Annotated in this window: 60 protein-coding genes, 4 tRNA genes and 1 rRNA gene (1 of these 65 only partly in view); 5 read left to right on the top strand and 60 right to left on the bottom strand. The window is 62.1% G+C overall.

Features of this window, described 5'->3' with window-relative positions:
* The 3 genes in view from VSR72_RS29275 to pilM are tightly spaced (each overlapping or abutting the next) and all read right to left on the bottom strand, a layout consistent with a single transcriptional unit that may run on beyond the window.
* A protein-coding gene (locus tag VSR72_RS29275) for a hypothetical protein (RefSeq protein WP_342955778.1) crosses the window boundary here: on the bottom strand, positions 1-618 show its 5' portion. 258 nt of this gene lie to the left of the window's left edge; 618 of the gene's 876 nt are visible here — the first part of the coding sequence; its start codon is at positions 616-618; its stop codon lies off the left edge, out of view.
* Positions 615-1,286 (bottom strand): fimbrial assembly protein, encoded by a 672-nt coding sequence (locus tag VSR72_RS29270; RefSeq protein ID WP_342955777.1) that lies wholly within the window; start codon positions 1,284-1,286, stop codon positions 615-617. The genes VSR72_RS29275 and VSR72_RS29270 overlap by 4 nt, the downstream gene beginning before the upstream one ends.
* Positions 1,283-2,263 (bottom strand): pilus assembly protein PilM, encoded by a 981-nt coding sequence (gene pilM, locus VSR72_RS29265; protein WP_342955776.1) that lies wholly within the window; start codon positions 2,261-2,263, stop codon positions 1,283-1,285. Before pilM ends, VSR72_RS29270 begins: the two co-directional genes overlap by 4 nt.
* Before the next feature lie 278 nt (positions 2,264-2,541).
* Here pilM and VSR72_RS29260 point away from each other — a divergent pair, with 278 nt between their 5' ends.
* Positions 2,542-4,977, top strand: a complete 2,436-nt coding sequence (locus VSR72_RS29260; protein ID WP_342955775.1) for a penicillin-binding protein 1A — start codon at positions 2,542-2,544, stop codon at positions 4,975-4,977.
* Positions 4,978-5,061: 84 nt separating this feature from the next.
* On the opposite strand, the gene cyaY is transcribed toward VSR72_RS29260, so the two are convergent.
* Positions 5,062-5,379 (bottom strand): iron donor protein CyaY, encoded by a 318-nt coding sequence (cyaY, locus tag VSR72_RS29255; protein WP_342955774.1) that lies wholly within the window; start codon positions 5,377-5,379, stop codon positions 5,062-5,064.
* Between the two features lie 35 nt (positions 5,380-5,414).
* Here cyaY and VSR72_RS29250 point away from each other — a divergent pair, with 35 nt between their 5' ends.
* Together VSR72_RS29250 and lysA are read left to right on the top strand one after the other, a co-directional pair.
* Complete coding sequence (locus VSR72_RS29250) at positions 5,415-5,759, top strand: lipoprotein (RefSeq protein WP_342955773.1); 345 nt, start codon at positions 5,415-5,417, stop codon at positions 5,757-5,759.
* Positions 5,760-5,768: 9 nt separating this feature from the next.
* Positions 5,769-7,040: a diaminopimelate decarboxylase gene (gene lysA, locus VSR72_RS29245; RefSeq protein WP_342955772.1), complete on the top strand. Its 1,272-nt coding sequence runs from the start codon at positions 5,769-5,771 to the stop codon at positions 7,038-7,040.
* Positions 7,041-7,117: 77 nt separating this feature from the next.
* On the opposite strand, the gene msrQ is transcribed toward lysA, so the two are convergent.
* The 5 genes from msrQ to VSR72_RS29220 all read right to left on the bottom strand — a co-directional run bounded on the left by msrQ (position 7,118) and on the right by VSR72_RS29220 (position 13,419).
* Positions 7,118-7,843: a protein-methionine-sulfoxide reductase heme-binding subunit MsrQ gene (gene msrQ, locus VSR72_RS29240; protein ID WP_342955862.1), complete on the bottom strand. Its 726-nt coding sequence runs from the start codon at positions 7,841-7,843 to the stop codon at positions 7,118-7,120.
* A 12-nt stretch (positions 7,844-7,855) separates the two neighbouring features.
* Complete coding sequence (gene msrP, locus VSR72_RS29235; protein WP_342955771.1) at positions 7,856-8,857, bottom strand: protein-methionine-sulfoxide reductase catalytic subunit MsrP; 1,002 nt, start codon at positions 8,855-8,857, stop codon at positions 7,856-7,858.
* 218 nt (positions 8,858-9,075) lie between these two features.
* On the bottom strand, positions 9,076-10,308 hold the full coding sequence (ccsB, locus tag VSR72_RS29230) for a c-type cytochrome biogenesis protein CcsB (RefSeq protein ID WP_342955770.1): 1,233 nt from the start codon (positions 10,306-10,308) through the stop codon (positions 9,076-9,078).
* 46 nt (positions 10,309-10,354) lie between these two features.
* Positions 10,355-12,586: a cytochrome c biogenesis protein ResB gene (locus VSR72_RS29225; RefSeq protein WP_342955769.1), complete on the bottom strand. Its 2,232-nt coding sequence runs from the start codon at positions 12,584-12,586 to the stop codon at positions 10,355-10,357.
* A gap of 158 nt (positions 12,587-12,744) precedes the next feature.
* A complete protein-coding gene (locus VSR72_RS29220; RefSeq protein WP_342955768.1) occupies positions 12,745-13,419 on the bottom strand; it encodes a c-type cytochrome in 675 nt (224 codons plus the stop codon).
* A 237-nt stretch (positions 13,420-13,656) separates the two neighbouring features.
* Here VSR72_RS29220 and yihA point away from each other — a divergent pair, with 237 nt between their 5' ends.
* Together yihA and hemB are read left to right on the top strand one after the other, a co-directional pair.
* A complete protein-coding gene (yihA, locus tag VSR72_RS29215; RefSeq protein WP_342955767.1) occupies positions 13,657-14,316 on the top strand; it encodes a ribosome biogenesis GTP-binding protein YihA/YsxC in 660 nt (219 codons plus the stop codon).
* 397 nt (positions 14,317-14,713) lie between these two features.
* A complete protein-coding gene (hemB, locus tag VSR72_RS29210; protein ID WP_342955766.1) occupies positions 14,714-15,712 on the top strand; it encodes a porphobilinogen synthase in 999 nt (332 codons plus the stop codon).
* Positions 15,713-15,766: 54 nt separating this feature from the next.
* Here hemB and dsbD read toward each other — a convergent pair whose 3' ends face one another.
* The 51 genes from dsbD to rrf form a co-directional block, all read right to left on the bottom strand.
* A complete protein-coding gene (gene dsbD, locus VSR72_RS29205) occupies positions 15,767-17,746 on the bottom strand; it encodes a protein-disulfide reductase DsbD (protein ID WP_342955765.1) in 1,980 nt (659 codons plus the stop codon).
* Positions 17,739-18,050, bottom strand: coding sequence for a divalent-cation tolerance protein CutA (gene cutA / locus VSR72_RS29200; protein WP_342955861.1), 312 nt, complete (start codon positions 18,048-18,050; stop codon positions 17,739-17,741). The genes dsbD and cutA overlap by 8 nt, the downstream gene beginning before the upstream one ends.
* 249 nt (positions 18,051-18,299) lie before the next feature.
* The gene (gene rplQ / locus VSR72_RS29195) at positions 18,300-18,692 is read right to left on the bottom strand and encodes a 50S ribosomal protein L17 (RefSeq protein WP_028206528.1); all 393 of its coding nucleotides are present in this window, start codon (positions 18,690-18,692) and stop codon (positions 18,300-18,302) included.
* 140 nt (positions 18,693-18,832) lie between these two features.
* The gene (rpoA, locus tag VSR72_RS29190; RefSeq protein ID WP_254337073.1) at positions 18,833-19,810 is read right to left on the bottom strand and encodes a DNA-directed RNA polymerase subunit alpha; all 978 of its coding nucleotides are present in this window, start codon (positions 19,808-19,810) and stop codon (positions 18,833-18,835) included.
* 124 nt (positions 19,811-19,934) lie between these two features.
* The gene (gene rpsD, locus VSR72_RS29185; protein WP_342955764.1) at positions 19,935-20,558 is read right to left on the bottom strand and encodes a 30S ribosomal protein S4; all 624 of its coding nucleotides are present in this window, start codon (positions 20,556-20,558) and stop codon (positions 19,935-19,937) included.
* Positions 20,559-20,711: 153 nt separating this feature from the next.
* Positions 20,712-21,116, bottom strand: a complete 405-nt coding sequence (rpsK, locus tag VSR72_RS29180; RefSeq protein WP_006052224.1) for a 30S ribosomal protein S11 — start codon at positions 21,114-21,116, stop codon at positions 20,712-20,714.
* 28 nt (positions 21,117-21,144) lie between these two features.
* Entirely contained in the window at positions 21,145-21,510 is a 366-nt protein-coding gene (gene rpsM, locus VSR72_RS29175) for a 30S ribosomal protein S13 (protein WP_028206525.1), read from the bottom strand.
* Between the two features lie 35 nt (positions 21,511-21,545).
* Complete coding sequence (rpmJ, locus tag VSR72_RS29170; protein ID WP_027819338.1) at positions 21,546-21,662, bottom strand: 50S ribosomal protein L36; 117 nt, start codon at positions 21,660-21,662, stop codon at positions 21,546-21,548.
* Between the two features lie 21 nt (positions 21,663-21,683).
* The gene (infA, locus tag VSR72_RS29165; RefSeq protein WP_004521905.1) at positions 21,684-21,902 is read right to left on the bottom strand and encodes a translation initiation factor IF-1; all 219 of its coding nucleotides are present in this window, start codon (positions 21,900-21,902) and stop codon (positions 21,684-21,686) included.
* Positions 21,903-21,910: 8 nt separating this feature from the next.
* The gene (gene secY, locus VSR72_RS29160; RefSeq protein ID WP_028206524.1) at positions 21,911-23,257 is read right to left on the bottom strand and encodes a preprotein translocase subunit SecY; all 1,347 of its coding nucleotides are present in this window, start codon (positions 23,255-23,257) and stop codon (positions 21,911-21,913) included.
* Between the two features lie 59 nt (positions 23,258-23,316).
* Positions 23,317-23,751: a 50S ribosomal protein L15 gene (rplO, locus tag VSR72_RS29155; protein ID WP_027797298.1), complete on the bottom strand. Its 435-nt coding sequence runs from the start codon at positions 23,749-23,751 to the stop codon at positions 23,317-23,319.
* 30 nt (positions 23,752-23,781) lie between these two features.
* A complete protein-coding gene (gene rpmD, locus VSR72_RS29150; protein WP_027819341.1) occupies positions 23,782-23,964 on the bottom strand; it encodes a 50S ribosomal protein L30 in 183 nt (60 codons plus the stop codon).
* Between the two features lie 11 nt (positions 23,965-23,975).
* Positions 23,976-24,494, bottom strand: a complete 519-nt coding sequence (gene rpsE / locus VSR72_RS29145) for a 30S ribosomal protein S5 (RefSeq protein ID WP_028206522.1) — start codon at positions 24,492-24,494, stop codon at positions 23,976-23,978.
* A 14-nt stretch (positions 24,495-24,508) separates the two neighbouring features.
* Positions 24,509-24,874, bottom strand: a complete 366-nt coding sequence (gene rplR / locus VSR72_RS29140) for a 50S ribosomal protein L18 (protein ID WP_027819343.1) — start codon at positions 24,872-24,874, stop codon at positions 24,509-24,511.
* A 12-nt stretch (positions 24,875-24,886) separates the two neighbouring features.
* On the bottom strand, positions 24,887-25,417 hold the full coding sequence (gene rplF / locus VSR72_RS29135) for a 50S ribosomal protein L6 (RefSeq protein ID WP_133186304.1): 531 nt from the start codon (positions 25,415-25,417) through the stop codon (positions 24,887-24,889).
* An 18-nt stretch (positions 25,418-25,435) separates the two neighbouring features.
* The gene (gene rpsH, locus VSR72_RS29130) at positions 25,436-25,831 is read right to left on the bottom strand and encodes a 30S ribosomal protein S8 (protein ID WP_027819345.1); all 396 of its coding nucleotides are present in this window, start codon (positions 25,829-25,831) and stop codon (positions 25,436-25,438) included.
* A gap of 14 nt (positions 25,832-25,845) precedes the next feature.
* Positions 25,846-26,151, bottom strand: coding sequence for a 30S ribosomal protein S14 (rpsN, locus tag VSR72_RS29125; RefSeq protein WP_069268214.1), 306 nt, complete (start codon positions 26,149-26,151; stop codon positions 25,846-25,848).
* Positions 26,152-26,158: 7 nt separating this feature from the next.
* Entirely contained in the window at positions 26,159-26,698 is a 540-nt protein-coding gene (gene rplE / locus VSR72_RS29120; RefSeq protein WP_028206519.1) for a 50S ribosomal protein L5, read from the bottom strand.
* Positions 26,699-26,714: 16 nt separating this feature from the next.
* The gene (gene rplX / locus VSR72_RS29115; protein WP_027819348.1) at positions 26,715-27,023 is read right to left on the bottom strand and encodes a 50S ribosomal protein L24; all 309 of its coding nucleotides are present in this window, start codon (positions 27,021-27,023) and stop codon (positions 26,715-26,717) included.
* A 9-nt stretch (positions 27,024-27,032) separates the two neighbouring features.
* On the bottom strand, positions 27,033-27,401 hold the full coding sequence (gene rplN / locus VSR72_RS29110) for a 50S ribosomal protein L14 (RefSeq protein ID WP_028206517.1): 369 nt from the start codon (positions 27,399-27,401) through the stop codon (positions 27,033-27,035).
* A gap of 346 nt (positions 27,402-27,747) precedes the next feature.
* Complete coding sequence (gene rpsQ / locus VSR72_RS29105) at positions 27,748-28,020, bottom strand: 30S ribosomal protein S17 (protein ID WP_028206516.1); 273 nt, start codon at positions 28,018-28,020, stop codon at positions 27,748-27,750.
* A complete protein-coding gene (gene rpmC / locus VSR72_RS29100) occupies positions 28,017-28,211 on the bottom strand; it encodes a 50S ribosomal protein L29 (protein ID WP_028206515.1) in 195 nt (64 codons plus the stop codon). The genes rpsQ and rpmC overlap by 4 nt, the downstream gene beginning before the upstream one ends.
* A gap of 10 nt (positions 28,212-28,221) precedes the next feature.
* Entirely contained in the window at positions 28,222-28,638 is a 417-nt protein-coding gene (gene rplP, locus VSR72_RS29095; RefSeq protein ID WP_042269753.1) for a 50S ribosomal protein L16, read from the bottom strand.
* Positions 28,639-28,640: 2 nt separating this feature from the next.
* A complete protein-coding gene (rpsC, locus tag VSR72_RS29090; RefSeq protein WP_342955763.1) occupies positions 28,641-29,420 on the bottom strand; it encodes a 30S ribosomal protein S3 in 780 nt (259 codons plus the stop codon).
* An 11-nt stretch (positions 29,421-29,431) separates the two neighbouring features.
* Entirely contained in the window at positions 29,432-29,761 is a 330-nt protein-coding gene (gene rplV, locus VSR72_RS29085) for a 50S ribosomal protein L22 (protein ID WP_004199272.1), read from the bottom strand.
* Positions 29,762-29,773: 12 nt separating this feature from the next.
* A complete protein-coding gene (gene rpsS / locus VSR72_RS29080) occupies positions 29,774-30,049 on the bottom strand; it encodes a 30S ribosomal protein S19 (RefSeq protein WP_027797286.1) in 276 nt (91 codons plus the stop codon).
* A 10-nt stretch (positions 30,050-30,059) separates the two neighbouring features.
* Positions 30,060-30,887, bottom strand: coding sequence for a 50S ribosomal protein L2 (gene rplB, locus VSR72_RS29075; RefSeq protein ID WP_069268211.1), 828 nt, complete (start codon positions 30,885-30,887; stop codon positions 30,060-30,062).
* Between the two features lie 2 nt (positions 30,888-30,889).
* Positions 30,890-31,204 (bottom strand): 50S ribosomal protein L23, encoded by a 315-nt coding sequence (gene rplW, locus VSR72_RS29070; protein WP_028206513.1) that lies wholly within the window; start codon positions 31,202-31,204, stop codon positions 30,890-30,892.
* Complete coding sequence (gene rplD / locus VSR72_RS29065) at positions 31,201-31,821, bottom strand: 50S ribosomal protein L4 (protein WP_028222627.1); 621 nt, start codon at positions 31,819-31,821, stop codon at positions 31,201-31,203. Before rplD ends, rplW begins: the two co-directional genes overlap by 4 nt.
* Positions 31,821-32,480, bottom strand: a complete 660-nt coding sequence (rplC, locus tag VSR72_RS29060) for a 50S ribosomal protein L3 (protein WP_052406167.1) — start codon at positions 32,478-32,480, stop codon at positions 31,821-31,823. Before rplC ends, rplD begins: the two co-directional genes overlap by 1 nt.
* 199 nt (positions 32,481-32,679) lie before the next feature.
* Entirely contained in the window at positions 32,680-32,991 is a 312-nt protein-coding gene (gene rpsJ / locus VSR72_RS29055) for a 30S ribosomal protein S10 (RefSeq protein WP_017777154.1), read from the bottom strand.
* 137 nt (positions 32,992-33,128) lie between these two features.
* A complete protein-coding gene (gene tuf, locus VSR72_RS29050) occupies positions 33,129-34,319 on the bottom strand; it encodes an elongation factor Tu (RefSeq protein ID WP_028371383.1) in 1,191 nt (396 codons plus the stop codon).
* Between the two features lie 95 nt (positions 34,320-34,414).
* Positions 34,415-36,517 (bottom strand): elongation factor G, encoded by a 2,103-nt coding sequence (fusA, locus tag VSR72_RS29045; protein WP_342955762.1) that lies wholly within the window; start codon positions 36,515-36,517, stop codon positions 34,415-34,417.
* Between the two features lie 149 nt (positions 36,518-36,666).
* On the bottom strand, positions 36,667-37,137 hold the full coding sequence (gene rpsG, locus VSR72_RS29040) for a 30S ribosomal protein S7 (protein ID WP_006053291.1): 471 nt from the start codon (positions 37,135-37,137) through the stop codon (positions 36,667-36,669).
* A gap of 201 nt (positions 37,138-37,338) precedes the next feature.
* Positions 37,339-37,719 (bottom strand): 30S ribosomal protein S12, encoded by a 381-nt coding sequence (gene rpsL / locus VSR72_RS29035; RefSeq protein ID WP_027797953.1) that lies wholly within the window; start codon positions 37,717-37,719, stop codon positions 37,339-37,341.
* Between the two features lie 278 nt (positions 37,720-37,997).
* A complete protein-coding gene (recQ, locus tag VSR72_RS29030) occupies positions 37,998-39,845 on the bottom strand; it encodes a DNA helicase RecQ (RefSeq protein WP_342955761.1) in 1,848 nt (615 codons plus the stop codon).
* A gap of 162 nt (positions 39,846-40,007) precedes the next feature.
* Positions 40,008-40,337 carry a hypothetical protein gene (locus VSR72_RS29025; RefSeq protein ID WP_342955760.1) on the bottom strand — a complete coding sequence of 110 codons (330 nt, stop codon included), beginning with the start codon at positions 40,335-40,337 and terminating at the stop codon, positions 40,008-40,010.
* A 234-nt stretch (positions 40,338-40,571) separates the two neighbouring features.
* Positions 40,572-44,828, bottom strand: a complete 4,257-nt coding sequence (gene rpoC / locus VSR72_RS29020) for a DNA-directed RNA polymerase subunit beta' (RefSeq protein WP_342955759.1) — start codon at positions 44,826-44,828, stop codon at positions 40,572-40,574.
* A gap of 21 nt (positions 44,829-44,849) precedes the next feature.
* Positions 44,850-48,956 (bottom strand): DNA-directed RNA polymerase subunit beta, encoded by a 4,107-nt coding sequence (rpoB, locus tag VSR72_RS29015; protein WP_342955758.1) that lies wholly within the window; start codon positions 48,954-48,956, stop codon positions 44,850-44,852.
* Positions 48,957-49,332: 376 nt separating this feature from the next.
* Positions 49,333-49,707: a 50S ribosomal protein L7/L12 gene (rplL, locus tag VSR72_RS29010; RefSeq protein ID WP_027821097.1), complete on the bottom strand. Its 375-nt coding sequence runs from the start codon at positions 49,705-49,707 to the stop codon at positions 49,333-49,335.
* A 63-nt stretch (positions 49,708-49,770) separates the two neighbouring features.
* Positions 49,771-50,268, bottom strand: a complete 498-nt coding sequence (rplJ, locus tag VSR72_RS29005) for a 50S ribosomal protein L10 (RefSeq protein ID WP_028222172.1) — start codon at positions 50,266-50,268, stop codon at positions 49,771-49,773.
* 310 nt (positions 50,269-50,578) lie between these two features.
* Positions 50,579-51,274 carry a 50S ribosomal protein L1 gene (gene rplA, locus VSR72_RS29000; RefSeq protein ID WP_342955757.1) on the bottom strand — a complete coding sequence of 232 codons (696 nt, stop codon included), beginning with the start codon at positions 51,272-51,274 and terminating at the stop codon, positions 50,579-50,581.
* The gene (gene rplK, locus VSR72_RS28995; RefSeq protein ID WP_158951585.1) at positions 51,275-51,706 is read right to left on the bottom strand and encodes a 50S ribosomal protein L11; all 432 of its coding nucleotides are present in this window, start codon (positions 51,704-51,706) and stop codon (positions 51,275-51,277) included.
* Positions 51,707-51,897: 191 nt separating this feature from the next.
* On the bottom strand, positions 51,898-52,455 hold the full coding sequence (gene nusG / locus VSR72_RS28990) for a transcription termination/antitermination protein NusG (protein ID WP_028208939.1): 558 nt from the start codon (positions 52,453-52,455) through the stop codon (positions 51,898-51,900).
* Between the two features lies 1 nt (position 52,456).
* Positions 52,457-52,837, bottom strand: a complete 381-nt coding sequence (secE, locus tag VSR72_RS28985; RefSeq protein ID WP_028208940.1) for a preprotein translocase subunit SecE — start codon at positions 52,835-52,837, stop codon at positions 52,457-52,459.
* Between the two features lie 37 nt (positions 52,838-52,874).
* Positions 52,875-52,950, bottom strand: a tRNA-Trp gene (locus tag VSR72_RS28980).
* A gap of 71 nt (positions 52,951-53,021) precedes the next feature.
* A complete protein-coding gene (gene tuf, locus VSR72_RS28975) occupies positions 53,022-54,212 on the bottom strand; it encodes an elongation factor Tu (protein ID WP_028371383.1) in 1,191 nt (396 codons plus the stop codon).
* Positions 54,213-54,320: 108 nt separating this feature from the next.
* A tRNA-Thr gene (locus VSR72_RS28970) sits at positions 54,321-54,395 on the bottom strand.
* Between the two features lie 32 nt (positions 54,396-54,427).
* A tRNA-Gly gene (locus VSR72_RS28965) sits at positions 54,428-54,501 on the bottom strand.
* Between the two features lie 53 nt (positions 54,502-54,554).
* Positions 54,555-54,640: transfer RNA gene (locus VSR72_RS28960), tRNA-Tyr, on the bottom strand.
* 143 nt (positions 54,641-54,783) lie between these two features.
* Positions 54,784-54,897 (bottom strand): 5S ribosomal RNA (gene rrf / locus VSR72_RS28955).
* Positions 54,898-54,906: the final 9 nt, after the last annotated feature.

Below are 54,906 nucleotides of genomic sequence, written 5' to 3'. Positions count from 1 at the left end.
CGCCACCGCCAGCGGCACAGCGGGAAGCGCATCGTACACACGCAACGTCGCCGAGACCGATAACCCAGTTCCCGTGCGCCGGATTCCAAGTTCGGATGGCACCGTGAGCGCCGGCTCGCGCGCAAGCCCTTCGAGCAGTCCGCGCAGTTGGGCGAAGCTGCCTTGCGCGACCAGCTTGATGGACCGGAACGCCTCGGCTTGCGCGCCGCCCGCGGCGCCTGGCTCCAGCGCATGCAGCACGAGGCCCGATTGCGCGGCGAGTTGCGAGATACGGCGAATGTCGTCCGCGGAATTGCCAGCAAACGGCGCGCGCGAAGGCGTTCGCGTGGCGGCTTCGCGCTGCGCGGGCAGGCGTGCCAGGATTTGCCGGGCGTTGGCGTACCGCTTTTGAGCGTCTTCCAGCGCGGCGCGCGCCGCGTGCACGCCAAGCGGATCTCCGACGATGCACGCGACACTCGCCGCTGCAAGAGCCAGCACGGCAATCGTCAGCGCGACAGACAGGCGGCGGCGCGCGCTCCACGCGTGAAGCGGCGACCAGATGCGCAATGCGCTGCCTTCGCCTGCGTGAGCCGCAGCCGTCCCTCGCTGTTGTGCTGCGTGCGCGGGCATCGTGCTCATGCTGCCCCCTTCGGCACCGCACCACTCGACGCTCGCGGCGCGCCGGTCCGCGGCACAGCGCTCGCGCCTTGCCAGACGAGATGCGCCGCCACGCGAATCGGCTCGCCGTCGCTCGCTCTGTCGCGTGCCGCGCCTGCAGGCGCGGCGCGCTTGAGTTCGCGCACGCTCACGGCTTCGACATCGGGCAGCGCGCGCAGCCTGCCGAGCCAGGCCGCCGCTGCCGATTCGTCCGCCGCGCTTGCCTGCAGATCGGCTTCATCGGCGAACTGCGCGAGCTGCTGCAAACCAACGCCGGGCGGAACGTCGCTAGCCAGAGCGTCGGCAAGGGCAAAAAAGCGGGTCGTAGTCCGTGCGTGCTGCCGGGCGAGTTGATCGCCGGCGCGTCGCGCTTCGCTCGCCCGCGTGAGGCGCTGGGCCTCCGCGAGCGGCGCGCGCCAATGCGCCAGCGGCTGCTCCAGCGCCTCGCGCCGCGCCTCGAACGCGCCGTATTCGACGCGCTGCCAAAGCACGACACCCAGTGCACACACGCACCCGCCAAGCGCGGCAGCGCCCCATTCGAGCAGACGCCGGCGCCGCAGCCTGCGGATGGCGCGCTGCCGCCACGGCAGCAGGTTGAATCCGCCGATGGCCCGCCGCGGAAGGACGCGCACGTTGCGCGCGAGCGTCATTCCGCCACCCCGCGCAACGCGAGTCCGAACGCCACCGCACACGCCGGATCATGCAAAAGCGTTGCCGGGAGCGGCCACTCGATGTCGGCCAGCGGCCCGCATTCGAAGGGCAGCACCGGCGCGCCGAGCGCGTCGCCGATGTCGGCCAGCGAGAAGTTCACACCGCGTAGCATGGCAAGCTCACCTGAGACCTGCACGCAGCCGGCCTGCTCGCCGTCGGCGAGATCGCGCAGCGCCTCAACGAGATCGGCATGTTCGAGTGCGGGAAAGCGCATGTGCCGGATGACCGAGTCGTCGACGAGAAACCAGCCGTGCACGCCTTCCGGGCCGACCCAGATCGCCACCCAGGGTTCGTGCGGCGGCAACTCGTATATCGCCGCGTGCCGCATGGCGCGCAACGCGGCGTGTGCCTCGTCGTCCATGGCGCACAGCGTGATGCCCGCTATTGCCGCGCATTCGATGCGCGCTTCGAGATGCTGGCGCGCCGTCGCCGCGATCATTACCTGCGCTTCGTGGCTGCGTGGCGTGGCCGGCAGCACGCTCCAGTCGACCGCCAGCTCGCCGCGCTCCATGCCCGCCACGCGTTCCGCCTCCGCCAGCACGAGCGGCTCGAGCGTGGCGTGAATACCCGACTCGTCCACCGCGCCCGCAGGCGCAAGATGCGCGAGCGGCACGGTCGCGACGAGCGTTGCGCTCGTGGGCATCGCCATGGCACAACGCAGCGACGCCGCGGTGCTGGCGCGCGGCAACTCGCCAAACACGCTGCGAAGCGCCGCGACGATGGCCGCCCGGTCGACGATTTCCACGCCCGCCATCGCCTCACGCGCAAGTGGCGCGCTTGCCAGCCATTCGAGGCGCACCGGCCCCGCGCCGACAATGCGCTGGCTCAACACCACCAGCGTGACGCCTCGCACACCCAAGTCCACTCCCGCGGCGAAGCGGCGCGCGCCCAACAACACCGGATTCCCGAAACCCATCGCAACCCTCCCGTACGTCCGCGCGCCGCAAACCGTTCGCAGCGCGTCGATGGGGAAATTGTGCGAATCGGAGCGGCGCTCGAATACTCAGCCGAACGGCCAACGATCGGCGCCAGGCGCTATCCACGCGCGAGGGGCGCGTCTACAGTGCGAGTATCTACAGATGCGCCGACAGGAGCGTCCCGCTCGCGTGCTCGCCAGCGCCGCCCATGTAAGCATCTCGAAAGCCCGCGGGCGAGCGGCGGCTATAATCGCGGGACCGTTTTTCTGGTGTTCGTATGCAAGATCAGCTTCCTCCGTCCGTACCGCCTTCCACGCCGCCCGAGCCGCCCCGGCGGCGCAAGCGCCCGTGGTGGGCCACGCTGCTGATCGCCTTTTTCGGTCTGATCTTCGCGGGCGTGGTGAGCGTGGCGCTGGTACTCGGCTACGCGCTCGTCGTGGCTACGCCCAACCTGCCTTCGCTCGAGGCGCTCACCGACTATCGCCCGAAGGTGCCGCTGCGCATCTATACGCGCGACCACGTGCTGATCGGCGAATTCGGCGAGGAGCGGCGCGACGTCGTCCATTTCAAGGACGTGCCCGACAACCTCAAGAAGGCAATTCTGGCGATCGAGGACGCGCGCTTCTACGACCATGGCGGCGTCGATCTCGCCGGCATCGCGCGCGCGGGCTTCGTCGCGCTCACTAATGGCCACGCCACCCAGGGCGCCAGCACGATCACCATGCAGGTGGCGCGCAACTTCTTCCTGTCGAGCGAAAAGACCTACACGCGCAAGATCTACGAGATGCTGCTCGCCTACAAGATCGAGTCGAAGCTCTCGAAGGATCAGATTCTCGAGGTGTACATGAATCAGATCTATCTGGGACAGCGCGCGTACGGTTTCGCGAGCGCCGCGCGCGTGTACTTCGGAAAGGATCTGAAAGACCTCACGCTTGCCGAATGCGCGATGCTGGCAGGGCTTCCCAAGGCGCCGTCGGCCTATAACCCCGTCGTCAATCCGAAGCGGGCCAAGGTGCGCCAGGAGTACATCCTCCAGCGCATGCTCGAACTGCGCTACATCACCCAGGAGCAATACGACGCGGCCGCTGCCCAACCGCTCGTCGTCAAGGGGGCGGGCAAGGAATTCAGCGTCCACGCCGAGTACGTCGCGGAAATGGTGCGCCAGATGATGTACGCGCAGTACCACGAAGAGGCGTACACGCGCGGGCTGAACGTCGTCACCACCATCGACTCCGCCGATCAGGACGTCGCCTATCGCGCGCTGCGCCGAGGGCTGATGGACTACGAACGGCGCCACGGCTATCGCGGACCCGAGGCGTTCATCGACTTGCCCACGGATACCGACGAGCGCGAGCAGGCCATCGACGACGCCCTCGTCGAACATCCCGACAACGGCGAACTCGTTGCAGCAGTCGTGACGGCGGCGAGCCCGAAGGAAGTGCGGGCCACGTTCATGGACGGCAACACGACGAGCATCACCGGCGACGGGCTGCGCTTCGCGCAGTTCGCGCTCAGCACGCGCGCGCAGCCGTCGCAGAAGATCCGGCCAGGCGCGATCATCCGCGTGGCGCGCAACAACGCCGGCGAATGGTCGATCACGCAGTTGCCGCAAATCGAAGGCGCGTTCATCTCGATCGTGCCGCAGGACGGCGCGATCCGCGCGCTCGTGGGCGGCTTCGACTTCAACAAGAACAAGTTCAACCACGTCACCCAGGCGTGGCGCCAGCCGGGTTCGAGCTTCAAGCCGTTCATCTACTCGGCGTCGCTCGACAAGGGGCTCGGGCCGGCCACCGTCATCAACGACGCGCCGCTCTTCTTCAGCGCCGCCGAAACCGGCGGCCAGCCGTGGGAGCCGAAGAACTACGGCGGCGGCTTCGACGGCCCCATGAGCATGCGCACGGCGCTCATGAAGTCGAAGAACCTCGTGTCGATCCGCATCCTCAACCACATCGGCACGAAGTACGCGCAGCAGTACATCACGCACTTCGGCTTCGACGCCGACCGGCATCCCGCCTACCTGCCGATGGCGCTCGGTGCGGGTCTCGTCACGCCCTTGCAGATGGCCGCCGGCTACTCGGTGTTCGCCAACGGCGGGTATCGCGTGAATCCGTATCTGATCGCCGAGGTCACCGACCAGCGTGGCATGGTGGTCGCCCAGGCGCAGCCGCTCGTGGCTGAGCAGAACGCGCCGCGCGCGATCGACCCGCGCAACGCGTACATCATGAACAGCCTCTTGCAGAGCGTGGCGCAGCGCGGCACCGGCGCGAAGTCGAATGTCCTCAAGCGCACCGACCTGGGCGGCAAGACCGGCACGACCAACGACTCGCGCGACGCGTGGTTCGCGGGCTTCCAGCACACGCTGGCCGCGATCGCGTGGATCGGCTACGACAATCCGCGCAGCCTGGGCGACAAGGAAACGGGCGGCGGCCTCGCGCTTCCGGTGTGGATCGACTACATGCAGAAGGCGCTCAACGGCGTGCCCGAGTACAAGATGGCGATGCCGGACGGCGTCATCACGCTCGGCGACGAGCTCTACTACGCCGACGCCACGCCGGGTCACGGCTTCGTCTCCACGGTGGGCATCAGTCAGGCGGCGCTCGAGGCATCGGCGAGCGGTGCCTCAGGTGCGGGTGGCGCCGATACCGCGCCCACGCCGGAGCACGTGAATGCGAAGGAGAAGGAAGACATCATGAATCTGTTCCGCGGGCACTGAAGCTCGCCGGAACCGAAACAATGAAAAACGGGCGCCAGCTTTTCAACTGGCGCCCGCTTCTTTTACATCCTCACGCTTGCGCGTTCACGGCTCGAACCGCACCGCTTCGCCCGCCTGCTCCGTCGCGTAGGCCGTGAGCGCCGAGAAGAATTCGGTGCCCGTGCGCGTGTCGCGCCATTCGCCGTCGATGAAGCGATAGTGGAAACCGCCTGCTTTCGCCGCGATCCAGATCTCTTTCATCGGCGGCTGCAGATTCACGATGATCTTCGTGCGATTCTCGAATTCGAGCGTCAGAACGTTGCCGCTGCGCTCCAGTTCGATGTCTGCTTCGGCCTCGTCAACGGCCCGCTCCACGGCCGCCAGCACGGCCTCCGCGCGGCTCAGGTAGTCATTGTCTGGCATGCTAAACTCCACCGGTTATTCATTCAGGGACAATTATGCGTGTCATTTCCTGGACGCGCGCTGCGGCCCCCGGCGCATGGACGCCCCGCGCGATTCTAGCGGCTTTTGCGATCAGCGCTGTGGCGCTCGCAGGCTGCGGTCAGCGCGGCTCGCTCTACATGCCCAACGTGCCGCCGCTTCCGCCCAAGCCTAATTTCGAAACCGCGCAGCCGGAAACGGCAACGCCCGCCAGCGCGCCCGAGTCGGCTTCGGCGCCGGCCGGCATGATTCCGGACACCTCCGGCACGCCGCTCTCGTTGTCCCCCGACTCCGAACTCAGCACCACACCCGCGACCACCGGCAGCCCGCAACCGGCCTCCGATGCCACGCCAACCCAGTAAAACGCTCGCATGACCCAGTCTGCTTTTCACCGCGATAACGGCACGCTCTTCGTAGAAGGCGTTTCGGCCGCCGATCTCGCCGCACAGTACGGCACGCCGCTCTATGTCTATTCGCGCGCGGCGCTCACCGCCGCATGGCATGCCTACGCCGACGCCTGCGCCGGCCGCCGTGCGAAAGTGCACGTCGCGGTCAAGGCCAACAGCAACCTCGCCGTGCTCAACGTGTTTGCGCGCGAAGGCGCTGGCTTCGACATCGTTTCGGCGGGCGAACTTGCCCGCGTGCTCGCGGCAGGCGGGAAAGCGCAGGACGTGGTGTTCTCGGGCGTAGGCAAGACCGCCGGCGAAATGCGCGAGGCGCTCGAAGCCGGCGTGAAGTGCTTCAACGTCGAATCGATTCCCGAGCTCGACCGCCTGAACGACGTGGCGGGCAAGCTTGGCAAGAAGGCGCCGGTTTCGCTGCGCGTGAACCCGGACGTCGATCCGAAAACGCATCCGTATATTTCCACTGGTCTGAAGGCGAACAAGTTCGGCGTGGCGTTCGACGAAGCGCGCGCGACCTACCGCGCAGCCGCGGCCATGGCGCACCTGGACGTGGTGGGAATCGACTGCCACATCGGCTCGCAGATCACCGAAATCGCGCCGTATCTCGACGCCATCGACAAGCTGCTCGAACTCGTCGACCAGATCGAGGCCGACGGCGTGAGCGTCCGCCACATCGACGTGGGCGGCGGCCTCGGCATCACCTACGACGATGAAACGCCGCCCGACATCGGCGAGTTCGTGCGCACGGTGCTCGACCGCATCGAGGCGTATGGCACGAAAACGGGCAAGACGCGCGAGGTGTACTTCGAGCCGGGCCGCTCGCTCGTGGGCAATGCAGGCATCCTGCTCACCACGGTCGAGTTCCTGAAGCCGGGCTCGGAAAAGAACTTCGCGATCGTCGACGCCGCGATGAACGACCTCGCCCGTCCCGCCATGTACGACGCGTACCACGCGATGGAGCCGGTCGTTGAGCGCCAGGCTGCGCCGCAGACGTACGACGTGGTCGGCCCGGTGTGCGAAAGCGGCGACTGGCTGGGCCGCGCACGCTCGCTTGCGATCGAACCGGGCGACGTGCTCGCGATCCGTTCCGCGGGCGCATACGGCTTCGTGATGAGTTCGAACTACAACACGCGTGCGCGCGCGGCCGAGGTGATGGTCGACGGCACGCGCGTCCACCTCGCGCGCGAGCGCGAAAACGTGGCGCAGTTGTTCGCGAGTGAGCGCGTGCTGCCGGACTGACTACTTCATCCTCTCGCCCAAGCAAAAAAGCGACGCCGCGGCGTCGCTTTTTTGTTGCCTGCCAGCGCGGGCGCCGCCTACGCAGCACTCGCACCCGAGCGCGAGGCGCGCCATCGCGCAAGCAGCCACACGGCCACGCGCCAGCCGAGCAGCGCAAGCATGATCGCGCCGTAAAGCTTGGGCAGCGCGAGGTCATGCTTGCCCGCCCTCATCCACCAAAAGTGCAGGATCGCCAGCACGCCGATCGCGTAGATCAGCCGATGCAACGTCTGCCAGCGGCGTCCGAGCCGGCGCGCCATCGCGCGCGTGGAGGTAACGGCGAGCGGAATCAGCAACACGAACGCCGCGAAGCCTACCGTGATGAACGGCCGCTTGCCGACGTCCTTGAACATCGCGGCGACGTCGAACCACTTGTCGAACCAGATGTAGGTCGTGAAGTGCAGCGTCGCATAGAAAAACGCGAAGAGGCCCAGCATGCGTCGAAAGCGGATCAGCGTATTCCACCCGGTGAGGCGGCGCAGCGGCGTGACCGCAAGCGTGATGCAGAGGAACACCAGCGTCCAGAGACCCGTGGACCGCGTGATGAATTCAATTGGATTCGCGCCGAGCCCGTCCGTGAAGCCGAACAGCACGAGCCGCGCGAGCGGATACAGCGCGGCGACGAACACCGCCACCTTCGCCCACGGCAGCCAGCGCGGGCCCGTCACACTCGCCACACCCGCCTTTCGCGCTGGACGCGCCGGGGCCGCCCCCACGCGCGCGGCGGCCTGCGGTGTCGTCGTCGATTCCATCTCTCGCTCCATCAAGCTCGTCACTCAGAAGTTCTTGCGCAGATCCATGCCCTGATACATCGACGCGACGAGGTCGCCGTAGCCGTTGTACATGAGCGTCTTGCGCTTGGGCTGGAAGAAGCCGTCCTCGCCGATACGCCGCTCCGTGGCCTGGCTCCAGCGCGGGTGATCGACGTTCGGATTCACGTTCGAATAAAAGCCGTACTCGTTCGGCGCGTACTTGTTCCAGCTCGTGGGCGGCTGATTCGCGACGAAGCGGATCTTCACGAGCGACTTCGCGCTCTTGAAGCCGTACTTCCACGGCACCATCACGCGCACGGGCGCGCCGTTCTGGTTCGGCAGCACCTGCCCATAGAGGCCCACCGTGAGCAGTGTGAGCGGATTCATCGCCTCGTCCATGCGCAGGCCTTCGGAATACGGCCAGTCGAGGATCGGCTCGGCGAGGCCCGGCATCTGCGAGGGATCGGCGAGCGTGATGAACTGCACGTAGCGCGCGTTGCCTGTGGGCTGTGCGCGGCGAATCAGTTCGGAAAGCGAAATACCGATCCACGGCACGACAATCGACCAACCCTCCACGCAACGGTGGCGGCACACGCGCTCTTCGAGCGGCGCGAGCTTGAGGATCTCGTCGATGTCGTAGACCTTCGGGTTCTTCACCTCGCCCTCGACGCTCAGCTTCCACGGACGCGGCCGCAACGTGTGCGCGTTCTGAGCCGGATCGCCCTTGTCGGTGCCGAACTCGTAGAAGTTGTTATAGGTCGTGATGTCCTTGTAGGGCGTGACCTTGTCGAGCGCGACGAACTTCGTGTTCGTCTGCGCGGCGAGCTTCTGCGCCTTCGGGTCGCCGGGTGCGTATTCCGCCAGCGCCTGCGTTGCGCCGAACGGCCCCGCCATGCCGCCGAGCGCGAGCGCGCCCGCCGCCCGCAGAATGCGCCGACGCTGTTCGTACACCTTTTGCGGCGTGATTTCGCTCGCGGGGATGTCGTCACCGTTGAGCAAGATCCTGCTGCTCCGCTTGATCCACATATCGCTGCTCCTGCTTCTCGCGTGGCGTGCGCCGCCAGCACATTGATCGTATCCCGAGCCGTCCCGCCGTGCTGTGCACGACGTGGATCGACGGGATCGCCGATTGGATGACCTCAAGCGGGCAAACGCGCAATTCGCAGAAAACTTCCCGGCGGACGAAAAAAAACCGTCGGAGCGCGAGGCATCCGACGGTTAGTTCGTCTTGCGGGCCGATTCGGTTACAGCTTGCCGTAGCTATGCAGGCCCGAAAGGAACATGTTCACGCCAAGGAACGCGAAGGTCGTGACGAGCAGGCCCGTGAGCGCCCACCAGGCCGCCACGCCGCCACGCAGGCCCTTCATGAGGCGCATATGCAGCCAGGCCGCGTAGTTGAGCCACACGATCAGCGCCCAGGTTTCCTTCGGGTCCCAGCTCCAGTAGCCGCCCCAAGCCTGTGCGGCCCACAGCGCGCCGAGAATGGTCGCGATGGTGAAGAACGCGAAACCCACGGCGATCGACTTGTACATGACGTCGTCGAGCACCTCGAGCGCGGGCAGGCGGTCCGCCAGCACGCCGCGCTCCTTCATGATGTACGCCACGCCCACCATGGCCGAGAGCGCAAAGCTGCCGTAGCCGATGAAGTTCGCCGGCACGTGGATCTTCATCCACCAGCTTTGCAGCGCGGGCACGAGCGGCTGGATCTGCTGCGCGTCGCGCGAGATCGAGTACCACATCAGGAAGCCCACGGCCGCGCTGATCACGAGCAGCACGAAGGCGCCGAGCGCGCGCGTGTTGTAGTGCTTTTCGTAATACAGATAGAAGAGCGCGGTGATGAGGCTGAACAGCACGAACACTTCGTAGAGGTTCGAGATGGGAATGTGGCCGACGTCCGCGCCGATGAGGTAGGACTCGTACCAGCGCACCATCAGGCCGACGAAGCCCATGAGCACCGCCGCCCACGTGAGCTTCGAGCCGATCGAGCCGCCCGAGGGCGAGCGCGAGAGCAGGCCGATCCAGTAGAACAGCGTGGCGAGCACGAAGAGCGCGCTCATCCACAGGATGGCCGACTGGCTGGAGAGGAAATACTTGAGGAAGAAGGCCTGGTCGGCGCGCGCGAGGTCGCCCTGGTAGATCTGGATCGCGAAGAGCGCGAGCACCGCGATGCCGGCCATGAGCAGCCGTGCCGGCTTCCAGCGCCAGCCCAGCACGACGAGCGCCGGCGTCGTGCCGCAGAGCACCAGCTTGTCGTAGTAGTTCATGTGCGCGTGATAGCGCGAGAGCGCGAAGCCCGCGCCCGCCACGAGCGCCAGCGCGAACAGCCAGTCGACCACCGTCAGGCGGCGCAGGAGGGGGCGTTCGTCGAAGAGTGCTTCGGCAAGGGGATCATGCGCGTTCGCGGCGCCGTGCGCCACAACCGCGGCACGTTCGGCGCGGCGGGCCTTCGCGGAGGAGGAAACCTGAGACAAGTCCATGGGCTTACCGATGTTGATCGTGAGTGGCTGCAATCACGTGCGTGGATCAGGGCGCACGGTCCGTGCCGCTGCCGTTCGTATCGCCCGCATCGTTCGTGGTGCCGGTTTGCGGCGCCGCGCCTAGCGCACGGCCGACCGCGTCGCGGGTACGGGCGAACTCCTTCTCGAAGTCGAGGGTACGGCGGGCGGTCGACATCGCCATGATGACGTCGACGCCGTGGTCCTGACCATCCGGGCCTTTCCTGTCCTTCAGCCAGAACCACAGACGCCGCTCACGCACGTAGAACATCGAGAAGATGCCGAGCACGAGCAACAGGCTGCCAAGATACACGACTTTCTTGCCCGGCGCGCGCGTCAACTGAAATACCGAAGCTTGCACCTGCTTGAATGAATCGAGCTGTAGATAGACGGGAGATCCATACAGGAAGCTGTCGGATATCGCGTTGATCGAGTCCTGAACGAAGCGCGCGGCGTCGGCGTCGGGCTTCAGGTCGGGCTCGCCGGCCTGCTCGCGCGCGAGCTGCCAAAGGTCCCACGTCGCCCCCTCCAGCATGCGCAGCAGGAGGCTCGCGGCCTTTTCCTGCTGGTCCTTCGGCACCGACTTGTCGATGAACGCGGCGACGGCCTGGAAGCCGCCCGAGGCACCTGCGGCAACGCCCGCCTGGGGCGCATCCGAGCCCGAGAAAAGGGTCAGCACGCGCTCGGCGCTGTCTTCCAGATGCTGTTGCAACTCGCGGTTCGAAGCGGGGACCGAGCGCGCGGCGAAGCGCTTCGCCGCCTGCGCGCGCAATGCCGGGTCCTCGAAAGCCGCGCGCAGCATCATCCACTCCTTCGGCGTGCCGCCGGCGTCGGCGGGAATGCGCAGGTAACGGAACGGATCGTCGGGATTCTCGCGCATGCCCGCGAGGAACATGCGGTCGCCGCCGCCCACGTCCACGGGCAGCATGTAGTTGTTGTACTCGCGCGCCTGGCCGTCCTTGTCGCGCACCTTGTACTGCACCGATGGGCCGACGTTATGCAGGTCGAGCGGTTTCGAGCTCTTTGCGCCGGAGCCAAGGCGCTCGTCGAAAGCCTCCTTGAGAGACTGGTGCGCCACGCCGCGCGCGTCATTCGCACCGCTGCCGTTCGAGATGTTCTCGACGTTGATTGCGCGGAAGTCAGCAAATTCGATGGTCTGGCCGTCCATGCCCGGCACGGCCTGGCCCGCCGGCGCGGCGAGCGGCGCGGAATTGCCGATCGTGCCGCCGAACGGGAAGCTCTTCGTGCTTGCGCCCGACATGGGCCACGCCGTCATCGACATCTGCGAGCCGCCGTCCTGGAAGCTCGACTGGTAGATCGACACGCCGTCGTATTCGAACGGCTCGTTCACCTCGATGCGCGCCGGAATGCGCTGGCCCGTCTTGTGGTCGATCACGACGATGTCGCTCGCAAAGAGCTTGGGCATGCCGGTCGAGTAGTAATCGACGATGAACTTGTTGAGCTGGATGGAAAACGGCAGGTCCTGGATCAGCGAGCCATCGGGCTGGTTCAGGATCGCCGTGGAGACGAACTGCCCCTCGGGCACCCAGGCGTAGCCGCGGAAGGTCGGGTTCGACTGCGAGAGCCGGTGCTCGGGTGCAATGTCGTTGATGACGGCGTTGCTGCGGATGGGCGTCTTGTCGAAGAGCCACATCTGGAATTTGATCGGCAGATTGCTGTCGAGCAGTCCGCCCAGGCAGATGATCACGATCGCGAGGTGCGCGAAGATGTAGCCGATCTTCGTGAGCGCACCGCGCTTGGCGGCGATGAGCGTGGCACCCTCGCTTTCGCGCGTCACGAACCGGTAGCCCATGCGTCCCGCCAGCTTGCCGAGCATGGCGGCCGTTTGCTCGCGCGTGCCGCCCTCCACGGCGAACTCGCCCTTGTGATGGAACGCGCGCAGGCTGCCTTCGCGGACCTTGTCTTTCCAGCTCTTCATGTCCGCGAGCATCTTCGGCGCGTTGCGGGTCACGCACAACGAGACCGACACGACGAGAAAGCCGAGGATCGTCATGAACCACCACGCGCTGTAGACCGTGTAGAGGCTCAGCGAGCGGAAGATGTCGGCCCAGAAGGGACCGAACTGGTTGACGTAGTTCGGGTACGGGTCGTCCTGCGTGAGCACCGTGCCGATGATGCTGGCAATGGCGAGCACGACGAGCAGCGCAATCGCGAAGCGCATCGAACTGATCAGCTCGACGGCGCTTTTCACCGCCTTCTGTCGAACATTCAACTGCAAACCCTGCGTGGTGACGCTCATTCAGACTCCGCTTTTTCGCTCTTGCTGGCTTCTCGCCGATCCGGCGCTACAGCAAAAAAGGGTGCAGGCGCGCCGTCAGCGTGACGACGCCCTCACCCTTTTCTTGTTCTCCGGCCGTACAGTCGATCGCGATCAGCTGTTCGGCAAACCCACTGCCCTCAATGCAGACCGGCAGCGTAATCGGCGACGGCCTTGATCTCGTCGTCCGAGAGCCGGTGCGCGATGGTTCGCATCGGATCGTTGTTGTTACGCGTGCCCTGCTGGAACGCATTGAGCTGTGCAACGACATATTCCGACCATTGGCCCGAGAGGCGCGGATACTGGATCGGAATACCCTGGCCCGTGGGTCCGTGGCACGCTGCACAGGCCGGCACGCCCCGGTCGGCGATGCCGCCACGCCAGATCGACTGGCCGAACGTCACGGTCTTCGCGTCGCGCGCGTAGCCGGGCTTGGGTGTCTGCGACGAGAACCAGGCTGCGACGTTGATCATATCCTGGTCTGACAGCGCGGCAGCAAAGCCCGCCATGATGGGGTTCGCGCGCGCCGCCGGCTTGCCGCCGGGCTGCGGTTTGAAGTCCTTGAGTTGCTTGACGAGATAGTCGGCGTGCTGGCCGGCGAGCTTGGGATACGCGCCGCCGGTGCTGTTGCCGTCCGCCGCGTGGCAGGCCGCGCACACCTGCGCGGCAATGGCTTGCCCCCGGGCGACGTCGGGCTTGGCCGGCGTTCCCTGATCCGCCGCACTTGCCTGTCCCGCCATCATGAATAAACCTGCTGTAAGACCTGACGCTATCGCACTCTCGAACACCTTCAAGCACTTGCCCAGTCGATTCATTCGCGCACCTTGTTTCGTCTTGTGGGAATCAGGTTCTGCAATGGACGACAGCGACCGATCTACCTCGAAAGGCCCGCGCTGGCCTAACTGGTATTCAGTAAACCATCGCATTGTACAATAGCGCGCAAGGCGCCACGGCGCCAGTCGGGCCTGCCCCCGATATCCCAGAATCCATCCCGGGCGCGTCCGGGCCCGGCGGCCCACCCGCCGCGTTGTTTCACATTGTGGTCCTTTCCGATGGCCTTCCTGCTGCACCAAGCCCGCTTCTTCACGACGGTGAACCATCTGCGCGACCTGCCCGCCACGGCGCGGCCCGAGGTCGCGTTCGCCGGCCGTTCGAACGCCGGCAAGTCCACCGCCATCAACCTGCTGTGCAACCAGAAACGGCTCGCCTTCGCCTCGAAGACGCCTGGCCGCACCCAGCATATCAACTACTTTTCCGTCGGCCCCGCAGACGAACCAGCGGGCTATCTCGTCGACCTGCCCGGCTACGGCTACGCTGAAGTGCCGGCAGCCGCCAAGGCGCACTGGGAGCAACTGCTTTCGCTCTATCTGCAAACGCGCGCGCAGCTCTCGGGCCTCATCCTGATGATGGACGCCCGCCGCCCGCTCACCGACCTCGATCGCCGCATGGTCGAATGGTTTGCGCCGACGGGCAAGCCGATCCACGCACTCCTCACGAAGTGCGACAAATTGACGCGTCAGGAAAGCGTGCTCGCGCTGCGCGCGACGAACAAGGCGTTCGACGAGTACAGCAAGCAAGGCTATGAAGGCAAGCTCAGCGCGCAGCTCTTTTCGGCGCTCAAGCGCGTGGGGCTCGACGAGGCGCACGCCGTGATCGAGAGCTGGATCGTGCCGAAGGAATCCGTCGGCGAGACCGGCGCGCAAGCGGAATAACACCGCTCGGGCCAGTCGCTTCAGACAGGCCCTCAGTCGCCGGTAAGCCCGTACAGTCAGGCTTTTTCACGCACTTTCATCAGACCTTTTCGCAAGGGCGGCGCGGCATTCGCCGCGCTATGTGCGTTACCGCACACAGGCCACTTCCCAGCCAGCCGCAAGCGCCCTTTCGGCTCTGAGCCGCAGGGCCCGCTACGGCGTTTCCGGCGCACATAAAAAAACCCGCCGTGATTTCCGGCGGGTTAAACAGCCTTATCGAAAAACGACAGGCACCCGCTCAGGGAGGAGAAGCGGGGAGCTCGGCGCCAGGCGCCTCGCTCGATCGGTATGATATACCATTGTCCCGAAAAGTTTCCTGCGCTCCCGGGACCCATCCCGTTTCAAGATATCCGCCGACATGAGCTTCTATCCGCATCATCGTCCGCGCCGCATGCGACGTGACGATTTCTCGCGCCGTCTGATGCGCGAAAACCTCCTCACCACGAACGACTTGATCTACCCCGTATTCGTCATCGCGGGCAACAACGTGCGCGAAGCCGTGCCGTCGATGCCCGGCGTCGAACGCGTGTCGATCGATCTGCTGATGGGCGTCGCCGAACAGTGCGTCGAACTCGGCATTCCGGTGCTTTCGCTCTTCCCCGTCGTCGATCCGGCGCTCAAGACGCCCGATGGCATCGAGGCGACGAACCCCGACGGCGTGATTCCGCGCGCCGTGCGTGAGCTGAAGAAGCGCTTCCCCGACCTCGGCGTGCTGTGCGACGTCGCGCTCGACCCGTACACGAGCCACGGCCAGGACGGCGTGCTCGACGAGAACGGCTACGTCATCAACGACGAGACCATCGAGATCCTCGTTGCGCAGGCGCGCGCGCAGGCGGAAGCGGGTGTCGATATCGTCGCGCCCTCGGACATGATGGACGGCCGCATCGGTGCGATCCGCGAGATGCTCGAAAGCGAGAATCACATCCACACGCGCATCATGGCGTACTCGGCCAAGTACGCTTCGGCGTTCTACGGTCCGTTCCGCGATGCTGTGGGTTCGGCGTCGAATCTGGGCAAGAGCAACAAGATGACCTACCAGATGGACCCGTCCAACTCCGACGAAGCGCTGCGTGAAGTGCGCCTCGACATCGAGGAAGGCGCCGACATGGTGATGGTGAAGCCCGGCATGCCGTACCTCGACATCGTGCGCCGCGTGAAAGACGAATTCCGCTTCCCGACCTACGTGTACCAGGTGAGTGGCGAATACGCCATGCTGAAGGCCGCCGCGCAGAATGGCTGGCTCGATCACGACAAGGTGATGATGGAGTCGCTGCTCGCGTTCAAGCGCGCGGGCGCCGACGGCATCCTCACGTATTTCGCGCTCGACGCCGCGCGTTTGTTGCGCGCGCAGAAGTAAGCGCTGGGCACAGCGTATGAAAAAAGGCACGTCTGCGGACGTGCCTTTTTGTTTTTAGGCCGATGGCGCTGCCTGCTTCTGCGGCGCCGGTGCCGTCAAGCGATCGAGGCGCGCGAGGAACCGGTCGGCATTCTCGTAGCCGACCACGCGCAGCACTTCGTGACCCTGCGTATCAAAGAAGATAATGCCCGGCGGCCCGAAGAGGCCAAAGCGCTTGAGCAGCGCCTGGTCGTCCGAATTGTTGGCGGTCACGTCGGCGCGCAGCAGCCCCAGTTCCGCGAGACGTGCCTGCACGCGCGGGTCGCTGAACGTGAACTTCTCCATCTCCTTGCAACTCACGCACCAGTCGGCGTAGAAGTCGAGCATCGACGGCTTGCCCGCAGTCTTCAGCGCTGCGTCGAGTTGCGCCGGCGAGCGTACGGGCGCGAAGACCAGCGCATTCGCTTCGCCGGCGCCGGGGGACTGCGCTGGGCCTGTCGCGGCAACATCGCTCGAGCCACCCACGCGCGCGGCAAGCACCGCAAGCGGACGCAGTGGATCGGTCGAACCTGCCGCCAGACCGACGATCAGCGTCGCGGCCCAGATCGCGAACGCCGCGCCAAGACCACGCCCGAGGCGCCGCCAGACGTTGGCCGCGCCCGCATTCGGCGTGAACAGCCCGAGCGCTGCGGCCGCGAGCAGCAGCCAGAGGGCGGCCAGCAGCATCTGCGCGGTCGCACCAAGGACCGGCCAGACGATCCACAGCGCGGCCGCCAGCAGCACGACGCCGAAGAACACCTTCACGCCATCCATCCACGTGCCCGCGCGCGGCAGCAGCGAGCCCGCGCCGAGGCCGAGGATCATCAGCGGCACGCCAAGCCCCAAACCCATCGCAAAGAGCGCCGCGCCGCCCAGCACGGCGTTGCCCGTGTGCGCGATGAAGGCGAGCACCGCGAAGAGCGGCGCGGTCATGCAGGCGCCCACCACGAGCGCGGAAAGCGCGCCCATCACGGCGACTGCGGCGTATTTACCGCCGGAACGGCCCTGCGTGGCACGCGAGGCGCCGTCCTGCCAGGGCTGCGGCAGCGCGATGTCGTAACCCGCGATGAGCATGACGGCGAACGCCGTGAGGAGCACAGCGAACACGCCCAGCACCCACGGGTTCTGCAGCCACGCGCCAAGGCTCTGGCCGACCAGCGCAGCAGCAATGCCCAGCACCGTGTAGACGAGCGCCATGCCGAGCACGTAGACGAACGAGAGGGCGAAGCCGCGCGAACGCGTCACACGGGCGCCCTCACCGACGATGATCGCCGAGAGGATCGGGATCATCGGGTACGAGCAGGGCAAGAGGCTGAGCACCATGCCGGCCACGAAATACAGGCCGACCACGGCAAAAAAGCCGCCGCCTTGCAGCAGCGATTGCGCGTAGTCGGCACTCGTGGCGCGCTCGTACCAGGGCTCTTCGGCGCCGCCAGTTGCGGGCGCTGCGCTTATTGCGTTCGTTGCGTTCGTTTGCGGCGCGGGCGTCGCGCTTGCGTCGCCTGGCACCGCGCTCTGGCCGGCAGTCGGGGCCTGTAAAGCCGCACCGCTCACGTGATACACGTGCTCCGCGGGCGGATAACAGATGCCCGCATCGGCGCAGCCCTGCGATGTCACCGCGAGATCGAACGCTCCGCTCGCCTTCTGCACCGGCACGCGGATCGTCAGCTCGCCTCGATAGGTTTCGACATTCTTCTGGAAGGTCGGATCGAACTTGACGTGGCCGGGCGGAATTTGCGCCTCGCCCAGTTGCGCCGTACCGTTGCGCGCGGCGAAGGCGAAGCGCTCGCGGTACATGTAGTAGCCGTCGGCGATCTTGAAGTGCACGTCGATCATGCCCGGCGCTTCGCTCGCGCTGAAGGTGAAGGCCTGGTCGGGCGGCAGGAAATCGTCGTCGGCAGCGTGCGCGAGCGAGGCGCCAAACAGCAGCGGCAACAGGCAGCAGACGAGCAAGAGGAAGCCGGACAGCGATGCGTATGGCGCGGCGCGCGAGCGCCGATCGAAGCGGTTAGACATGAAGAGTGCGCTGAGTCTCGGCATTGACCCATTGCCCGTAGGCGTTCGACGCCGTGGCTTGCCACGAGAGAATCTCGGGCGTTTCGTAGGGATGCTGGGTCTGGATGAACTGTTCGAGCTCGGCCGCGCGGGCGAGACTCGTCTTGAAGAGCAGCTGAATCTCGTCGCCTGACTCGATGTTGCCTTGCCAGTGATACTGCGAGTGCACGGCGCCTAGGCGCGTCACGCACGCAGCGAGACGCTGCGCGAGCGCCCCGGAGGCGAGCTTTTCGGCGGCGGCCTCGTCGGGCACCGTGGTCAGCATCAAGGTCACATTGAGGGTCACGACGAACTCCGGCGTAACGCCCGCGCGCGGCGGCGCAAGCGGGCTTTGAGGCAGAACGTTATCGTACCATCGGCACCGATTGCCCTCTCTCGGGTGCCGTGTGGCAAAAAGGGCTGCGACCGGTAAACGCCGTTACGCCCACTTTAATCCACGCCCCAAAACAAAAAAGCCAGGCTAAGCCTGGCTTTTTCGCGTGCCGCTCAATCCGGGGATCAAGCGACTGAAAGCTTATTCCGCTTCCTGGATGTTCTCTTCCGCGACTTCCGGACGGTCGAGCAGTTCGACCAGTGCCATCGGTGCGTTGTCGCCAACACGGAAACCGAACTTCAGGATACGCAGGTAGCCACCCGGACGGTTCGCGAAACGCGGACCGAGCACGTCGAACAGCTTCGTGACCGAGTCACGATCGCGCAGGCGGTTGAACGCCAGACGACGGTTTGCGAGCGACGGCTTCTTGCCCAGCGTGATGAGGGGCTCGACAACCTTACGGAGTTCCTTCGCCTTCGGCAGCGTCGTCTTGATGACTTCGTGCTCGATGAGCGAGTTGGACATGTTACGGAGCATTGCCAGACGGTGGCTGCTCGTGCGGTTCAGTTTCCGCAGACCATGACGGTGACGCATTTCAATTTCCTTGAAACAAAGTTTTGGTCCAGCTCTTCTATCGCTTCGCGGGTTTTGCAACCCCGACCGAAGCACGGGCCGGTACGTGAAAAAGGCAAGACGCGGATTCTAAAGGAAAATCCGCGTCCGTGCCAGACTTCTTACTTGTCGAGACCAGCCGGCGGCCAGTTTTCGAGCTTCATGCCGAGCGTGAGACCGCGCGAAGCGAGCACTTCCTTGATCTCGTTGAGCGACTTGCGACCCAGGTTCGGGGTCTTGAGCAGCTCGTTCTCGGTGCGCTGGATCAGATCGCCGATGTAGTAGATGTTCTCGGCCTTCAGGCAGTTCGCCGAGCGAACCGTGAGTTCGAGATCGTCCACCGGACGCAGCAGGATCGGGTCGATCTGCGGTGCGCGCGAAGGCGCTTCCGCGGCCGTTTCCGTGCCTTCCAGAGCCGCGAACACCGACAGTTGATCCACGAGGATGCGCGCCGACTGGCGGATCGCTTCCTCAGGCGAGATCACGCCGTTGGTTTCGATGTTCATCACGAGCTTGTCGAGGTCGGTACGCTGTTCGACACGCGCGCTTTCAACGGCGTAGCTCACGCGGCGAACCGGCGAGAACGATGCGTCCAGCACGATGCGGCCGATGATCTTGGCCGACTCGTCGCCGTAACGGCGCACGTTGCCCGGCACATAGCCACGGCCCTTCTCGATCTTGATCTGCACGTCGAGCTTGCCGCCCTTCGTCAGATGCGCAACCACGTGATCCGGGTTGATGACTTCGCAGTCGTGCGACAGTTCGATGTCGCCAGCGGTGACAACGCCTTCGCCTTCCTTGCGCAGCGTAACCGTCACTTCGTCACGGTTATGCAGCTTGAAAACCACACCCTTCAGGTTCAGCAGCAGGTTGACCACATCCTCTTGCACACCATCGAGCGTCGAGTATTCGTGCACGACGCCTGCGATCGTCACTTCGGTCGGCGCGTAGCCCACCATCGACGACAGCAGCACGCGCCGGAGCGCGTTACCCAAGGTGTGGCCATAACCGCGTTCGAACGGCTCCATGACCACTTTCGCGTGGTTGTCGCCGAGCGATTCCACAGCGATGATCTTGGGTTTCAACAAACTGGTTTGCATAGGTTTTCCTTTTCAATACCCTCGGCTCGTTACACCGATAAGGCTGAGATGGCAACAACCTGAAAAAAACGGCCGAGGCCGCCTCCTGCGCGAAGCACAGAGGTTACCCCGGCCGTCAATCCGATTACCGCGAATACAATTCGACGATCAGGCTTTCGTTGATGTCGCCAGCGATGTCGCTGCGCTCAGGCATGCCCTTGAACGTGCCTTCGAACTTCTTCGCGTCGACCGACACCCAGCTCGCCATGCCGCCTTGCTCTGCGAGCGAGAGGGCTTCGACGATACGCGCCTGCTTCTTCGCCTTTTCGCGAATCGCGACGACGTCGCCAGCCTTCACTTGCATCGACGGGATGTTCGCGACGACGCCGTTCAGCGTGAGAGCCTTGTGGCCCACGAGCTGGCGCGCTTCAGCGCGGGTCGATGCGAAGCCCATGCGGTACACGACGTTGTCGAGACGCGATTCGAGCAGTTGCAGCAGGTTTTCGCCGGTGTTGCCCTTGATACGGTCAGCTTCAGCGAAGTAGCGGCGGAACTGGCGCTCGAGCACGCCGTAGATACGCTTCACTTTCTGCTTTTCGCGAAGCTGCGTGCCGTAGTCGGACGTACGGGCGCCCGAGGTGCGGCCGTGCTGACCCGGCTTGCTGTCGAGCTTGCACTTGTCGGCGAGCGAGCGGCGTGCGCTCTTCAGGAAGAGGTCGGTGCCTTCACGGCGGGACAGCTTGGCCTTCGGGCCGATATAACGTGCCACGTTGCTTTCCTTCGATAATTAATCACGCAAAACCTAAGTCGATTTCGCGCTAGTCCGGCCCTTTGGACCGAACGGTGGGCTTAGTCAATTCAATAACGCCGAGAGCCTGGGTCGCCGTTTCCGGCGGCTCAGGCGTTCGGCTAAAACGACGCCTTAGATACGGCGGCGCTTCGGCGGACGGCAGCCGTTGTGCGGGACCGGCGTAACGTCGGAGATCGCGGTGATCTTGATGCCAAGACCATGCAGCGCGCGCACCGCCGATTCGCGACCCGGGCCGGGGCCCTTGATACGCACTTCGAGGTTCTTGACGCCGTATTCCATTGCAACACGGCCAGCCGATTCAGCTGCGACCTGAGCTGCGAAGGGCGTCGATTTACGCGAACCCTTGAAGCCCTGACCGCCCGACGTTGCCCAGGCAAGCGCGTTGCCTTGACGGTCGGTGATCGTGATGATCGTGTTGTTGAACGACGCGTGAACGTGAACCACGCCCTCGGCGACGTTCTTCTTAACCTTCTTGCGAACGCGTTGCGCCGCGGAGTTGTTCGAAGCCTTAGCCATTACGTTTTCCTGTAACTTTCAGTTCCGCTTACTTCTTCAGCGACTGTGCTGCGCGGCGCGGACCCTTACGCGTACGTGCGTTGGTACGCGTACGCTGGCCACGCAGGGGCAGGCCCTTGCGATGGCGCACGCCGCGGTAGCAGCCGAGGTCCATCAGGCGCTTGATGTTCATCGTCACTTCACGGCGGAGATCGCCTTCGACGACAAACTTGCCCACTTCCTCACGCAGCTTTTCCAGATCCGCGTCGTTCAGGTCCTTGACCTTCTTGTTGAACGGCACACCGGCGGACACGCAGATGTTGCGCGAACGCGTGCGGCCAACACCAAAAATTGCCGTCAGGCCGATTTCGGTGTGCTGGTGGTTCGGGATGTTAACCCCTGCAATACGAGCCATTGTTTTTCCTCAAACAAAAAGCGCAAGCGCGCTAATCAGCCTTGGCGCTGCTTGTGGCGCGGGTCCGAGCTGCAGATCACGCGAACGACGCCGTTGCGCTTGATGATTTTGCAGTTACGGCAAATGCGCTTTACCGAAGCCATCACTTTCATGATATTACCCTTTTTCCTAAATCACTTCGCCCGGAACACGATCCGCGCACGCGACAGATCGTAAGGCGTCAACTCAACCGTCACCTTGTCGCCCGGGAGAATGCGGATGTAGTGCATCCGCATCTTTCCGGAAATATGTCCCAGAACGACATGGCCGTTTTCCAGCTTCACCCGGAAGGTCGCGTTGGGGAGGTTTTCGATCACCTCGCCTTGCATCTGGATTACATCGTCTTTGGCCATAGGTCCTTTTAACGCATCGGGACGCCGCCGCCCTTGAAGTTGGCCTTCTTGAGCAGCGATTCATATTGTTGCGACATCACGTACGACTGCACCTGCGCCATGAAGTCCATTGTGACGACGACAATGATCAGCAGCGACGTTCCACCAAAATAAAACGGCACATTCCAGCGCAGCACCAAAAACTCCGGCAGCAGGCAAACGAACACGATATAGATCGCACCGGCCAGCGTCAGACGCGTGAGGATGCGGTCGATATAGCGTGCCGTCTGATCGCCCGGGCGGATGCCAGGAACGAACGCGCCACTCTTTTTCAGGTTGTCGGCCGTTTCCCTGCTGTTGAACACCAGTGCGGTGTAGAAGAAGCAGAAGAACACGATCGCCAACGCGTACAGCAACACGTACACGGGCTGGCCAGGCTTGAGGGCTTCGGCCACGTTGTGCAGCGTGTCCGCAAACCAGCCGGTTCGCGAACCCGAACTGAACCAGTTCAGGATGGTTGCCGGGAACAGGATGATCGACGACGCGAAGATCGGCGGAATCACACCCGACATGTTCAGCTTGAGCGGCAGGTGGGACGACTGCCCGCCGTAAATCTTGTTACCGACCTGGCGCTTCGCATAGTTCACGAGGATCTTGCGCTGGCCGCGTTCAATGAACACCACCAGGTACGTCACGGCTGCGATCAGAACGACCACGATGATCGCCGAGATGATGCTCATCGAGCCGGTGCGAACCAGTTCGAAAAGCCCACCGAGCGCATTCGGGAAGCCTGCCGCGATCCCGCCGAAGATGATGATCGAGATACCGTTGCCAAGCCCGCGTTCCGTGATCTGCTCACCAAGCCACATCAGGAACATCGTGCCCGTTACGAGCGTCACGACCGTCGTCAAGCGGAACACCATGCCCGGATCGATCACGAGGCCGGGCTGGTTTTCCAGCGCGACCGCGATGCCGAACGCCTGAAACGTCGCCAGCACCACCGTGAAGATCCGCGTGTACTGCGTGATCTTGCGTTGCCCAGCCTGTCCTTCTTTCTTCAGCGCTTCCAGCTGCGGCGAGACAATCGCCATCAGCTGCAGGATGATCGACGCCGAAATATACGGCATCACACCCAGCGCGAAGATCGTGAACCGCGACAGTGCGCCACCCGAGAACATGTTGAACATGCCAAGGATGCCGCCCGACTGGCTCTGGAAGAGCTTCGCCAGTTGGTCCGGATCGATACCCGGAACCGGAATATGCGCGCCGATACGATAAACGACCAACGCCAGCAGCAGGAACACTGCACGCCGACGCAGGTCGCCGAACTTCGGAGCGCTGCGACCGGTTTTTGCGAGACTCGGGCTGTTAGCCAAGTAGCTTCTCCGATGCAGATGCTAGTGACGGCGGGCAAGCCCGCACGCACCACTCACAATCACTCGGCAAAAGAACCGCCTGCTGCTTCAATCGCAGCACGCGCATTCTTCGTCGCACCCAGACCCTTCACGACGACCTTACGCTTGATCTCGCCGGTAGCGATGATCTTCGCGCTCTTGGTCAGTTCGCCCACGAGGCCTGCCTGCTTGAGAGCCAGCAGATCGATTTCGTCGACCGGCAGCTTCTCGATGTCGGCGAGGCGCACTTCACCGACGAATTCCTTCGTCAGCGAGGTGAAGCCGCGCTTCGGCAGACGACGCTGCAGCGGCATTTGACCGCCTTCGAAGCCAACCTTGTGGAAGCCGCCCGAACGCGATTTCTGACCCTTGTGACCACGGCCAGCGGTCTTGCCGAGGCCAGAGCCGATGCCGCGACCGACGCGACGCTTAGCGTGCTTCGCGCCTTCTGCCGGCTTCAGGTTATTCAATTCCATTTCAAACTCCTGGAGTCTTTGGTCGACCGCTTAGCCGATGACCTTAACGAGGTACGAGACCTTGTTGATCATGCCGCGCACAGCCGGCGTGTCCTGCAGCTCGGAAACCGAGTTCAGGCGGCGCAGGCCGAGACCGCGCACAGTGGCACGGTGCGTATCGCGGGTCCCAATCAGGCTCTTGACGAGCTGAACCTTGACAGTTTTTTCAGACATGGTGCCCACCCTTAGCCCAGAATGTCTTCGACGGACTTGCCGCGCTTCGCTGCGATGTCAGCCGGGGTCGACTGCTTGCGCAGACCGTCCAGCGTGGCACGAACGAGGTTGTACGGGTTCGTCGAACCGTGGCTCTTGGCCACGACGTTCTGCACGCCCATCACGTCGAACACTGCGCGCATCGGGCCGCCGGCGATCACGCCCGTACCAGCCTTCGCCGGAGCGAGGAGGACGACCGATGCGCCATGCTTGCCATGCACTTCGTGTTGCAGGGTGCCGTTCTTCAGGGGCACCTTGAACATGTTGCGGCGAGCTTGTTCCATCGCCTTCTGGACAGCAACGGGCACTTCCTTCGACTTGCCCTTGCCCATACCGACGCGGCCATCACCGTCGCCAACCACGGTCAGTGCGGCGAAGCCGAGAATACGGCCACCCTTCACGACCTTGGTCACGCGATTGACCGAAATCATTTTTTCGCGGAGGCCGTCGTCGCGTTCGTCAGCCTGAACTTTCGCTTGCATCTTTGCCATGACGAATTCCTTCCTTAGAACTTGAGCCCGGCTTCGCGCGCAGCATCAGCCAGCGCTTTGACGCGGCCGTGATAGCGGAAACCCGAGCGGTCAAAGGCGACGGATTCGATGCCGGCGGCCTTAGCCTTTTCTGCAATACGCTTGCCGATCAGCGAGGCTGCAGCGACGTTGCCGCCCTTGCCCGACTGGTCAGCCAGTTGCGCGCGCACTTCGGCTTCGAGCGTCGACGCGCTGGCCAGCACCTTGGTGCCGCAGGGCGAGAACACTTGCGCATAGATGTGCGTGTTCGTGCGATGCACGGCCAGACGCGCGACCTGCAGCTCAGCGATCTTGAGACGCGTCTGACGAGCGCGGCGCAGGCGAGATTGAGTCTTATCCATGATTGCGCACCCTTACTTCTTCTTCGTTTCTTTGAGGATCACAACCTCGTTGGCGTAGCGCACACCCTTGCCCTTATAGGGCTCCGGCGGGCGGTAGCCGCGGACTTCCGCAGCGACCTGGCCAACTTGTTGCTTGTCGATCCCCTTGATCACGATTTCCGTTTGCGACGGGGTTTCGGCCTTCACGCCTTCCGGCATCTGGTGCACCACGGGGTGCGAGAAACCCAGCGACAGGTTCAGCTTGTCGCCTTGCGCTTGAGCACGATAACCAACGCCAACCAGCGTCAGCTTGCGCTCGAAACCCTTCGTCACGCCTTGCACCATGTTCGCGACAATCGCGCGCATCGTGCCCGACATCGCATTGGCTTCGCGGCTTTCGTCGGTCGGCTCAAACTTCAGCGTGCCGTTGTCGTTCACCACCTTCACGAGGCGGTTCGCAGCTTGCGAAATCGTACCCAGCGGGCCCTTGACGGTAATCTTCTCGTCGCTGAGCGTCGCTTCTGCGCCTTGCAGCGCGATCGGGCTCTTACCTACTCGAGACATGTTTCTTCTCCTTAGGCCTTAAGCGACGTAGCAGATAACTTCGCCGCCGACGCCAGTAGCGCGCGCCTTGCGGTCCGTCATCACACCCTTCGGCGTCGAAACGATCGCAACGCCCAGGCCATTCATGACCTGCGGGATGTCGTTGCGGCCGCGGTACACGCGCAGACCCGGCTTCGAGACGCGTTCGATGCGCTCGATAACGGGACGGCCAGCGTAGTACTTCAACGCGATGTTCAATTCCGACTTCGCACCTTCGGTTTTCACCGCGAAGTCGTCGATATAGCCTTCGTCCTTCAGAACCTGCGCAATCGCAATCTTCACTTTCGACGAGGGCATAGCAACCGAAACCTTCTCGACCATCTGCGCATTGCGGATGCGAGTCAGCATATCGGCGATAGGATCACTCATGCTCATTTATGTTTCTCCTATTACCAGCTCGCCTTGGTGATGCCAGGGATCTCACCACGGAACGCGATTTCACGAATCTTGTTACGTGCGAGACCGAATTTGCGGAACGTGCCACGCGGACGACCCGTGAGCGCGCAGCGGTTACGCTTGCGAGTCGGGTTCGAGTTGCGCGGCAGTTGTTGCAGTTCCAGGCGAGCCGAATAGCGCTCTTCTTCCGACTTGCTTTGGTCGTCGATGATCGCCTTCAGCGCTGCGCGCTTCGGCGCAAATTTCGCTGCCAGACGAGCGCGCTTCTTTTCACGTTCGATCAGTGCCAGTTTAGCCACGGTAACCTCAGTTTCTGAACGGGAACTTGAAGCCGGCGAGCAGTGCCTTTGCTTCTTCGTCGGTCTTCGCGGTCGTCGTGATGCTGATGTTCAGCCCACGCAGCGCGTCGATCTTGTCGTAGTCGATTTCGGGGAAAATGATCTGCTCTTTCACACCGATGTTGTAGTTACCACGGCCGTCGAACGCCTTGCCCGACACGCCGCGGAAGTCGCGCACGCGGGGCAGCGCAACCGTCACGAAACGGTCCAGGAATTCGTACATGGCATTGCCACGCAGCGTAACCATCGTGCCGATCGGGTAGCTTTCGCGAATCTTGAAGCCGGCGATTGCCTTGCGCGACTTCGTGATAACGGGCTTCTGGCCGGCGATCTTCGTGAGGTCGCCAACGGCGTGCTCGAGGACCTTCTTGTCAGCGACGGCTTCACCCACACCCATGTTCAGGGTGATCTTGGTGAGGCGCGGCACTTCCATGACCGACTTGTAACCGAACTTCTCGATCAGGCCAGGAACGACCTTCTCTTTATAAAATTCTTGCAAACGTGCCATTTTTTACTCCGCAGCGTCAGGCGCTCAGAACAGCACCGGTCGTCTTCAGGAAACGAACCTTCTTGTCCCCTTCGACCTTGATGCCCACGCGCGACGGCTTACCGTTCGCGTCGACCAGTGCGACGTTCGAGATAGCCAGCGGCATTGCCTTGGCTTCCACGCCACCCGTCGTACCCTTCATCGGGTTCGGCTTCACATGCTTCTTAGCGATGTTGATGCCTTCGACAGTGACGCGCTCTTCGCCGATGGCCACGACGACACCGCGCTTACCCTTGTCTTTGCCGGTAACGACGATAACTTCGTCACCCTTGCGAATCTTGTTCATCGCGGCTCCTTACAGCACTTCCGGCGCCAGCGAAACGATCTTCATGAATCGTTCGCTACGCAGCTCACGCGTAACCGGCCCGAAGATACGGGTGCCGATCGGCTCAAGCTTGGTATTCAAAAGCACGGCGGCGTTGCCATCGAACTTGATCAGCGAGCCGTCTTGACGGCGCACGCCCTTCGCAGTGCGAACCACAACAGCGTTGTAGATTTCGCCCTTCTTCACGCGCCCGCGCGGCGTTGCTTCCTTGACGCTCACCTTGATGATGTCGCCAATGCTGGCATAACGACGCTTCGAGCCGCCGAGCACCTTGATGCACAGAACTTCACGTGCACCCGTGTTGTCGGCTACTTCAAGCCGAGTTTCGGTCTGGATCATGGTTTATCTTTCCCAACTTAATCCGGTCGCGCCACCATGGCACATCCGGTCAGTCTTGGTCCCGTCAGCCGCGCCGCCACTAGAACGACCGCTCAGCTGCTTGGGTAAGAACAGCAGCGACGGCAAACGAAACCGGCCATCGCATTCCGGTGAATCTTGCTAACCCGGACTGGCGCCCGGATCTGCTTCCCCACCTATTTTCGCCTGCTGCTTTGCCAACAGCAAACCCATAAAGAGGGAAGACCAAGACTATAACTCGATAATCTTGGTCTAGCAAGCGAAATCTTTAGCGATTTCAATTACTTCTACACCCCGGGAAGTTGCTCCCCGGGGTGTTGCGCCACTTTTAGATGACGCGTGCTGCTTCGATCAGCTTCGACACGGTCCAGGCCTTCGTCTTCGAGAGAGGACGGGTTTCCTGGATTTCAACGAGGTCACCCTCGTTGTACGTGTTCGCTTCGTCGTGAGCGTGGTACTTCTTCGACTGCACGACGTACTTGCCGTAGATCGGGTGCTTGACGCGGCGCTCGACCAGGACGGTGACCGTCTTGTCCATCTTGTTGCTGACGACCTTGCCGACCAGCGTCCGCTTAAGCGAGGTTTTCACGCTTTCGTTCATTTCTGGTTCGCCTTCTGAGTCAGGACGGTCCGCACACGTGCGATGTCGCGACGAACCTTCTTCAGCTGGCTCGTGTTCGTGAGCTGCTGGGTCGCGAGTTGCATGCGCAGGCCGAATTGCGCCTTCAAGAGGTCCGACAGCTCTTTGTCGAGCGCGGCCTTGTCTTTCTGAAGAAGTTCAGATGCCTTCATCAATCACTCCTTAGGCGCCGAGCTGGCGAACCATGAAGACCGTCTTCAGCGGCAGCTTGGCTGCAGCCAGACGGAAGGCTTCACGGGCCAGTTCTTCGGACACACCATCCATTTCATACAGCATCTTGCCCGGCTGAATCTCGGCGACGTAGTACTCAGGGTTACCCTTACCGTTACCCATACGCACTTCCGCCGGCTTTTGCGAGATCGGCTTGTCCGGGAAGATACGGATCCAGATGCGGCCGCCACGCTTGATGTGACGCGTCATTGCACGACGCGCTGCTTCAATCTGACGCGCGGTCAGGCGACCACGACCGATAGCCTTCAGACCGTATTCACCGAACGAAACGGCGTTGCCGCGCGTTGCGATACCGGTGTTACGACCCTTCTGCTCTTTGCGATACTTCCTGCGTTTCGGTTGCAGCATCGTTATTCTCCACTCTTGCCGTCACGGCGCGGAGCGCCACGACGGGCACCCGGTGCGCCTTCGCCATCACGGCGCGGACGACGATCGCCCGGACGCGCATTGCGGCGCGGACGCTTTTCTTCGGCGACTTCTTCCACCACCGGTGCGTCGTTGCGGCCGAGCGTGTCGCCCTTGTAGACCCAAACCTTCACGCCGATGATGCCGTACGTCGTCTTCGCTTCCGAGGTTGCGTAGTCGATGTCAGCACGCAGCGTGTGAAGCGGCACTCGACCTTCGCGGTACCACTCGGTACGTGCGATTTCGATACCGTTCAGACGGCCGGCGCTCATGATCTTGATGCCCTGGGCACCCAGACGCATTGCGTTCTGCATCGCGCGCTTCATTGCGCGACGGAACATGATGCGGCGCTCGAGCTGCTGCGTGATCGAATCGGCGATCAGTTGAGCATCGGTTTCCGGCTTGCGGATTTCTTCGATGTTCACGTGAACCGGAACGCCCATGCGCTTCTGGAGTTCGGCCTTGAGGAGTTCGATGTCCTCGCCCTTCTTGCCGATCACCACACCCGGGCGCGAGCTGTAAATCGTGATGCGAGCGTTCTTTGCCGGACGCTCGATCACAACACGGCCCACCGAAGCGTTCTTCAGCTTCTTCTTCAGGTATTCACGAACACCGATGTCTTCCTTCAACATCGCCGCGAAATTGTTGTTGTTCGCGTACCAACGCGAAGCCCAATTGCGGCTGACGGCCAAACGGAAGCCAGTCGGATGAATTTTCTGTCCCATCGTATGGCTCCTTAATTCCCGACCGTCACAGTGATGTGACAGGATTGCTTCTCGATGCGGTTACCGCGACCCTTTGCGCGTGCGGTGAAACGCTTCAGCGAAGCAGCCTTGTCGACGTAGATGCTCTTGATCTTGAGCTCGTCGATATCGGCGCCTTCGTTGTGTTCCGCGTTTGCGATCGCCGAGAGCACAACCTTTTTCACGATGCCAGCCGCTTTCTTCGGCGAGAACGTCAGAACGTTCAGTGCCTTGTCGACCGGCAGACCGCGGATCTGGTCAGCCACAAGGCGCGTCTTCTGCGCCGAGATGCGGGCACCGCGATGAATTGCCTTCACTTCCATCTTGATTGCCCCTTATTTCTTGGCCTTCTTGTCGGCCGCGTGACCCTTGAACGTACGGGTCAGTGCGAACTCGCCAAGCTTGTGGCCGACCATGTTTTCCGTGACATACACCGGAACGTGTTGACGGCCGTTGTGAACGGCGATCGTCAGGCCGATGAAGTCCGGCAGGATCGTCGAACGACGCGACCAGGTCTTGATCGGTTTCTTGTCGCGCGTAGCTGCAGCCGCCTCAACCTTCTTCAGCAAATGGGCGTCGCAGAACGGACCTTTCTTAATAGAACGTGCCATTGCCTACTCCTTAACGCTTGTGACGGCGCTGGACGATCATGCTCGTCGTGCGCTTGTTGCTGCGGGTGCGATAGCCCTTCGTCGGCGTGCCCCACGGGCTCACCGGGTCGCGACCAGCCGCAGTCTTGCCTTCGCCACCACCGTGCGGGTGGTCGACCGGGTTCATTGCAACGCCACGGACCGTCGGGCGGATACCGCGCCAGCGGTTCGCGCCAGCCTTACCGATTTGACGGAGGCTGTGCTCTTCGTTGCCGACTTCACCGATCGTTGCACGGCATTCAACGTGCACGCGGCGGATTTCGCCCGAACGCAGACGAACCTGCGCGTAGACGCCTTCACGTGCCAGCAGCATTGCCGACGTGCCAGCCGAACGCGCCATTTGCGCGCCCTTGCCCGGCAGCATTTCGATGCAGTGGATCGTCGTACCGACCGGAATGTTGCGGATCGGCAGCGTGTTGCCTGCACGGATCGGCGCTTCCGAACCCGACATCAGCTGCGTGCCAACCGTCACGCCCTTCGGCGCGATGATGTAGCGGCGCTCGCCGTCTGCGTAAAGAACCAGCGCAATGTTCGCGCTACGGTTCGGGTCATACTCGAGACGCTCCACCTTCGCGGGGATGCCATCCTTCGTACGACGGAAATCGATCACACGGTAGTGCTGCTTGTGACCACCACCCTGGTGACGCGTCGTGATGCGACCGTTGTTGTTACGGCCAGCCGTCGAGGACTTCTTCTCGAGCAGTGCCGCGAACGGCGCGCCCTTGTGGAGGTCCTTGTTGACGATCTTGACCATCGCGCGGCGACCCGGCGAGGTCGGCTTAACTTTCACGATTGCCATGATTACTTGGCCTCCGCTTCAAAGTTGATTTCCTGGCCGGGCTTCAGGCAGACGTACGCCTTCTTCACGTCCTTGCGCTTGCCGTTGAAGCGGCCAAAGCGCTTGGCTTTGCCCTTCTGGACCAGCACATTGACGGACTCGACTTCCACCTTGAACAGCAGCTCGACAGCAGCCTTCACTTCCTGCTTGTTCGCGTCCGGCGCGACTTCGAAGACGACTTGTTCGTTCTTCTCAGCCACCAGGGTCGCCTTTTCGGAGATCACCGGTGCGAGCAGGACCTGCATCAAACGATGATCGTTCTTGCGAATCTCGCTCATGACAGCAACTCCTCGATCTGGGCGACCGCTGCCTTCGTGATCAGGATCTTCTTGAAGTAGATCAGCGAGAGCGGGTCGGCAAAGCGCGGCTCAACGACTGCCACGTGGGGCAGGTTGCGCGACGCCAGGAACAGGTTCTCGTCGACCGTGTCGGTGATGACCAGCACGGATTCGAGACCCATGGCCTTGAACTTTTCGGCCAGCAGCTTCGTCTTCGGCGCTTCGAGCGACAGCTCTTCCACGACCGAGATGCGGCCTTCGCGGGCCAGCTGCGAGAAGATCGAGCAGAGGCCTGCGCGATGCATCTTCTTGTTGACCTTGTGCGAGAAGTTTTCTTCCGGCGAATTCGGGAAGATGCGACCACCGCCACGCCACAACGGGCTCGACGACATACCGGCACGAGCGCGGCCCGTACCCTTCTGACGCCACGGCTTCTTGGTGGTGTGCTTGACCTGCTCGCGGTCCTTCTGCGCGCGGTTACCGCTGCGCGCGTTCGCCTGGTAGGCGACAACGATCTGGTGAATCAGCGCTTCGTTGTAGTCACGGCCGAACACGACGTCCGACGCGTTAACTGCTGCGCCTTCCTGACCATTAGCATTCAGGAGCTTCAGTTCCATTATTGCGCTCCTTTCTTGGCGCGCGCCTTGACGGCGGGCGTCACGAAAACCTTGCCGCCCTTTGCACCCGGGACAGCACCCTTGACCAGCAGAAGCTTGCGCTCTGCGTCGATACGGGCGATTTCGAGGTTTTGCACCGTCACGGTTTCGTCACCCATGTGACCGGTCATGCGCTTACCCGGGAAAACACGACCCGGATCCTGCGCCATACCGATCGAGCCCGGCACATTGTGCGAGCGCGAGTTACCGTGCGAAGCACGACCCGAAGCGAAGTTGTAACGCTTGATGGTACCGGCGTAGCCCTTACCGATCGAGGTGCCTTGCACGTCGATTTTCTGGCCTTCTTCGAAGAGTTCCACACCGATCACAGCGCCAGCGGACAGTTCGGCGGCCTTAGCGGCGTCGATCTGGAATTCCTTGAGGATTTCACCGGCTTGAACGCCAGCTTTGGCGAGATGACCTGCGAGCGGCTTCGTCACGCGCGATGCGCGGCGAGTACCGAAAGCAACCTGCACGGCCGTGTAGCCGTCGGTTTCAACAGTCTTGATCTGCGTCACGCGGTTGTCGGACACGTCCAGCACGGTCACGGGAATCGAATCCCCTTCGGCCGTGAAGATACGGGTCATGCCAACCTTGCGACCTACGAGTCCAAGGCTCATCGTTTTCTCCATTCCCGACTGCGATTGGTCGGGGCTAATTTACAAAGTACCGGCATGTTTTCAGGGTAAAGGCCCGAAAGGACACACCGATTTTTTGCGCAAACGCGCGAAAAGACGTCAAGTATAACGTCCTTTCTCGTTTTCCGCAAGCAATCAAAGACTTAGCGCCACCAGAAGATTCTGGTAGCGCTTGAGGCTCTTACTGCAGCTTGATTTCGACGTCCACGCCAGCCGGGAGGTCCAGCTTCATCAGCGCGTCAACGGTCTTGTCCGTCGGGTCGACGATGTCCATCAGGCGCAGGTGCGTGCGGATTTCAAGCTGGTCGCGCGACGTCTTGTTGACGTGCGGCGAACGCAGGATGTCGAAACGCTGGATACGCGTCGGCAGCGGCACCGGACCGCGGACGATGGCGCCCGTGCGCTTCGCCGTATCGACGATTTCAGCAGCCGACTGGTCGATCAGGCGATAGTCGAATGCTTTCAGGCGGATACGGATTTTTTGGTTCTGCATGATGATTCCTTGAAAAGAGCGAGGCGGACTTGCGCCGCCAGACGATATAAAGAGCGCAGGTCCGTCCCGCGACAAGGCGTCGCGGGACGGACCCAGGGTACATCAACTGCTAAAGCAAGCCGAGTATTGTACTCGAATTACTCGATGATCTTTGCAACCACGCCGGCGCCGACGGTACGGCCACCTTCGCGGATTGCGAAGCGCAGACCTTCTTCCATCGCGATCGGAGCGATCAGCTTCACCGTGATCGACACGTTGTCGCCCGGCATGACCATTTCCTTGTCCTTCGGCAGCTCGATCGAGCCCGTCACGTCCGTCGTACGGAAGTAGAACTGCGGACGGTAGTTGTTGAAGAACGGCGTGTGACGGCCGCCTTCGTCCTTGCTCAGCACGTACACTTCAGCCGTGAAGTGCGTGTGCGGCGTGATCGAACCCGGCTTGGCCAGAACCTGGCCACGCTCCACGTCTTCACGCTTCGTGCCGCGCAGCAGGATACCAACGTTGTCGCCTGCCTGACCCTGGTCGAGCAGCTTGCGGAACATTTCCACGCCCGTGCAGGTCGTCTTCACCGTCGGCTTGATACCGACGATTTCGATTTCCTCGCCGACCTTGACGATGCCGCGCTCGACGCGACCCGTCACCACCGTGCCGCGACCCGAGATCGAGAACACGTCTTCCACCGGCATCAGGAACGCGCCGTCAACTGCACGCTCCGGCGTCGGGATGTACGTGTCCAGTGCGTCGGCCAGGTTCATGATCGCCACTTCACCCAGTTCGCCCTTGTCGCCTTCCAGCGCCAGCTTGGCCGAACCCTTGATGATCGGCGTGTCGTCGCCCGGGAAGTCGTACTTCGACAGGAGCTCGCGCACTTCCATTTCGACCAGCTCGAGCAGCTCGGCGTCGTCGACCATGTCGCACTTGTTCAGGAACACGATGATGTAAGGCACGCCAACCTGACGGGCGAGCAGGATGTGCTCACGCGTTTGCGGCATCGGGCCGTCAGCGGCCGAGCACACCAGGATTGCGCCGTCCATCTGTGCCGCGCCCGTGATCATGTTCTTCACGTAGTCAGCGTGGCCCGGGCAGTCGACGTGTGCGTAGTGGCGGTTAGCCGTTTCGTACTCGACGTGCGCGGTGTTGATGGTAATACCACGTGCCTTTTCTTCCGGCGCTGCGTCGATCTGGTCGTACGCCTTTGCTTCGCCGCCGAACTTTGCGGTCAGAACCGTCGTGATCGCTGCCGTCAGCGTGGTCTTGCCGTGGTCAACGTGACCGATCGTGCCCACGTTCACGTGCGGCTTGGTCCGCTCGAATTTACCTTTTGCCATGTTTCTCTTCTTTCAAAAAAGTGGTGAATCGGTGACTGGGCGATGCGAACCAGACCCATGCCTGGTTCGTCGCATGGTCAACTGAATGCCGATGCTTACTTCGCCTTCGCGCTGATGATCGCGTCGGCCACGTTACGCGGTGCTTCTGCGTAGTGCTTGAATTCCATCGTGTACGTTGCGCGGCCTTGCGACAGCGAGCGCAGCGACGTCGAATAGCCGAACATTTCCGACAGCGGCACTTCGGCGCGAACGATCTTGCCGCCGCCAACCATGTCTTCCATGCCCTGGACGATACCGCGACGGCTCGACAGGTCGCCCATCACGTTGCCCATGTAGTCTTCCGGCGTTTCGACTTCGACGGCCATCATCGGTTCGAGGATGACCGGCTGCGCCTTGCGCATGGCTTCCTTGAACGCCATCGAACCAGCCATGCGGAACGCATTTTCGTTCGAGTCAACGTCGTGGTACGAACCGAACGTCAGGTGAACCTTCACGTCGACGACCGGGAAGCCCGCCAGCACGCCAGCCTTCAGCGTTTCCTCGATACCCTTGTTCACCGCCGGGATGAATTCGCGCGGAATCACACCGCCCTTGATCTCGTCCAGGAACTCGTAGCCCTTGCCCTGCTCGTTCGGCTCAAGCGTGATGACAGCGTGACCGAACTGGCCGCGACCGCCCGACTGCTTGACGAACTTGCCTTCGACGTCCTTCGCCGTGGCGCGGATCGTTTCGCGGTACGCGACCTGCGGCTTGCCGACAGTCGCTTCCACGTTGAATTCGCGCTTCATGCGGTCGACCAGAATTTCGAGGTGGAGCTCGCCCATGCCCGAAATGATGGTCTGGCCCGATTCCTCGTCCGTCTGGACGCGGAACGACGGGTCTTCCTGCGCCAGGCGGTTCAGGGCGAGGCCCATCTTTTCCTGGTCAGCCTTGGTCTTCGGCTCGACAGCCTGCGAGATCACCGGCTCCGGGAACACCATGCGTTCCAGGATGATCGGGTTCGCCGGGTCGCACAGCGTGTCGCCCGTGGTTGCTTCCTTCAGGCCAACGGCTGCGGCGATGTCGCCTGCACGAACTTCCTTGATTTCTTCGCGGTTGTTCGCGTGCATCTGCAGAATACGGCCGAGGCGTTCCTTCTTGCCCTTGGTCGAGTTCAGCACGGTGTCGCCCGAGTTGACGATGCCCGAGTACGCGCGGAAGAAGATCAGCTGGCCGACGAACGGGTCGGTCATGATCTTGAACGCGAGTGCCGAGAACTTCTCGTCGTCGGATGCGCGGCGCTCTGCCTTCTCGCCGTTTTCGAGTTCGCCCGTGACCGGGGGGATGTCCACCGGCGACGGCAGGAAGTCGATCACGGCGTCGAGCATACGCTGCACGCCCTTGTTCTTGAACGCGGTACCGCACAGCATCGGCTGGATTTCGCAAGCGATGGTCCGGTCGCGGATCGCCTTGACGATTTCCGCTTCGGACAGCTCTTCGCCGCCGAGGTACTTTTCCATCAGCTCTTCGCTGGCTTCAGCAGCCGACTCGATCATCTTTTCGCGCCACTCGTTGCACGTGTCAACGAGTTCGGCCGGGATGTCGACGTAGTCGAACTTCGTGCCTTGCGAGGCTTCGTCCCAAATGATCGCCTTCATCTTCAGGAGGTCGACGACGCCCTTGAAGTTTTCTTCAGCGCCGATCGGCACCACGACGGGAACCGGGTTCGCCTTCAGGCGGTTCTTCAGCTGGTCGTAGACCTTGAAGAAGTTCGCGCCGGTACGGTCCATCTTGTTGACGAACGCGAGACGGGGAACCTTGTACTTGTTCGCCTGACGCCACACCGTTTCCGACTGCGGCTGCACGCCGCCCACTGCGCAGTAGACCATGCACGCGCCGTCGAGCACGCGCATCGAGCGCTCGACTTCAATCGTGAAGTCGACGTGGCCCGGGGTGTCGATGATGTTGATGCGGTGCTCGGGGTAGTTGCCGCCCATGCCCTTCCAGAACGCGGTCGTAGCAGCGGACGTGATCGTGATGCCACGCTCCTGTTCCTGCTCCATCCAGTCCATGGTCGCGGCGCCGTCGTGAACTTCACCAATCTTGTGGTTCACGCCGGTGTAAAACAGAATGCGCTCGGTCGTCGTCGTCTTGCCGGCGTCGATGTGAGCGCTAATACCGATGTTGCGGTAGCGCTCGATAGGAGTCTTGCGTGCCACTTTGATCCTCTATCGGGAGGTGCGCGCCGGGCTCGATCCCGACCGGGTTGATCCCAACGCGCCTGAACACAAACGGGCGAGGCGCTCGATAAGCGCACCCGCCCGGAAATTTTTCCGTTTTTTGAGCAAACCCCGGTAGGGGTTTTCTCTTAGAAGCGGAAGTGCGAGAACGCCTTGTTCGCTTCTGCCATCCGGTGAACTTCGTCGCGCTTCTTCATCGCGCCGCCACGGCCTTCGGCCGCTTCGGAGAGTTCACCTGCCAGACGCAGGGCCATCGACTTCTCGCTGCGCTTCTTCGCGGCTTCACGCAGCCAACGCATCGCCAATGCCATACGACGCGAGGGGCGCACTTCGACCGGAACCTGATAGTTCGCACCACCAACGCGGCGGCTCTTCACTTCCACCACCGGCTTCACGTTGTTGAGCGCGACAGTGAACACTTCCAGCGGGTCCTTGCCACCCTTGGTCTGGATCTGTTCGAAAGCGCCGTACACGATACGCTCGGCAACCGACTTCTTGCCGGAGAGCATCAGCACGTTCATGAACTTGGCTACATCAACGTTGCCGAACTTCGGATCCGGCAACACTTCCCGCTTGGGGACTTCGCGACGACGCGGCATGTTTCTTCCTTTAACTTTTCAGTTGAAGCGTGGATTGAACCTCACGCTCCGCGGCCACCAACTAACCCGATTCATCCATTACGACTTACCAGCCTGGTCGGGTGACCACTTACTCGACAGCACCGGCCAATCCGGCACCTGTCGCTTTTATCGCCTGCTCTCGAAAAAGCGGGACGACCCGTACAACTTAACTGCGGACGCTTACTTAGCAGCCTTGGCGCGCTTTGCACCGTACTTCGAACGAGCCTGCTTACGATCCTTGACGCCCTGGGTATCCAGCGAGCCACGAACCATGTGGTAACGCACACCCGGCAAGTCCTTCACACGGCCGCCGCGGATCAGCACGACCGAGTGTTCCTGCAGGTTGTGGCCTTCACCACCGATGTACGAAATGACTTCGAAGCCGTTCGTCAGGCGCACCTTGGCGACCTTACGGAGTGCCGAGTTCGGCTTCTTCGGCGTCGTCGTGTACACACGGGTGCACACGCCGCGACGCTGCGGGCAGTCCTGCAGGGCCGGCGACTTGCTCTTCGTAGCTTCCGAAGCGCGGCCTTTGCGAACCAGTTGATTGATGGTTGGCATTGTTTATTCCTGAAATTGAACAAAATCGACGCATTTATTTCCGGGCAAAGCGGAAATGCATGCATCTTTACTCCTACGAGAATTCCGGGATTGGCTGTTTGATGTTAGTTTTCGTCAAATCGATTGACGAGCACGGACATCCCAAAGACCGGAACCCAGCATGATATTCCGAAAAGACCAAGCGAGTCAATGGCTTGCGATATTTCGGACGACGGAGCATGTGACGGCGCCGTGACAGTGCGGCAGCGTTCGGCGCACCCGGGAAGAAACGCCGCGCCTTATTCGTCGCCGACGACCTCGACAAGCTCCTCGCCGAAGCGCTCGAGCTTGCGCGCCCCGATGCCCGGAATGTCGCGCAACTCGTCCACCGACTCAGGACCGTTGCGCGCGATTTCCGCCAGCGTGGCGTCGTGGAAGATGACATAGGCCGGCACGCCCTCGCTCTTCGCGGTTTCGGTGCGCCACAGGCGCAAGCGCTCCCAGCGCGTGCGCTGACGCGGGCTCATGCCAAGGGTCGGATCGGCGCGCTCACTCGTGCGGCTCGACGACGCGCGCGTACGCGTGGGCTTCACATAGCGGCGCATCGTGACATTCTGCTCGCCCTTGAGGACCGCCTTGCTCGCCTCGGTGAGTACGAGCGACCCATATCCGTCGTGGTCGACGGTGAGATAACCGAACGCCACCAGTTGCCGGAAGATCGCGCGCCATTCCGGCTCCGAAAGCGCGGAGCCGATGCCGAAGGTGGAGATTTTCTCGTGCCCGCGCTGCAGGATCTTTTCGTTGCGATTGCCGCGCAGAATGTCGATCAGATGGCCGGCGCCGAAATTGAAGCCGCTCGCGCGCTGCGCACGGAAAACGCACGAGAGCGCCATTTGCGCCTCACGCGTCGCCTCCCACGTGTCGGGCGGCTCGAGGCACGAATCGCAGTTTCCGCACGGCTTGCTCTCCTCGCCAAAGTAGGCGAGCAGGCGCACGCGGCGGCACGTGGCCGCTTCGCACAGGCCGAGCAGCGCGTCGAGCTTGCCGGTCTGCACACGCTTGTGCTGCTCGTCGGCTTCGGACTCGTCGATCATCTTGCGCTGCTGCACCACGTCACCGAGACCGTAGGCCATCCAGGCGTTGGCCGCCAGCCCGTCGCGGCCCGCGCGGCCGGTTTCCTGGTAGTAGCCTTCCACGCTCTTGGGCAAGTCCAGATGCGCGACGAAACGCACGTCCGGCTTGTCGATGCCCATGCCGAACGCGATGGTGGCGCACATCACCACGCCTTCCTCGCGCTGGAAGAGTTCCTGGTGCTTCTGGCGTATCTCGAATTCCATGCCGGCGTGGTACGGCAGCGCGCGCAGCCCCTGCCCTTTCAACCACTCCGCCGTTTCCTCGACCTTGCGGCGCGAGAGGCAGTACACGACGCCCGCATCCGTGGTGCCGTCGGCGCGCGTATGCTCCGCGCGGATGAAGTCGAGCAGCTGCGAGCGCGCGTTGTCCTTCTCGACGATACGGTAGCGAATGTTCGGGCGGTCGAAGCTCGAGACGAACACACGTGCGTCGTCGAGCGCGAGGCGATGTGCGATCTCGTCGCGCGTAATGGCGTCGGCGGTTGCCGTGAGCGCAATACGCGGCACGTTCGGAAAGCGCTCGTGCAGCACCGAGAGCTGGATATATTCGGGCCGGAAGTCGTGGCCCCATTGCGACACGCAGTGCGCCTCGTCGATCGCAAAGAGGCCGATCCGCGTGCGCTCGAGCAGGTCGAGAAAGCGCGGCGTCATGAGGCGCTCGGGCGCGACGTAAAGCAGATCGAGATCGCCTTCGCGCAGCGCCCGCTCAGTTGCCGCCGCTTCTGCGCCGCTCAACGTCGAATTGAGATAAGCGGCACGCACGCCCACTTCGGTGAGTGCGGCTACCTGGTCCTGCATGAGCGCGATGAGCGGCGACACGACGATGCCGGCGCCTAGCCCGGCTTCGTGCCGCACGAGCGCAGGAATCTGGTAGCAAAGCGATTTGCCGCCGCCGGTGGGCATGAGCACCAGCGAATCGCCGCCCCCCGCGACATGCTCGACGATTTCGGCTTGCTGCCCTCTAAACGCGGGATAGCCGAAGACTTCGTTGAGGATTTCGAGGGAGCGGGACATGAAGACGGTATGCGTGCTGAGCAAAGGCGGTGGACCGGATTTTACCAACCCGGGCTCGCCTTAACCGCCCTTACCGCGAAGATTAGCCATTCGGCCAGGAGAAGCCGGGGGAGTTGCGCACGCAGATCGCGAACGCAGCCAGCCAGGGTGAAGCGTAAATCGTCAGGCAGTGCGGCCCCGGCGCGCGATCCGAAGCGCTCCGACGATCGTCACGACGGCCACGACAGCGGCGGCGATCGCGAATACGTTGGCCCCGAAGAGCACGACGTTGGTGCCGACGAACATCAGCGAGCCAAGCGTCAGCAACGCGGCACCGCCTTTGACCCGCCCCGCCAGCAGCATGATGAAACCGATGATCAGGAACGCCCACATCACAAGGAAGGTCGCAAAAAAGTTCGCCGCGGACTGATTGCTGACGTGATGCAGTAGCTGCGAAAAGCTGGCGACACACGCCACCAGATTCAGGATGAGACCAACCCCGACCACCCACATGATTACCGCCTCCAGATTCAGGTAAATGCCGCCAGCGTCGTACGAAAAGACCCACACAGGCGGACTTGGCGCGCTACGTTAGCACGCCTCACCGATGTGCGCAGCGAGTGGGCCGGCACTGCGGCACGAGGCCGCAGGCGCGAGCGAGAAGCCGCCAGCGCCAATAAAAAAAGCCGCCCGGTGTAAACCAGGCGGCTTTTTCGAGGGCACAAGGCGGCTTGCGCCGCCCCACGCTTACTCGTCCGTCGTATGCGGCTGTTGCGGTTGCGGCTCGGCGGCCGCCGGGGTTTCCGGCGTACCGAACTCGAACGCTTCTTCCGCTGCGATCTGGTCGAAACGCTCGCGATCCGACGATTCCTTCGCACGGCGCGCCTTGTGGAAGGCGAGACCCGTACCAGCCGGAATCAGACGGCCGACGATGACGTTTTCCTTCAGGCCACGCAGATCGTCGCGCTTGCCCATGATCGCCGCTTCGGTCAGCACGCGCGTCGTTTCCTGGAACGATGCCGCCGAGATGAACGAGTCCGTCGAGAGCGATGCCTTCGTAATACCGAGCAGCACGTTCTCGTACGTTGCCGGGCGCTTGTCCTCGGCGTTCATCTTGTCGTTTTCGTCCAGCATGTCCGAACGCTCGACCTGCTCGCCCGGAATGAAGCGCGTATCACCGTTGTCGGTGATCTGCACACGACGCAGCATCTGACGCACGATCACTTCGATGTGCTTGTCGTTGATCTTCACGCCCTGCAGACGGTACACGTCCTGCACTTCGTCCACGATGTAACGCGACAGCGCTTCGATACCCTGCAGACGCAGGATGTCGTGCGGATCGGCCGGGCCGTCCACGATCATTTCGCCCTTGTTGACGACCTGACCATCGTGGACCAAAACCTGCTTTTCCTTCGCGATCAGGAACTCGTGCTGATTGCCTTCGAGGTCCGTGATGACGAGACGCTGCTTGCCCTTCGTGTCCTTACCGAACGACGTCGTACCCGTGACTTCCGCCAGGATACCTGCGTCCTTCGGCGAACGTGCTTCGAACAGTTCCGCCACACGCGGCAGACCACCGGTAATGTCACGCGTCTTCTGCGCTTCGGTCGGGATACGTGCGAGCACTTCACCCACCTGCACTTGCTGACCGTCCTTCACCGTGATCAGTGCGCCGACCTGGAAGCCGATCTGCACCGAATGCTCCGTGCCCGGGATCTTCACTTCGTCGCCGTTCGAGTCGAGCAGCTTGACCTGCGGACGCACGCTCTTCGCAGCCTGCGAGCCGCGACGCTTCACGTCGATCACGACGAGGGTCGACAGACCCGTGACGTCGTCGATCTGCTTGGCCACGGTCACGCCTTCCTCGACGTTCTCGAACTTCACCGTACCGCCGTACTCGGTGATGATCGGGCGCGTGAGCGGATCCCACGTTGCGAGCTGCGTGCCGGCCTTGATCGCCGCGCCATCGAGCTGCAGCAGCGTCGCGCCGTACGGCACCTTGTGACGCTCGCGCTCGCGGCCGTGATCGTCCGCGATGATGGCTTCGCCCGAACGCGAGATGACGACTTGCTCGCCCTTCGCATTCGTGACGTAACGCATCGTCGCCGTGAAGCGGACCGTACCGTTCGACTTGGCTTCCACCGACGAGGCCACTGCCGCACGCGACGCCGCACCACCGATGTGGAACGTACGCATCGTGAGCTGCGTGCCCGGTTCGCCGATCGACTGTGCTGCGATCACGCCGACAGCTTCGCCGACGTTCACGCGCGAACCACGACCCAGGTCGCGGCCATAGCACGATGCGCACAGGCCATAACGCGTTTCGCAGGTCAGCGGCGTGCGCACGCGCACTTCGTCGATGCCGAGGCTTTCGATCGTTTCCACTGCGTCTTCGTCGAGCAGGTCGCCCGAAGCGTAGATCGTTTCCTGGGTTTCAGGATTGACGACGTCCGCCACCGCCACACGGCCGAGAATACGGTCGCGCAGCGCTTCGACGACTTCACCGCCTTCCACGAGGGCCTTCATCGCCACGCCGTTCGACGTGCCGCAATCTTCCTCGACGACCACGAGATCCTGCGTAACGTCGACGAGACGACGCGTCAGGTAACCCGAGTTCGCGGTCTTCAGTGCCGTATCAGCCAGACCCTTACGTGCACCGTGGGTCGAGATGAAGTACTGCAACACGTTCAGACCTTCGCGGAAGTTCGCGGTAATCGGCGTTTCGATAATCGAGCCGTCCGGCTTCGCCATCAGGCCGCGCATACCCGCCAGCTGGCGAATCTGGGTTGCGGAACCCCGCGCGCCCGAGTCGGCCATCATGTAGATCGAGTTGAACGATTCCTGACGCGTTTCCTTGCCGTCGCGGTCGATGACCGGTTCCGTCGCGAGCTGCTCCATCATCGCCTTGCCGACCGCTTCCGACGTGTTCGACCAGATGTCGACCACGTTGTTGTAGCGCTCTTGCGCGGTGACGAGACCCGACATGTACTGACGGTCGTACTCCTTCACCTTCTTGGCTGCTTCGCCGACGATGGTTTCCTTCTGCGGCGGCACGAGCATGTCGTCCACGCAGATCGAAATACCGGCGCGCGTTGCGAGGCGGAAGCCCGACTGCATCAGCTGGTCAGCGAAGATCACCGTTTCACGCAGACCGCACTTGCGGAACGCGGTGTTGATCAGACGCGAGATTTCCTTCTTCTTCAGCGGCTTGTTCAGCACCGAGAACGGCAGACCCGGCGGCAGAATTTCCGACAGGATCGAACGGCCTACGGTCGTTGCATACAGCGAGATCTTCGGCACGAATGCCGGTGCGCCTTCCGACGTGTCCTCGTTGTGGACCATTTCGGTAATACGCACGTTCACGCGCGAGGCCAGCTCGACTTCCTTGTTCTCGTACGCGCGGAGCACTTCCGACACGCCCGTGAACGTCATGCCTTCGCCCTTGCCGTTGACCGCTTCACGCGTGGCGTAGTACAGGCCCAGCACGATATCCTGCGACGGCACGATCGACGGATCGCCGTTGGCCGGGAACAGGACGTTGTTCGACGCGAGCATGAGCGTACGCGCTTCCATCTGCGCTTCGAGCGACAGCGGAACGTGAACAGCCATCTGGTCACCGTCGAAGTCGGCGTTGAACGCCGCGCAAACGAGCGGGTGCAGCTGGATTGCCTTACCTTCGATCAGCACCGGCTCGAAAGCCTGAATGCCAAGACGGTGCAGCGTCGGCGCACGGTTGAGCATGACCGGATGCTCGCGGATCACCTCTTCGAGGATGTCCCACACCACGGGCGTCTGGTTCTCGACTTCCTTCTTCGCAGCCTTGATGGTCGTCGCAACGCCCATCGTTTCCAGCTTGTTGAAGATGAACGGCTTGAACAGTTCGAGCGCCATCAGCTTCGGCAGACCGCACTGGTGCAGCTTGAGCGTCGGACCCACCACGATGACCGAACGGCCCGAGTAGTCCACGCGCTTGCCCAGCAGGTTCTGACGGAAGCGGCCGCCCTTACCCTTGATCATGTCGGCGAGCGACTTCAGCGGACGCTTGTTGGCGCCCGTCATCGCCTTGCCGCGACGGCCGTTGTCGAGCAGCGAGTCGACCGCTTCCTGGAGCATCCGCTTTTCGTTGCGGACGATGATCTCCGGCGCCTTCAGCTCGAGCAGACGCTTCAGACGGTTGTTACGGTTGATGACGCGGCGATACAGGTCGTTCAGGTCCGAGGTCGCGAAACGGCCGCCGTCGAGCGGCACGAGCGGACGCAGTTCCGGCGGCAGCACCGGCAGCACTTCGAGCACCATCCATTCGGGCTTGATGCCCGAACGCTGGAAGGCCTCGAGCACCTTCAGGCGCTTCGCGTACTTCTTGATCTTCGCTTCGGAGCCGGTGTTCTTCAGTTCCGTGCGGAGCGTCTCGACCTGCTCGTCGATGTTGATCGCGCGCAGCAGCTCACGCACGCCTTCCGCGCCCATCTCGGCGCGGAATTCGTCACCGTACTCTTCGACCTTGTTGTAGTAATCCTCTTCGGTCATGATCTGCCGCGCTTTCAGCGGCGTCATGCCCGGTTCGATCACCACATAGGCTTCGAAGTACAGCACGCGCTCGATGTCGCGCAGCGTCATATCGAGCACCATGCCCAGACGCGACGGCAGCGACTTCAGGAACCAGATGTGAGCGACCGGCGAGGCCAGCTCGATGTGGCCCATGCGTTCGCGACGCACCTTCGCGAGCGTGACTTCCACGCCGCACTTTTCGCAGATCACGCCACGATGCTTCAGGCGCTTGTACTTGCCGCAAAGGCATTCGTAGTCCTTGATCGGACCAAAAATCTTCGCGCAAAACAGACCATCCCGCTCCGGCTTGAACGTGCGGTAGTTGATGGTCTCCGGCTTCTTCACTTCGCCGAACGACCACGAACGGATCTTGTCCGGCGAGGCCAGACCGATCTTGATCGCGTCGAAAACTTCTTCTTGTTGGACTTGCTTGAATAGATCGAGCAGAGCTTTCATTGCCTTCTCTCCGTAGTCCGATTAGTTGCGGTCGAGGTCGATGTCGATGCCGAGCGAGCGGATTTCCTTCACCAGCACATTGAAGGATTCCGGCATGCCCGCGTCGATCACGTGGTCGCCCTTGACGAGGTTCTCGTACACCTTCGTCCGGCCCGTCACGTCATCGGACTTCACCGTCAACATTTCCTGCAGCACATACGAAGCGCCATACGCTTCGAGCGCCCACACTTCCATTTCACCGAAGCGCTGACCACCGAATTGCGCCTTACCACCCAGCGGCTGCTGCGTCACGAGCGAGTACGGACCCGTCGAACGCGCGTGCATCTTGTCGTCGACAAGGTGGTGCAGCTTCAGGTAGTGCATGTAGCCCACGGTCACGGTGCGCTCGAACATCTCGCCCGTGCGGCCGTCGTACAGACGCACCTGGTTCTTCGACGGCGTCATGCCGAGGTTCTGAGCGACGTCGTCCGGGAACGCCAGATCGAGCATCTTGCCCATTTCCTCTTCGGTCGCACCGTCGAACACCGGCGTTGCGAACGGCACGCCTTCGCGCAGGTTCTTCGCGAGTTCGAGGATCTCGTCGTCGCTGAAGCTGTCGAGGTCTTCCTTGTGGCCCGATTCGTTGTAGATCTTCGTGAGGAACTCACGCATCTCTGCAACCTTCGTCTGACGCGCAAGCATCTCGCCAATACGCCAGCCCAGACCCTTCGCGGCCCAACCGAGGTGCACTTCGAGAACCTGACCCACGTTCATCCGTGACGGCACGCCGAGCGGGTTCAGCACGACGTCTGCCGGACGGCCATCGGCCATGTACGGCATGTCTTCGATCGGAACGATCTTCGACACCACACCCTTGTTACCGTGACGGCCTGCCATCTTGTCGCCAGGCTGCAGACGGCGCTTCACCGCGAGGTACACCTTGACCATCTTCAGCACGCCCGGCGGCAGTTCGTCGCCTTGCGTGAGCTTCTTGCGCTTTTCTTCGAAGGCCAGATCGAACTGGTGACGCTTCTCTTCGATCGAGTTCTTGATCGCTTCGAGCTGCGCCGCTGCTTCTTCGTCCGCGAGGCGGATGTCGAACCAGTGGTAGTGATCCAGATCTTCGAGGTACGCGCGCTCGATCTTCGTGCCCTTCGCGAGCTTCTTCGGACCGCCGTTCGCAACCTTGCCTTCGAGCATACGTGCGAGACGCTGGAACGCGTCGCCTTCCACGATACGCAGCTGGTCGTTCAGGTCGAGGCGATAGCGCTTCAGTTCATCGTCGATGATCTGTTGTGCACGCTTGTCGCGCTGGATGCCTTCACGCGTGAACACTTGCACGTCGATGACCGTGCCGCTCATGCCCGACGGCACGCGCAGCGACGTGTCCTTCACGTCCGAAGCCTTCTCGCCGAAGATCGCGCGCAGCAGCTTTTCTTCCGGCGTAAGCTGGGTTTCGCCCTTCGGCGTGACCTTGCCCACGAGCACGTCGCCCGCTTCGACTTCCGCGCCGATGTACACGATGCCCGACTCGTCGAGACGGCCAAGCTGCACTTCTGCGAGGTTCGAAATGTCGCGCGTGATTTCTTCCGGTCCGAGCTTCGTGTCGCGAGCTACGACATTCAGTTCTTCGATGTGGATCGACGTGTAACGGTCGTCCGCAACCACTTTCTCCGAGATCAGGATCGAGTCTTCGAAGTTGTAGCCGTTCCACGGCATGAACGCGATCAGCATGTTCTGGCCGAGCGCGAGCTCGCCCAGATCGGTCGATGCGCCGTCAGCCAGCACGTCGCCGCGCGCAACCTTGTCGCCCATCTTCACGATCGGACGCTGGTTGATGTTCGTGTTCTGGTTCGAACGCGTGTACTTGATCAGGTTGTAGATGTCCACGCCGACTTCACCGGCGACAGCTTCATCGTCGTTCACGCGAATCACGATACGGCCTGCGTCGACGTAGTCCACCACGCCGCCACGCAGCGCCTGAACCGTCGTGCCCGAGTCGACCGCAACGGTGCGCTCGATACCCGTACCGACGACCGGCTTTTCCGGACGCAGGCAAGGCACGGCCTGACGCTGCATGTTCGAACCCATCAACGCGCGGTTCGCGTCGTCGTGCTCGAGGAACGGAATCAGCGAAGCTGCAACCGAGACGATCTGCGACGGCGCCACGTCCATGTACTGGATGCGGTCCGGCGTGACCATCAGCGTTTCGCCTGCTTCACGCGACGAAACCAGTTCGTCGGTCAGCGTGCCGTCTTCTGCCACTGCCGCGTTCGCCTGAGCGATCACGTAACGGCCTTCTTCGATCGCCGACAGGTAGTCGATCTGGTCGGTCACCTTGCTGTCCACGACCTTGCGATACGGCGTTTCGAGGAAGCCGTATTCGTTCAGGTGCGCGTACAGTGCGAGCGAGTTGATCAGACCAATGTTCGGACCTTCCGGCGTCTCAATCGGACACACGCGGCCGTAGTGGGTCGGGTGCACGTCGCGGACTTCAAAGCCAGCGCGCTCACGCGTCAGACCGCCCGGGCCAAGTGCCGACACGCGGCGCTTGTGGGTGATTTCCGACAGCGGGTTGGTCTGGTCCATGAACTGCGACAGCTGCGACGAACCGAAGAACTCGCGGATCGCCGACGAAATCGGCTTCGAGTTGATCAGGTCGTGCGGCATCAGGTTTTCGCTTTCGGCCTGGCCGAGGCGTTCCTTGACTGCACGCTCAACGCGCACGAGACCTGCACGGAATTGATTTTCCGCGAGTTCGCCCACGCAACGCACGCGACGGTTGCCCAAGTGGTCGATGTCGTCCACTTCGCCCTTGCCGTTGCGCAGCTCGACGAGGATCTTGATCGTCGCGAGGATGTCGTCGTCCTGCAGCGTCATCGGGCCGACGATTTCGTCACGGCCCACGCGGCGGTTGAACTTCATACGACCCACCTTCGAGAGGTCGTACGCTTCTTCGCTGTAGAACAGGCGGTTGAACAGCGCCTCGACCGCTTCTTCGGTCGGCGGCTCGCCCGGACGCATCATGCGGTAGATCGCGATGCGCGCGGCCATACGGTCGGCGGTTTCGTCGATACGCAGCGTCGACGAGATGTACGGACCCTGGTCCAGATCGTTCGTGTAGAGCGTCTGGATGTCCTTGATCTTCGCCTCGCGCAGCTTCTCGAGCACGCTTTCGGTGATCTCGTCGTTCGCGTTAGCGATGACTTCGCCCGTGTCGCCGTCGACGACGTTCTTCGCGAGAACGCGGCCGAGCAGATAATCTTCGGGGACCGAAATATACGTGGTCTTCGCGGTTTCGAGGTCGCGGATGTGCTTCGCGTTGATCCGCTTGTCCTTCTGGACAATGACCTTGCCTTCGCGATCGCTGATGTCGAAGCGCGCGACTTCACCGCGCAGACGCTCCGGCACGAACTCCATCTGCGCGCCTTCCGGCATCAGCGTGAAGTTGTCGAACACGAAGAAGTTCGCGAGGATCTGTTCCGGCGTGAGGCCGATAGCCTTCAGCAGGATCGTGACCGGCATCTTGCGGCGACGGTCGACGCGGAAGTACAGCACGTCCTTCGGGTCGAACTCGAAGTCGAGCCACGAACCGCGGTAAGGAATGATACGTGCCGAGAACAGGAGCTTGCCCGAGCTGTGCGTCTTGCCCTTGTCGTGTTCGAAGAACACGCCAGGCGAGCGGTGCAGCTGCGAGACGATGACACGCTCGGTGCCGTTGATGACGAACGAACCGGTCGGCGTCATGAGCGGAATTTCGCCCATGTACACTTCCTGTTCCTTCACTTCCTTCACGACCGGCTTGCTCGGCGATTCCTTGTCGAGCAGGACGAGACGGACCTTGGCGCGCAGCGCCGAGCAGTACGTCAAACCGCGTTGCTGGCATTCCTTGATGTTGAATGCCGGCGACGACAGCATGTAGCTGACGAACTCTAGACGAGCAAAGCCGTTATGGGAAACAATAGGAAAAACGGACGAAAACGCTGCCTGCAGACCTTCCGGTTTGCGTTGTGCGGTCGCCGTTTCTGCTTGCAGGAAAGTGCTGAATGATTCAAGCTGGGTAGCCAGCAGGAAAGGAACCTGGTGAACGATGGGGCGTTTCGCGAAACTCTTGCGAATACGCTTCTTCTCGGTGAAGGAATAGTGCATACGATCTCCGAATCACGGCGGGTAGGACGACCCGAGTGTTCACCGACTGAGACCCGATGGCTTCGCGAGCCCTGGAAGCTTGGTGGTTGGCCTCTACCAACCGCTGGCTGACGGCAACGGATTTCGGCTTGTCATAACTTGCCCGCTGCCCGACCAAACTTGCCTTCTGCAGTCGCTTCAGAAGACAAAGAGAAGCGTCGTGCGCGCAGATGATGCCCTTGAGGCCCTCACCCGGCGAAAGACGTTTTTCTTTGGCTTCTAGGTCCCGCATCCCGCCTCCGACTTCTAAAAAATCGAACACAAAAACGCAGAATCCACAAAGCACAAAAAGGCCGGCGGTGTAAAAACCGCCAGCCTTCGCACAGCGCGCTGAAACTTACTTGATTTCAGCCTTCGCGCCGGCTTCTTCCAGCTTCTTCTTCGCTTCTTCAGCAGCAGCCTTGGGCACCGCTTCCTTCACGGGCTTCGGTGCGCCGTCGACCAGGTCCTTCGCTTCCTTCAGGCCGAGACCCGTCAGTTCGCGAACGGCCTTAATGACCGAAACCTTGTTTGCGCCTGCTTCGAGCAGGTTGACCGTGAATTCGGTCTGCTCTTCAGCAGCAGCAGCAGCGCCGCCGCCTGCCGGGCCAGCGACTGCCACAGCAGCTGCCGACACGCCAAACTTCTCTTCGAAAGCCTTGACCAGTTCGTTCAGTTCGAGAACCGACATCGAGCCAACGGCTTCGAGGATGTCTTCTTTTGCGATTGCCATTTGAAATTACTCCAGATTTGAATTCGGAAACAGCTAGCGATCTTTCTCGCTTGCCAGTCGTTTTTAAGCAGCTTCGGCTTGCTTCTTTTCCGCCAGGGCGGCGAGAGCGCGCGCCATACCGGAAACCGGAGCCTGCATAACGAACAGCAGCTTCGAGAGCAGTTCTTCGCGGCTCGGGATGCTGGCCAGCGCTTGCACGCCTGCCTTGTCCATCACCTTGCCTTCGTAGGAACCAGCCTTGATGACCAACTTGTCATTGCCCTTCGCGAAGTCGTTGACGACCTTCGCAGCAGCAATTGCATCTTCCGAGATGCCGTAGATCAGGGGGCCAGTCATCTGCTCTGCCAGCGGAGCAAACGGGGTACCTTCGACAGCGCGACGCGCCAGCGTGTTCTTCAACACGCGGAGGTACACCTGCTGCTCACGCGCTTTCGCGCGCAGCTTGGTCAGATCGCCAACCGCGATTCCACGATACTCGGCCAACACGACGGTCTGAGCCTTCGCGACTTGCGCGGAGACTTCAGCCACGACGGCCTGCTTACCTTCTTTGTTCAGTGGCACGGTTAACCTCCAGATTCGACACACTTGGCTTTCGCTACATGTGCCGCGTTCAACAACGGCGACCGACCAGTCCGGAGTAAATCAGCTTGCATTGTCAGGCGTTACCGCCCGCATCCGCTCACATCAGCACTTCAAAACCTTTTCGGGTTCGCCATCTGCGTTGGCTTTACATTAAGGAAGCGCCCAACTGCTGCACTTCCGCCAACGGTCTTTGACAACCGGTTGCACCGCGCGTACTGCCGCTGCACAACCGCCCAAAGCCCTTTAAATCCGCGCTGCTGCCCTTTGGAGCCTCAGCGCGGCAAATCTATTACGCCGAGAGCGACGTCTGGTCGACGCGAACGCCAACGCCCATCGTGCTCGAGACAGCGATCTTGCGCAGGTACACGCCCTTGCTCGTTGCCGGCTTCGCCTTGGTCAGCGCTTCGAGGAGCGCGTTCAGGTTGCTGCGCAGCGCGGTCGGCTCGAACGATGCACGGCCGATGGTAGCGTGGATGATACCGGCCTTGTCGACACGGAATTGCACCTGACCAGCCTTCGCGTTCTTGACCGCGGTCGCCACGTCCGGCGTCACGGTGCCGACCTTCGGGTTCGGCATGAGGCCGCGCGGGCCGAGGATCTGACCGAGCGTACCGACAACGCGCATCGTGTCCGGCGAAGCGATCACGATGTCGAAGTTCAGGTTGCCGCCCTTGATCTGCTCGGCGAGGTCTTCCATACCGACGATCTCAGCGCCTGCTGCCTTGGCTTGTTCAGCCTTTTCACCTTGCGCGAACACTGCAACGCGGACCGACTTGCCGGTACCAGCGGGCAGAACGACCGAGCCGCGAACGACCTGGTCCGACTTCTTCGCATCGATGCCGAGCTGCACTGCAACGTCGATCGACTCGTCGAACTTCGCCGTGGCGCATTCCTTCACGAGCGACAGTGCGTCGCCGATCGGGTACTGCTTTTGGCGGTCGATCTTGGCAGCCAGTGCCTTTTGACGCTTGGAAACCTTAGCCATTTACACGCCCTCCACGATAATGCCCATCGAGCGGGCGCTGCCAGCGATCGTGCGGACCGCTGCGTCCATATCGGCTGCCGTGAGGTCCGGCATCTTGGTCTTGGCGATTTCCTCGGCTTGCGCGCGGGTGATCGTAGCGACCTTGTCGGTGTGCGGCTTGGCCGAACCCTTGTCGACCTTCGCTGCCTTCTTGATCAGAATCGTGGCCGGCGGCGTCTTCAGGATGAACGTGAAGCTCTTGTCCGCGAATGCCGTGATCACGACCGGCGTCGGCAGACCCGGCTCCATGCCTTGAGTCTGCGCGTTGAACGCCTTGCAGAACTCCATGATGTTCAGGCCGCGTTGACCCAGTGCCGGGCCGACCGGCGGCGACGGATTGGCTTTACCTGCAGGAATCTGCAGCTTGATAAAGCCGATGATTTTCTTTGCCATGTTGAAAACCTCTTTGGAACGCGTGAGCGTTCTGGTGAGTGGTAGCGCGCGTTCGCCACAATCTTCGCTGTGCCAACTGCTTTGGCGACATCTACAGCCGACTGGACTACTGGCGCTCCTCTACGGCCATAACGCGGACCGTAAGCGCGGAAAAACGGATCGCACCAGAGGCGCGATCCGTAGTATTCGATTTACAGCTTTTCGACCTGGCCGAATTCGAGTTCGACCGGTGTGGCGCGACCGAAAATGGTGACGGAGACCCGGACGCGCGACTTTTCGTAGTTGACTTCTTCGACGCTGCCGTTGAAGTCCGTGAACGGACCTTCCTTCACGCGGACCATCTCGCCGACTTCGAACAGGGTCTTGGGGCGCGGCTTCTCAACGCCTTCCTGCATCTGCGACATGATCTTTTCGACTTCGCGCGGCGAAATCGGGCTCGGGCGATTACGCGCCCCGCCGACGAAACCGGTCACCTTTGCCGTGTTCTTCACGAGGTGCCACGTTTCGTCCGTCATTTCCATCTCGACCAGGACGTAACCCGGGAAGAAACGACGTTCGGTCACCGATTTGTGACCGCCCTTCACCTCGACCACTTCTTCTGTCGGAACGAGGATCTGGCCAAACTTGTCCTGCATGCCAGCACGTTCGATACGCTCCTGAAGCGCACGTTGCACGCTCTTCTCCATGCCGGAGTAGGCGTGCACCACATACCAACGTTTTCCGCTCGGGGATGCCGGTGTATCGCTCATATCATTTCCAACCCAGAATCGCCGAGAAAATCACCCACTCGATGGACTTGTCGCAAACCCACAGAATGATGGCCATTGCCAGCACAAAACCGAAGACCACCAGCGTCGTTTGCGTGGCCTCTTTGCGAGTCGGCCAAACGACCTTGCGAACTTCCTTGTACGAGTCTTTGGCAAACGCGATGAAGCTCTTGCCGGGCGCCGAGAGAAGACCGACTACCACCCCCGCGATCACGCCCACTGCGAGCGCTGCACCGCGGACATACCACTCCTGGCTACCGAGCCAGTAGAACCCTACGAACCCGGCCACAACCAACAATACGCCCGCCGCAAGCATCAGCTTGTCGCTGGAAGTATTAACAGTTTCGACGGAAGGATTCGCCATAACACCTTAAAGAACAACGCGCCGAAGCGCGAGAAGTTGGCAGGGGCAGAGGGAATCGAACCCCCAACCTTCGGTTTTGGAGACCGACGCTCTGCCAGTTGAGCTATACCCCTAAACCATTTTGGGGCTGGCGGCATCGCCAACCCCGAAACCACTTAGTCGATCAACGAGACTGGCAAAAAACTTACTCGATGATCTTTGCAACCACGCCGGCGCCGACGGTACGGCCACCTTCGCGGATTGCGAAGCGCAGACCTTCTTCCATCGCGATCGGAGCGATCAGCTTCACCGTGATCGACACGTTGTCGCCCGGCATGACCATTTCCTTGTCCTTCGGCAGCTCGATCGAGCCCGTCACGTCCGTCGTACGGAAGTAGAACTGCGGACGGTAGTTGTTGAAGAACGGCGTGTGACGGCCGCCTTCGTCCTTGCTCAGCACGTACACTTCAGCCGTGAAGTGCGTGTGCGGCGTGATCGAACCCGGCTTGGCCAGAACCTGGCCACGCTCCACGTCTTCACGCTTCGTGCCGCGCAGCAGGATACCAACGTTGTCGCCTGCCTGACCCTGGTCGAGCAGCTTGCGGAACATTTCCACGCCCGTGCAGGTCGTCTTCACCGTCGGCTTGATACCGACGATTTCGATTTCCTCGCCGACCTTGACGATGCCGCGCTCGACGCGACCCGTCACCACCGTGCCGCGACCCGAGATCGAGAACACGTCTTCCACCGGCATCAGGAACGCGCCGTCAACTGCACGCTCCGGCGTCGGGATGTACGTGTCCAGTGCATCGGCCAGGTTCATGATCGCCACTTCACCCAGTTCGCCCTTGTCGCCTTCCAGCGCCAGCTTGGCCGAACCCTTGATGATCGGCGTGTCGTCGCCCGGGAAGTCGTACTTCGACAGGAGCTCGCGCACTTCCATTTCGACCAGCTCGAGCAGCTCGGCGTCGTCGACCATGTCGCACTTGTTCAGGAACACGATGATGTAAGGCACGCCAACCTGACGGGCGAGCAGGATGTGCTCACGCGTTTGCGGCATCGGGCCGTCAGCGGCCGAGCACACCAGGATTGCGCCGTCCATCTGTGCCGCGCCCGTGATCATGTTCTTCACGTAGTCAGCGTGGCCCGGGCAGTCGACGTGTGCGTAGTGGCGGTTAGCCGTTTCGTACTCGACGTGCGCGGTGTTGATGGTAATACCACGTGCCTTTTCTTCCGGCGCTGCGTCGATCTGGTCGTACGCCTTTGCTTCGCCGCCGAACTTTGCGGTCAGAACCGTCGTGATCGCTGCCGTCAGCGTGGTCTTGCCGTGGTCAACGTGACCGATCGTGCCCACGTTCACGTGCGGCTTGGTCCGCTCAAACTTACCCTTGGCCATTTTCGACTCCTAAGAGGATTTTTCCGTACGTTGCGCGGGGCGCGCAAACAATCACTGGCTGCTGCTGCCTGCTCGATGCGAGGCTTCTGAGGCCCGCTAGATACCGGCTGGTGCCCATGGGCAGGATCGAACTGCCGACCTCTCCCTTACCAAGGGAGTGCTCTACCACTGAGCCACATGGGCAAAAACTGCTATGAACCGCTTTGTTGCTTCGCTGGAGCGGGTGAAGGGAATCGAACCCTCGTCGTAAGCTTGGAAGGCTTCTGCTCTACCATTGAGCTACACCCGCGAGGTTCGCCGGCCATTACCACTACCGGCCCGACACTTACTACAGCTGAATTCTGGTGGAGGAGGTTGGATTCGAACCAACGTAGGCGTAAGCCAACAGATTTACAGTCTGCCCCCTTTAGCCACTCGGGCACCCCTCCGCAGAGAACTGATGATTATGGGGGAACATCCGAATCGTGTCAAGCACTTTGTTCGGAGCAGAACCCACAACGCTCTCACTTATAGGGAGAGCGCAAAAGCAAAAACCCCGGCTTTTTAGGGCCGGGGTCTCGCTTGTAGAGGAGCCTGACGATTACCTACTTTCACACGGGCAATCCGCACTATCATCGGCGTGGAGCTGTTTCACGGTCCTGTTCGGGATGGGAAGGGGTGGGACCAGCTCGCTATGGTCATCAGGCATGACGGG

This window comes from Paraburkholderia sp. JHI869, from assembly GCF_038900775.1.
Lineage (GTDB): Bacteria > Pseudomonadota > Gammaproteobacteria > Burkholderiales > Burkholderiaceae > Paraburkholderia.
This window is presented reverse-complemented; position numbering and strand designations above follow the sequence as displayed.

Coding starts and splice junctions, on each gene's coding strand:
- rpsG (WP_006053291.1), bottom strand. CDS start 37,137: ATGCCGCGTCGTCGCGAAGTCCCCAAGCGGGAAGTGTTGCCGGATCCG.
- rpsC (WP_342955763.1), bottom strand. CDS start 29,420: ATGGGACAGAAAATTCATCCGACTGGCTTCCGTTTGGCCGTCAGCCGC.
- rplO (WP_027797298.1), bottom strand. CDS start 23,751: ATGGAATTGAATAACCTGAAGCCGGCAGAAGGCGCGAAGCACGCTAAG.
- rplV (WP_004199272.1), bottom strand. CDS start 29,761: ATGGAAGTGAAGGCAATTCATCGCGGTGCCCGCATCTCGGCGCAGAAG.
- rpsH (WP_027819345.1), bottom strand. CDS start 25,831: ATGAGCATGAGTGATCCTATCGCCGATATGCTGACTCGCATCCGCAAT.
- rpsQ (WP_028206516.1), bottom strand. CDS start 28,020: ATGAACGAAAGCGTGAAAACCTCGCTTAAGCGGACGCTGGTCGGCAAG.
- VSR72_RS29270 (WP_342955777.1), bottom strand. CDS start 1,286: ATGACGCTCGCGCGCAACGTGCGCGTCCTTCCGCGGCGGGCCATCGGC.
- cyaY (WP_342955774.1), bottom strand. CDS start 5,379: ATGCCAGACAATGACTACCTGAGCCGCGCGGAGGCCGTGCTGGCGGCC.
- rpoB (WP_342955758.1), bottom strand. CDS start 48,956: ATGCACTATTCCTTCACCGAGAAGAAGCGTATTCGCAAGAGTTTCGCG.
- rplN (WP_028206517.1), bottom strand. CDS start 27,401: ATGATCCAGACCGAAACTCGGCTTGAAGTAGCCGACAACACGGGTGCA.
- msrQ (WP_342955862.1), bottom strand. CDS start 7,843: ATGGAGCGAGAGATGGAATCGACGACGACACCGCAGGCCGCCGCGCGC.
- VSR72_RS29220 (WP_342955768.1), bottom strand. CDS start 13,419: ATGAATCGACTGGGCAAGTGCTTGAAGGTGTTCGAGAGTGCGATAGCG.
- nusG (WP_028208939.1), bottom strand. CDS start 52,455: ATGAGCGATACACCGGCATCCCCGAGCGGAAAACGTTGGTATGTGGTG.
- VSR72_RS29250 (WP_342955773.1), top strand. CDS start 5,415: ATGCGTGTCATTTCCTGGACGCGCGCTGCGGCCCCCGGCGCATGGACG.
- rplF (WP_133186304.1), bottom strand. CDS start 25,417: ATGTCTCGAGTAGGTAAGAGCCCGATCGCGCTGCAAGGCGCAGAAGCG.
- infA (WP_004521905.1), bottom strand. CDS start 21,902: ATGGCCAAAGACGATGTAATCCAGATGCAAGGCGAGGTGATCGAAAAC.
- rpmC (WP_028206515.1), bottom strand. CDS start 28,211: ATGAAGGCATCTGAACTTCTTCAGAAAGACAAGGCCGCGCTCGACAAA.
- recQ (WP_342955761.1), bottom strand. CDS start 39,845: ATGTCCCGCTCCCTCGAAATCCTCAACGAAGTCTTCGGCTATCCCGCG.
- rplP (WP_042269753.1), bottom strand. CDS start 28,638: ATGCTGCAACCGAAACGCAGGAAGTATCGCAAAGAGCAGAAGGGTCGT.
- VSR72_RS29225 (WP_342955769.1), bottom strand. CDS start 12,586: ATGAGCGTCACCACGCAGGGTTTGCAGTTGAATGTTCGACAGAAGGCG.
- rplL (WP_027821097.1), bottom strand. CDS start 49,707: ATGGCAATCGCAAAAGAAGACATCCTCGAAGCCGTTGGCTCGATGTCG.
- rpmJ (WP_027819338.1), bottom strand. CDS start 21,662: ATGAAAGTGATGGCTTCGGTAAAGCGCATTTGCCGTAACTGCAAAATC.
- rplK (WP_158951585.1), bottom strand. CDS start 51,706: ATGGCAAAGAAAATCATCGGCTTTATCAAGCTGCAGATTCCTGCAGGT.
- rplD (WP_028222627.1), bottom strand. CDS start 31,821: ATGGAACTGAAGCTCCTGAATGCTAATGGTCAGGAAGGCGCAGCAGTT.
- rpoC (WP_342955759.1), bottom strand. CDS start 44,828: ATGAAAGCTCTGCTCGATCTATTCAAGCAAGTCCAACAAGAAGAAGTT.
- ccsB (WP_342955770.1), bottom strand. CDS start 10,308: ATGGACTTGTCTCAGGTTTCCTCCTCCGCGAAGGCCCGCCGCGCCGAA.
- rplR (WP_027819343.1), bottom strand. CDS start 24,874: ATGGATAAGACTCAATCTCGCCTGCGCCGCGCTCGTCAGACGCGTCTC.
- pilM (WP_342955776.1), bottom strand. CDS start 2,263: ATGGGTTTCGGGAATCCGGTGTTGTTGGGCGCGCGCCGCTTCGCCGCG.
- rplA (WP_342955757.1), bottom strand. CDS start 51,274: ATGGCTAAGGTTTCCAAGCGTCAAAAGGCACTGGCTGCCAAGATCGAC.
- rpsE (WP_028206522.1), bottom strand. CDS start 24,494: ATGGCAAAGATGCAAGCGAAAGTTCAGGCTGACGAACGCGACGACGGC.
- cutA (WP_342955861.1), bottom strand. CDS start 18,050: ATGCTGACCACGGTGCCCGACGAGGCCGCCGCCGAAAAGCTCGCCTCC.
- lysA (WP_342955772.1), top strand. CDS start 5,769: ATGACCCAGTCTGCTTTTCACCGCGATAACGGCACGCTCTTCGTAGAA.
- rpoA (WP_254337073.1), bottom strand. CDS start 19,810: ATGCAAACCAGTTTGTTGAAACCCAAGATCATCGCTGTGGAATCGCTC.
- yihA (WP_342955767.1), top strand. CDS start 13,657: ATGGCCTTCCTGCTGCACCAAGCCCGCTTCTTCACGACGGTGAACCAT.
- rplE (WP_028206519.1), bottom strand. CDS start 26,698: ATGGCACGTTTGCAAGAATTTTATAAAGAGAAGGTCGTTCCTGGCCTG.
- rplB (WP_069268211.1), bottom strand. CDS start 30,887: ATGGCAATCGTGAAAGTTAAGCCGACCTCGCCGGGTCGCCGCGCGATG.
- hemB (WP_342955766.1), top strand. CDS start 14,714: ATGAGCTTCTATCCGCATCATCGTCCGCGCCGCATGCGACGTGACGAT.
- dsbD (WP_342955765.1), bottom strand. CDS start 17,746: ATGTCTAACCGCTTCGATCGGCGCTCGCGCGCCGCGCCATACGCATCG.
- VSR72_RS29260 (WP_342955775.1), top strand. CDS start 2,542: ATGCAAGATCAGCTTCCTCCGTCCGTACCGCCTTCCACGCCGCCCGAG.
- rpsL (WP_027797953.1), bottom strand. CDS start 37,719: ATGCCAACCATCAATCAACTGGTTCGCAAAGGCCGCGCTTCGGAAGCT.
- rpsM (WP_028206525.1), bottom strand. CDS start 21,510: ATGGCTCGTATTGCAGGGGTTAACATCCCGAACCACCAGCACACCGAA.
- tuf (WP_028371383.1), bottom strand. CDS start 34,319: ATGGCAAAAGGTAAATTCGAGCGGACCAAGCCGCACGTGAACGTGGGC.
- rpsS (WP_027797286.1), bottom strand. CDS start 30,049: ATGGCACGTTCTATTAAGAAAGGTCCGTTCTGCGACGCCCATTTGCTG.
- secE (WP_028208940.1), bottom strand. CDS start 52,837: ATGGCGAATCCTTCCGTCGAAACTGTTAATACTTCCAGCGACAAGCTG.
- rplQ (WP_028206528.1), bottom strand. CDS start 18,692: ATGCGTCACCGTCATGGTCTGCGGAAACTGAACCGCACGAGCAGCCAC.
- rpsJ (WP_017777154.1), bottom strand. CDS start 32,991: ATGCAGAACCAAAAAATCCGTATCCGCCTGAAAGCATTCGACTATCGC.
- rpsK (WP_006052224.1), bottom strand. CDS start 21,116: ATGGCTAAGGCTTCGAACAACTCCGCGGCGCAACGCGTTCGCAAGAAG.
- msrP (WP_342955771.1), bottom strand. CDS start 8,857: ATGTGGATCAAGCGGAGCAGCAGGATCTTGCTCAACGGTGACGACATC.
- tuf (WP_028371383.1), bottom strand. CDS start 54,212: ATGGCCAAGGGTAAGTTTGAGCGGACCAAGCCGCACGTGAACGTGGGC.
- rpmD (WP_027819341.1), bottom strand. CDS start 23,964: ATGTCTGAAAAAACTGTCAAGGTTCAGCTCGTCAAGAGCCTGATTGGG.
- rplC (WP_052406167.1), bottom strand. CDS start 32,480: ATGAGCCTTGGACTCGTAGGTCGCAAGGTTGGCATGACCCGTATCTTC.
- rplX (WP_027819348.1), bottom strand. CDS start 27,023: ATGAACAAGATTCGCAAGGGTGACGAAGTTATCGTCGTTACCGGCAAA.
- rplW (WP_028206513.1), bottom strand. CDS start 31,204: ATGAGCGAGATTCGCAAGAACGATCATCGTTTGATGCAGGTCCTGCTC.
- VSR72_RS29025 (WP_342955760.1), bottom strand. CDS start 40,337: ATGTGGGTGGTCGGGGTTGGTCTCATCCTGAATCTGGTGGCGTGTGTC.